At 70.4% G+C, this 56,862-nt stretch carries 49 protein-coding genes and 2 pseudogenes (1 of these 51 only partly in view); 35 read left to right on the top strand and 16 right to left on the bottom strand.

The genetic code is table 11. From position 1 onward, the window contains the following. Nucleotides 1-276 precede the first annotated feature (276 nt). Together IE226_RS34470 and IE226_RS44940 are read left to right on the top strand one after the other, a co-directional pair. Nucleotides 277-480, top strand: coding sequence for a hypothetical protein (locus tag IE226_RS34470; RefSeq protein ID WP_190085387.1), 204 nt, complete (start codon nucleotides 277-279; stop codon nucleotides 478-480). 306 nt (nucleotides 481-786) lie between these two features. Continuing rightward, complete coding sequence (locus IE226_RS44940) at nucleotides 787-921, top strand: hypothetical protein (RefSeq protein WP_268251303.1); 135 nt, start codon at nucleotides 787-789, stop codon at nucleotides 919-921. 34 nt (nucleotides 922-955) lie between these two features. On the opposite strand, the gene IE226_RS34465 is transcribed toward IE226_RS44940, so the two are convergent. Continuing rightward, nucleotides 956-1,456: a MarR family winged helix-turn-helix transcriptional regulator gene (locus tag IE226_RS34465; RefSeq protein ID WP_190085386.1), complete on the bottom strand. Its 501-nt coding sequence runs from the start codon at nucleotides 1,454-1,456 to the stop codon at nucleotides 956-958. Nucleotides 1,457-1,547: 91 nt separating this feature from the next. Here IE226_RS34465 and IE226_RS34460 point away from each other — a divergent pair, with 91 nt between their 5' ends. Next, nucleotides 1,548-1,997: an SgcJ/EcaC family oxidoreductase gene (locus IE226_RS34460; protein WP_190085385.1), complete on the top strand. Its 450-nt coding sequence runs from the start codon at nucleotides 1,548-1,550 to the stop codon at nucleotides 1,995-1,997. A gap of 510 nt (nucleotides 1,998-2,507) precedes the next feature. Here the strand turns inward: IE226_RS34460 and IE226_RS34455 are convergent. From IE226_RS34455 to IE226_RS34435, 5 genes are all read right to left on the bottom strand, one after another. After that, nucleotides 2,508-3,512: a DUF8094 domain-containing protein gene (locus IE226_RS34455; protein WP_190085384.1), complete on the bottom strand. Its 1,005-nt coding sequence runs from the start codon at nucleotides 3,510-3,512 to the stop codon at nucleotides 2,508-2,510. 92 nt (nucleotides 3,513-3,604) lie between these two features. After that, nucleotides 3,605-4,117 carry a hypothetical protein gene (locus IE226_RS34450; RefSeq protein ID WP_190085383.1) on the bottom strand — a complete coding sequence of 171 codons (513 nt, stop codon included), beginning with the start codon at nucleotides 4,115-4,117 and terminating at the stop codon, nucleotides 3,605-3,607. An 89-nt stretch (nucleotides 4,118-4,206) separates the two neighbouring features. Then, nucleotides 4,207-4,890, bottom strand: a complete 684-nt coding sequence (locus tag IE226_RS34445) for a hypothetical protein (RefSeq protein WP_190085382.1) — start codon at nucleotides 4,888-4,890, stop codon at nucleotides 4,207-4,209. A 56-nt stretch (nucleotides 4,891-4,946) separates the two neighbouring features. Then, the gene (locus IE226_RS34440; protein WP_190085381.1) at nucleotides 4,947-6,065 is read right to left on the bottom strand and encodes a hypothetical protein; all 1,119 of its coding nucleotides are present in this window, start codon (nucleotides 6,063-6,065) and stop codon (nucleotides 4,947-4,949) included. 2,386 nt (nucleotides 6,066-8,451) lie between these two features. Next, nucleotides 8,452-8,751, bottom strand: a complete 300-nt coding sequence (locus IE226_RS34435; protein WP_190085380.1) for a hypothetical protein — start codon at nucleotides 8,749-8,751, stop codon at nucleotides 8,452-8,454. Between the two features lie 933 nt (nucleotides 8,752-9,684). On the opposite strand from IE226_RS34435, the gene IE226_RS34430 reads away from it, so the two are divergent. The 11 genes from IE226_RS34430 (at nucleotide 9,685) to IE226_RS34380 (ending at nucleotide 23,634) form a co-directional block, all read left to right on the top strand. Continuing rightward, the gene (locus IE226_RS34430) at nucleotides 9,685-10,020 is read left to right on the top strand and encodes a DUF6221 family protein (RefSeq protein ID WP_190085379.1); all 336 of its coding nucleotides are present in this window, start codon (nucleotides 9,685-9,687) and stop codon (nucleotides 10,018-10,020) included. A gap of 1,368 nt (nucleotides 10,021-11,388) precedes the next feature. Beyond that, nucleotides 11,389-12,315: a conjugal transfer protein gene (locus IE226_RS34425; protein WP_229871714.1), complete on the top strand. Its 927-nt coding sequence runs from the start codon at nucleotides 11,389-11,391 to the stop codon at nucleotides 12,313-12,315. Further along, the gene (locus IE226_RS34420; protein ID WP_229871713.1) at nucleotides 12,312-12,644 is read left to right on the top strand and encodes a hypothetical protein; all 333 of its coding nucleotides are present in this window, start codon (nucleotides 12,312-12,314) and stop codon (nucleotides 12,642-12,644) included. The genes IE226_RS34425 and IE226_RS34420 overlap by 4 nt, the downstream gene beginning before the upstream one ends. Further along, a complete protein-coding gene (locus tag IE226_RS44335; protein WP_229871712.1) occupies nucleotides 12,641-13,264 on the top strand; it encodes a hypothetical protein in 624 nt (207 codons plus the stop codon). Before IE226_RS34420 ends, IE226_RS44335 begins: the two co-directional genes overlap by 4 nt. Further along, a complete protein-coding gene (locus IE226_RS34410; RefSeq protein WP_190085378.1) occupies nucleotides 13,264-15,996 on the top strand; it encodes an ATP-binding protein in 2,733 nt (910 codons plus the stop codon). The genes IE226_RS44335 and IE226_RS34410 overlap by 1 nt, the downstream gene beginning before the upstream one ends. After that, nucleotides 15,996-16,337, top strand: a complete 342-nt coding sequence (locus IE226_RS34405) for a hypothetical protein (RefSeq protein ID WP_190085377.1) — start codon at nucleotides 15,996-15,998, stop codon at nucleotides 16,335-16,337. The genes IE226_RS34410 and IE226_RS34405 overlap by 1 nt, the downstream gene beginning before the upstream one ends. Next, nucleotides 16,334-17,635, top strand: coding sequence for a hypothetical protein (locus IE226_RS34400; RefSeq protein ID WP_190085376.1), 1,302 nt, complete (start codon nucleotides 16,334-16,336; stop codon nucleotides 17,633-17,635). The genes IE226_RS34405 and IE226_RS34400 overlap by 4 nt, the downstream gene beginning before the upstream one ends. Further along, entirely contained in the window at nucleotides 17,608-19,212 is a 1,605-nt protein-coding gene (locus tag IE226_RS34395; RefSeq protein WP_190085375.1) for a hypothetical protein, read from the top strand. The genes IE226_RS34400 and IE226_RS34395 overlap by 28 nt, the downstream gene beginning before the upstream one ends. Beyond that, entirely contained in the window at nucleotides 19,212-20,384 is a 1,173-nt protein-coding gene (locus IE226_RS34390) for a C40 family peptidase (RefSeq protein ID WP_190085374.1), read from the top strand. Before IE226_RS34395 ends, IE226_RS34390 begins: the two co-directional genes overlap by 1 nt. Further along, a complete protein-coding gene (locus IE226_RS44330; RefSeq protein ID WP_229871711.1) occupies nucleotides 20,381-21,022 on the top strand; it encodes a hypothetical protein in 642 nt (213 codons plus the stop codon). The genes IE226_RS34390 and IE226_RS44330 overlap by 4 nt, the downstream gene beginning before the upstream one ends. Then, entirely contained in the window at nucleotides 20,998-23,634 is a 2,637-nt protein-coding gene (locus IE226_RS34380; RefSeq protein WP_190085373.1) for an ATP/GTP-binding protein, read from the top strand. The genes IE226_RS44330 and IE226_RS34380 overlap by 25 nt, the downstream gene beginning before the upstream one ends. Before the next feature lie 529 nt (nucleotides 23,635-24,163). Here the strand turns inward: IE226_RS34380 and IE226_RS34375 are convergent. From IE226_RS34375 to IE226_RS34365, 3 genes are all read right to left on the bottom strand, one after another. Continuing rightward, on the bottom strand, nucleotides 24,164-24,922 hold the full coding sequence (locus IE226_RS34375; RefSeq protein ID WP_190085372.1) for a hypothetical protein: 759 nt from the start codon (nucleotides 24,920-24,922) through the stop codon (nucleotides 24,164-24,166). A 357-nt stretch (nucleotides 24,923-25,279) separates the two neighbouring features. Next, nucleotides 25,280-25,807, bottom strand: a complete 528-nt coding sequence (locus IE226_RS34370) for a GNAT family N-acetyltransferase (RefSeq protein WP_229871710.1) — start codon at nucleotides 25,805-25,807, stop codon at nucleotides 25,280-25,282. Further along, nucleotides 25,804-27,057 (bottom strand): helix-turn-helix domain-containing protein, encoded by a 1,254-nt coding sequence (locus IE226_RS34365; RefSeq protein ID WP_190085370.1) that lies wholly within the window; start codon nucleotides 27,055-27,057, stop codon nucleotides 25,804-25,806. The genes IE226_RS34370 and IE226_RS34365 overlap by 4 nt, the downstream gene beginning before the upstream one ends. Before the next feature lie 238 nt (nucleotides 27,058-27,295). Between IE226_RS34365 and IE226_RS34360 the strand changes: the two genes are divergently transcribed. The 10 genes and pseudogenes from IE226_RS34360 (at nucleotide 27,296) to IE226_RS34310 (ending at nucleotide 37,068) form a co-directional block, all read left to right on the top strand. Then, complete coding sequence (locus tag IE226_RS34360) at nucleotides 27,296-27,721, top strand: ATP-binding protein (RefSeq protein ID WP_190085369.1); 426 nt, start codon at nucleotides 27,296-27,298, stop codon at nucleotides 27,719-27,721. Beyond that, nucleotides 27,715-27,990, top strand: a complete 276-nt coding sequence (locus IE226_RS34355; RefSeq protein WP_190085368.1) for a hypothetical protein — start codon at nucleotides 27,715-27,717, stop codon at nucleotides 27,988-27,990. The genes IE226_RS34360 and IE226_RS34355 overlap by 7 nt, the downstream gene beginning before the upstream one ends. After that, nucleotides 27,990-28,469 (top strand): DUF6302 family protein, encoded by a 480-nt coding sequence (locus IE226_RS34350; protein ID WP_190085367.1) that lies wholly within the window; start codon nucleotides 27,990-27,992, stop codon nucleotides 28,467-28,469. Before IE226_RS34355 ends, IE226_RS34350 begins: the two co-directional genes overlap by 1 nt. 59 nt (nucleotides 28,470-28,528) lie before the next feature. Beyond that, nucleotides 28,529-28,729: a DUF5999 family protein gene (locus tag IE226_RS34345; RefSeq protein ID WP_190085366.1), complete on the top strand. Its 201-nt coding sequence runs from the start codon at nucleotides 28,529-28,531 to the stop codon at nucleotides 28,727-28,729. After that, nucleotides 28,726-29,394: a hypothetical protein gene (locus tag IE226_RS34340; RefSeq protein WP_229871709.1), complete on the top strand. Its 669-nt coding sequence runs from the start codon at nucleotides 28,726-28,728 to the stop codon at nucleotides 29,392-29,394. The genes IE226_RS34345 and IE226_RS34340 overlap by 4 nt, the downstream gene beginning before the upstream one ends. A gap of 403 nt (nucleotides 29,395-29,797) precedes the next feature. Continuing rightward, entirely contained in the window at nucleotides 29,798-31,705 is a 1,908-nt protein-coding gene (locus tag IE226_RS34335) for a TerD family protein (protein ID WP_190085365.1), read from the top strand. Between the two features lie 214 nt (nucleotides 31,706-31,919). Continuing rightward, nucleotides 31,920-32,617, top strand: a pseudogene (locus IE226_RS44325) (IS5 family transposase); the annotation flags it as partial. A 533-nt stretch (nucleotides 32,618-33,150) separates the two neighbouring features. Then, nucleotides 33,151-34,932, top strand: a complete 1,782-nt coding sequence (locus IE226_RS34320; protein ID WP_190085363.1) for a reverse transcriptase/maturase family protein — start codon at nucleotides 33,151-33,153, stop codon at nucleotides 34,930-34,932. A 107-nt stretch (nucleotides 34,933-35,039) separates the two neighbouring features. Beyond that, nucleotides 35,040-35,162, top strand: a pseudogene (locus IE226_RS34315) (IS5/IS1182 family transposase); the annotation flags it as partial. Nucleotides 35,163-35,445: 283 nt separating this feature from the next. Continuing rightward, nucleotides 35,446-37,068: a carboxylesterase/lipase family protein gene (locus IE226_RS34310; RefSeq protein WP_190085362.1), complete on the top strand. Its 1,623-nt coding sequence runs from the start codon at nucleotides 35,446-35,448 to the stop codon at nucleotides 37,066-37,068. A gap of 85 nt (nucleotides 37,069-37,153) precedes the next feature. On the opposite strand, the gene IE226_RS34305 is transcribed toward IE226_RS34310, so the two are convergent. From IE226_RS34305 to IE226_RS34285, 5 genes are all read right to left on the bottom strand, one after another. Next, nucleotides 37,154-38,125 carry a quinone oxidoreductase family protein gene (locus IE226_RS34305; RefSeq protein WP_190085361.1) on the bottom strand — a complete coding sequence of 324 codons (972 nt, stop codon included), beginning with the start codon at nucleotides 38,123-38,125 and terminating at the stop codon, nucleotides 37,154-37,156. Nucleotides 38,126-38,218: 93 nt separating this feature from the next. Beyond that, nucleotides 38,219-39,058: an ABC transporter permease gene (locus tag IE226_RS34300; RefSeq protein ID WP_190085360.1), complete on the bottom strand. Its 840-nt coding sequence runs from the start codon at nucleotides 39,056-39,058 to the stop codon at nucleotides 38,219-38,221. Continuing rightward, nucleotides 39,055-39,978: an ABC transporter ATP-binding protein gene (locus tag IE226_RS34295; protein ID WP_229871708.1), complete on the bottom strand. Its 924-nt coding sequence runs from the start codon at nucleotides 39,976-39,978 to the stop codon at nucleotides 39,055-39,057. Before IE226_RS34295 ends, IE226_RS34300 begins: the two co-directional genes overlap by 4 nt. Beyond that, complete coding sequence (locus tag IE226_RS34290; protein ID WP_190085359.1) at nucleotides 39,978-41,024, bottom strand: ABC transporter substrate-binding protein; 1,047 nt, start codon at nucleotides 41,022-41,024, stop codon at nucleotides 39,978-39,980. The genes IE226_RS34295 and IE226_RS34290 overlap by 1 nt, the downstream gene beginning before the upstream one ends. Before the next feature lie 143 nt (nucleotides 41,025-41,167). Further along, on the bottom strand, nucleotides 41,168-42,193 hold the full coding sequence (locus IE226_RS34285) for an ABC transporter substrate-binding protein (protein WP_229871707.1): 1,026 nt from the start codon (nucleotides 42,191-42,193) through the stop codon (nucleotides 41,168-41,170). 123 nt (nucleotides 42,194-42,316) lie between these two features. Here IE226_RS34285 and IE226_RS34280 point away from each other — a divergent pair, with 123 nt between their 5' ends. The 3 genes from IE226_RS34280 to IE226_RS34270 all read left to right on the top strand — a co-directional run bounded on the left by IE226_RS34280 (nucleotide 42,317) and on the right by IE226_RS34270 (nucleotide 45,311). Beyond that, the gene (locus tag IE226_RS34280) at nucleotides 42,317-43,678 is read left to right on the top strand and encodes an MFS transporter (RefSeq protein ID WP_190085358.1); all 1,362 of its coding nucleotides are present in this window, start codon (nucleotides 42,317-42,319) and stop codon (nucleotides 43,676-43,678) included. Between the two features lie 87 nt (nucleotides 43,679-43,765). Then, a complete protein-coding gene (locus IE226_RS34275) occupies nucleotides 43,766-44,602 on the top strand; it encodes an IclR family transcriptional regulator (RefSeq protein ID WP_190085357.1) in 837 nt (278 codons plus the stop codon). Nucleotides 44,603-45,137: 535 nt separating this feature from the next. Beyond that, on the top strand, nucleotides 45,138-45,311 hold the full coding sequence (locus IE226_RS34270) for a hypothetical protein (protein WP_190085356.1): 174 nt from the start codon (nucleotides 45,138-45,140) through the stop codon (nucleotides 45,309-45,311). Nucleotides 45,312-45,322: 11 nt separating this feature from the next. Here IE226_RS34270 and IE226_RS34265 read toward each other — a convergent pair whose 3' ends face one another. Further along, a complete protein-coding gene (locus tag IE226_RS34265; protein WP_190085355.1) occupies nucleotides 45,323-45,604 on the bottom strand; it encodes a hypothetical protein in 282 nt (93 codons plus the stop codon). Between the two features lie 130 nt (nucleotides 45,605-45,734). Between IE226_RS34265 and IE226_RS34260 the strand changes: the two genes are divergently transcribed. The 6 genes from IE226_RS34260 (at nucleotide 45,735) to IE226_RS34235 (ending at nucleotide 52,504) form a co-directional block, all read left to right on the top strand. Beyond that, the gene (locus IE226_RS34260; protein ID WP_190085354.1) at nucleotides 45,735-48,041 is read left to right on the top strand and encodes a CaiB/BaiF CoA-transferase family protein; all 2,307 of its coding nucleotides are present in this window, start codon (nucleotides 45,735-45,737) and stop codon (nucleotides 48,039-48,041) included. After that, entirely contained in the window at nucleotides 48,038-48,832 is a 795-nt protein-coding gene (locus IE226_RS34255; protein ID WP_190085353.1) for an enoyl-CoA hydratase/isomerase family protein, read from the top strand. The genes IE226_RS34260 and IE226_RS34255 overlap by 4 nt, the downstream gene beginning before the upstream one ends. Before the next feature lie 91 nt (nucleotides 48,833-48,923). Beyond that, a complete protein-coding gene (locus tag IE226_RS34250) occupies nucleotides 48,924-49,700 on the top strand; it encodes an SDR family NAD(P)-dependent oxidoreductase (protein WP_190085352.1) in 777 nt (258 codons plus the stop codon). A 121-nt stretch (nucleotides 49,701-49,821) separates the two neighbouring features. Next, a complete protein-coding gene (locus IE226_RS34245) occupies nucleotides 49,822-50,670 on the top strand; it encodes an alpha/beta fold hydrolase (RefSeq protein WP_190085351.1) in 849 nt (282 codons plus the stop codon). A 32-nt stretch (nucleotides 50,671-50,702) separates the two neighbouring features. After that, entirely contained in the window at nucleotides 50,703-51,557 is an 855-nt protein-coding gene (locus tag IE226_RS34240; RefSeq protein WP_190085350.1) for an alpha/beta fold hydrolase, read from the top strand. After that, nucleotides 51,557-52,504: an alcohol dehydrogenase catalytic domain-containing protein gene (locus IE226_RS34235; protein WP_190085349.1), complete on the top strand. Its 948-nt coding sequence runs from the start codon at nucleotides 51,557-51,559 to the stop codon at nucleotides 52,502-52,504. Before IE226_RS34240 ends, IE226_RS34235 begins: the two co-directional genes overlap by 1 nt. Nucleotides 52,505-52,712: 208 nt before the next feature. Here IE226_RS34235 and IE226_RS34230 read toward each other — a convergent pair whose 3' ends face one another. Further along, nucleotides 52,713-54,221, bottom strand: coding sequence for an AMP-binding protein (locus tag IE226_RS34230; RefSeq protein WP_190085348.1), 1,509 nt, complete (start codon nucleotides 54,219-54,221; stop codon nucleotides 52,713-52,715). 162 nt (nucleotides 54,222-54,383) lie between these two features. Between IE226_RS34230 and IE226_RS34225 the strand changes: the two genes are divergently transcribed. After that, complete coding sequence (locus IE226_RS34225) at nucleotides 54,384-55,616, top strand: aromatic ring-hydroxylating oxygenase subunit alpha (protein WP_190085347.1); 1,233 nt, start codon at nucleotides 54,384-54,386, stop codon at nucleotides 55,614-55,616. Nucleotides 55,617-55,730: 114 nt separating this feature from the next. Beyond that, nucleotides 55,731-56,862: the 5' portion of a M20 family metallopeptidase gene (locus tag IE226_RS34220; RefSeq protein ID WP_190085346.1), read on the top strand. 224 nt of this gene lie beyond the right edge of the window; only the first 1,132 of its 1,356 coding nucleotides appear in the window; it begins with the start codon at nucleotides 55,731-55,733; its stop codon lies off the right edge, out of view.

Here is a 56,862-nt window from a genome sequence, read left to right as displayed (position 1 = left end):
GGCCCTGCCTTTATGCCCGCGCCACCAGAAGACCACCCGACTCAGAACCCCGTTCGAGTCACCAGGCGCCACGATCGATACAACAACGGGCACTTAGAGAGTGCGGACGGGCCTGGGTGTGACGGCTGCGATGCCTTGCGTCGGGCGGGACCGCGCGACGGTTGTTAAGGATCAGACCTGTCTGGACTAGTTGCCATAGGTACCCGGGGTCGGAAGATGTTGACATGGGGCCAATGGTCAGTGTCAGTGCTGATCTCTGATCCGGAAGGACCCTCCATGGCCGCGAACGACCCTCTTGACCTGAACGCCTCAGTGCCCACTGACACATCGAACAATGCGATCGGTACGCCTGTTGGGCAGGTCGATGTGCCTGCCATGAAGACGCTTGTCACCAGCGTGAACGACGCAAAGGTAGGTGACCCGATCACTCAGCCGATGAAGGACGCGGCCCAGACGCTCGGAGGGGCCTTCAGCAGTTAGGGGAGGATTGGGGCGCGTCAGGCATCGGCCGCACCCTTTTGCGGAGCAGACGGGGTGCCCGTGTCGTCTGCGGCGTTCGGCTTCGGCGTCACCGTGACGGAAGTCCGTGACAGCTTCTGTCGCCAGGCCCGGGGCCGACAGTGCGACGAGCAGAAGATGGCTGGCTTTATTCACGCATTGTGAAGCCAGTTGTTCATGGGTTTGGAAGGCACCTAGATCCGCGGTCGGGTGATGTTCACGAGTTTCGAAGTCACTGTGGTGCTTGCCAAGGCAGCATCGGGATGCTCCTGGTAAAAGGCCCTGGTCATGCCGCAGATGTCAAAGGTCGAGCTATACGCGGCGATCCGGCGCGACCACCGCTGCGGCGCCATCATCGAAACCGGCACCGACTCCTACTGCCTCGCCCGCGCCCGCGCCGAAGCGACCGCCAAGTCCAGCTGATACCTGCCGGTTCCGACTCGGCGACCCGCCACTCTCACGGGCGGCGGGCCGCCGCGTCTCCCTTGCGCTGACGGCCGTGTGCTGCTGCGTCCCGGATCTCCTCGGTGGCCGCACGGAAAGCAGGGGCGGCGTGAGCGAAGTAGTCGAAGAGAACGGCGCGTTGGTCTGGCGTGTATCGACTGAGAACCTCGGCGATCTGGCTCCGGGCAGGCCCGACCACCTTCTCAATCTGGTCGAGGGAGTCGGCCACCGGCTCGACGATGACCTTGCGTCGATCATCCGGATCGGCAGCCCGGCGGACGAATCCGGCTCGCTCCAGGCGGTCGATCAAGCGAGTGGTCGCCCCGGTGGTGAGACCGGTACGTTCGGCCAGTTCTCCCGAGGTGAGCGTGCCTTCCAAAGCGATCTGGCTGAGCGCATACCACTCCGAGGCACTCAGCCCCACCGCTTCCGCACCGGCCATGCCGTGGAGTCCCACAGCGTCGAGGTACTGACGGAAGACCACGTGCTCGTCTGTCGGCGTCGGGTCTGCCATGTCCCTGGGTGCCCCTTGCGTAAATAGCTGCACACGTGCAGATACTGTCTGTCTGCAATATCTGTATCAGTGTAACTACTCGGAGGATTCCATGCCCACCACCGACGACCGGAATGCCGTCACCACGGTGATCGCCTCACTCATCGACGCCTGGCGACGCCACGACGCCGACACGTACGGTGCGCAGTTCACGCAGGACGCCACCTACGTCACCTTCGTCGGCACGTACTACCAGGGCCGCCGCGACATCATCGACAGCCACCGCACGCTGTTCGCCAAATTCCTCAAGGGCACACGGCTCGCCGACGAGATCCTGGACATCCGTTTCTACGGTCCGGACACCGCTGTGATCACCGGCCGCGGCGACAGCTACAAGGGCAGCAAGCCGAAGAAGCTGACTAAGGTCCAGACCTATACCCTGGTCCGGGAGCCGGACGGCCAGTGGCGCATCGCGGCCTTTCACAACACCAAGCGCAAACCGCTGATGGAGGCCCTCTCCTTCAAGGCCGCGCCCGCTCTCGTCCCGGCATCCCAGAAGTGACCGGTGAAGCCGCAGAAAGACCTCCACGGGCATGCGCCAGCACACTCACACCGCAGTCCTCAACCACTGCCGCATCACCGACCGCGCGCAGCGTCACCACGCAAGGGGTGCCCCCGGAGAGGGTCGTCCCACGCTGTGACGTCATTTCTCATGAACATTCACGCCGCCGCTGAACGTCAGCTGCCTCTTGAACCGGTGGACAATCGCTGTCGCCTGAAGTGAACGAAGCCAGATGGCTGACCGGCGGTGCTCCACTCCAGCCGTCCGCTCACGGCCGCAGACCGGGCACGTGGCTTCCTCCCGCGTTGCATTGCCGCCACCCGCCGACGGGTCTGTTTCAGGGTCCGCCACCGCTTTGACCTGCACCTGTCCGAACAGAACACCGCTGCTGCCGACGAAGTCGGCAGCAGCGGCATTCCACACTCACGGCAGTAGCGTCGGACCGTCCCGCCAGAGGCCATCCCCCCTCAGAATCCAGCCTGCTCAGTCGTGCGTGCGACTTCGCCCGCGTCAGTGGGAGTCGACGAATTCGTAGCGGGCGGAAAGGACGCGTGGCTTTCCGGTGGCCGGCAGGTGGGCCAGGGCCTGGCCGTGGAAGTCGTCGATGACGACCGGCCGGGGGCGCGGGTCGTAGATCTTCCCTTCGGCGTCCGGGGTGATTTCCAGGCCGCCGCTCAGGACGCGGGAGACTTGCTGGTGGGCCAGGGGCACCACGGCCAGGGCGCCGCCCTCGGCGGTCTTCAGGGCGTAGGTGTCGCGGTGCTCGGGTTCGCTGCGCAGGAAGAAGCGCCCGGCCTGGCGGGGGTCCCAGCCGTCGTTGCGGTCGCGGTAGCCCTCCCGGGCTTCCCGGGCGACCTTGTTGTCGGCGAGGATCCGGCCCTCCTTGCGGCCGCCGGTAGACCACAGGTCCTCATACGCGTCGGGGATGTCGGCGGGCGTGTGGGGGCCGGTGCGGGCGGTGGCCGCAACCGGGGTCGCCAGGCCGTCGGCGCCGGTTGCGATCTTCGGGAAGTCGGTGCCGGCGGGGACGGAGACCGTCATCCGCCAGCCGTCCCTGCTCTTGTCGAACACGTGGACACTGCGGCCGGCGCCCGTGGAGTTGTTGCTCCGCCCGATGAACATGAACCAGTCGGCCTCGCCCCTGGCCGGGATGAGGAACCTGCGCTCCTGGTAGAAGAACGGCTTCACGTACGCCTTCTGCTCCTTCGCGCTCAGGGTCTCGAACTGTTCGTAGGCGGCGCTGCTGCGCTCCAGCAGGTTGCCGCCCTCGACCGTGGCCAGCAGCCTGGCGTTCCGGGTCTTGTTCGCGGCGTTGTTGACCTTCTCGTAGCGGTCGACGATCCGATGAGCCCCGGCGCGGCTGACGACACCGGTTGCCCCGGCCGCGCCGTCCGAGGGGGCCGGCCGTGCGTTCTTCGTATCGTCGGTGCTGTCTGCGCCGCTGCAGGCGGCCAGCAGCAGCGCGGCTGTCGCAGTCAGGGCGGTGGCGGTCAGGGGCAGAGAGCGCACGTGCATGGGGTAACTCCTGTGATCGGGGGTGTAGTTGCCTGTGCGGGGTCGTGGAGGCCGGCCGCCGACAGCCCGCGGCTCGGTGGCCGGGGGCGTGGTCAGTGCAGGGCCGGCAGAAGGCCCGCGCCGGGCCACAGTTGGCGGCCCTCCTGTGCGGTGTGGAGGTTGTGGGTGAGGGTGGCCAGGAGGGCGGCGCGCTGGTCGGGGCCGTGGGTTTCGCGTTGTCCGGTTTCCGGGTTGAGGTTGATCACGCGAGAGTGCGGGCCGCTGCACACCAACGCCCGTTCCAGGGCGGGCAGTGCCAAGCCGAGCGAGTCGCATGAGCCGAAGCGGGTCAGGGCCAAAAGGTCGGCCACGACCTTCTCCCAGTCCCCGACCTCGGCCCAGCCGTCGCCGCCTTCGAGTTCGTGGGTGAGCGTGGCCAGCGGCACGAGCTCTTTGTCTGTGCGCGGTCCGGTGTGCAGGAGGCGGTGGATGCGGGCGCCGTCGGGCTGGCGGACATGGCGGTGCAGCAGGGTGGCGGCGGCGACGATGGTGCAGTTGACCTCCCGCAGGCCGTGCGGCGGGAAGTACGGCTCGTGGGCGAACAGGAAGTAGATCTCTTCGGGCACGGCGGTCTCCTTCGAAAGGCGTGTGGCAGCGGTAGAGGCGGGTTGTGGTGCCGGGCGCGGGCAGGTGACGGGTCGGCCGCGCGCGGTGTTCAGGGGTGTCCGGGAGCCCGGTACGGCGGCGGGGAATCGTCGCCTGCGGCCGGCCCGTCCAGAGCTCGCTGGTGTTCGCTGCCGTCAGCCTGGCGGGCGAGGTGGTCCAGCAGGCTCTCCAGCGCCAGCCACCGGCAGGTGGTGTCCGGGTTGCGGCCGGGGGCCGTGATGATCACGGCGATCTCCCACAGCGTCCGGTGGCCGAGATGGACCGCGCAGTCGGGCTCGGGGCCGGGGCGGGAGCTGGCGGCGCGGACGATGGCGGCGTGCCGGGCGATCAGCCGCTGCAGGTACTCGAGGCCGCTGGCGCTTTCGACGACGCGTGCGTACCTGCCGGCCCATGTGTCCAGGCGTGCGGGCAGGTGGTCGACGAGCAGCGGCAGCACGATCGCCAGCAGTGCCCCCACGGGCAGGGGCAGGCCGTGGCCGATGGCCCAGCTCATGGCGGGCAGGGCGCCGAGGGCAGATATCAGGGTGAGGGCGGTGACCGAGCCGCCGTGATCCAGGTACAGGCGGACGGGCGGGCGGCGGGTGAGCCAGCGACGGACGCACCGGGCCCGCAGCGAGAGCTCGGGGGCGAGGATGGCGATCTGCAGCAACTGGCGCGGTGCGCCGTCGGGGGTCGGCGGGCTCCAGCGCAGCCAGCCCCACGACGTGGGTTCGACGGCGGGCGAGCGCCTCATGCGCCGCTTCCCGCCGGGCTGGTGATGCGCGGCCGGTCGGGCGTGCGGTCGGGCGGTCACGGGTTCCTCCATCCGGTGGGCGGTGACACGGACGCAGGACGGCCGCCGGAGGTACGAGAGGCGGTCGCGGTGGTGCAGGGGGTGCAGCGGCCGTCGCCGGCGGGATCAGCGCGGCGGGGCGTAGGGCCCGTGCACGCGGTGCACAGGGGCCAGTTGAGGCAGGCCGGGCACAGGTCCTGGCCCTCTGCTCGGGAGGGGTGGCCGCAGCCGGCGCACTCGGCCAGCACCCGGCGGGAGACGGCCTGGGCAACCGTGCGGTCCGCGGCGCCCGTTGATGAAGGCTCCGGCTCGTCGGCGGGCTGTGTGGCGGCGTCGGGCGGGCCGGTGGTCCGTGCGGCGCGCAGCCGGGCGGCGACGATCGCCCCGACCGTGTGGTGCAGGGGCTGGGGCAGCGGCCGGCCGGCGATGACATGGCGCAGCTGCCTGGGGGTCCAGCCTTCATCCAGCAGGCCCTGCACGATGCGGCCCTGATCGGCCAGGGCCTGCCCGGTCAGCAGCAGTTCGGGCTGCCGGGCGCCGATCGCCCGCAGCAGCCGCTCGCCGGACGACGGCGTCGCGGGGCGGGTCTGCTCCCCCGGCTCCGGGGGCGGTGCGGTCGACGCGCGCGCACGCGCGTTACGAACGGACGGACGGACGGGGTTGGTCTTCTGCTTGTTGGTCTTCTTAAGACTGGTGTTCTTAGTGTGTTGGTTATCCAGCGCAGGATAATCCTGCGCTGGATAACCTGATTCTGGTTGCGACCTGCGGCTTTGCGCGATTTCGGCTGCTTGGGGCGCAGCATCGCCCAGCAGCTCGTACAGGTGGGCCGGAACGTCGGTGATGGCGTAGACGATCTCGCCGAGCGTGCCGTCCTCACGGCGCTCCCGCTCGCGGGTCAGGTAGCCGTAGCGCTCCAGCTCCGCCAGGCCCGAGCCCACCGCGCTGCGTCCGTCGGGACCGCAGCCGGCCAGCTCGGCCACGGTCACGCGCCAGCCGTCGCGGTGCGTGGAGACCAGCCCGAAGATCCCCTTGGCCTTGAACGAGATCCGCGGATCACGGAACAGGGCATTGGCGATCTGCGTGAAACGGTCGCCCGCCATCTCGCCGCGCCGGATCCCGGCGCCGTACCCGCTCACCGCAGCGCTCCGGGCACAGCGGCACCGGAGCGTGCCGGACGACGGGCAAAGCCGTGCAACGCCGGTACAGCTTCATGCGGCGGGCGGCCGGGGAACCGGGGGTGTGTGTGATTCATGCCCTCGAGGCAACCCGCCGACCCCGACCAGACTGTCGACCACTGACCCCCGACCACGATAACGAACAGGTCACAACACGCTCAGAACGCGGTGGTCGGGCCCGACCACCGGCCCTCGACGCCAGTTCCCCGCCCGAGGGGAGGCGGGAATCTGCTCAACAGCCGGGCACGGCACGGACGGTGGCAGGCAGCGTCCTCCTGCCGCTGCGTGCGCACTGCACACACCACGCGATGGTGTCCGTCAACGCACCCGCTGCGCAGCGATGCCCGACACCGCGGTGACCGCCCGGCCGGTCATCACCGACGCAGCAGTCATCGGCCGGCGTCCGGCCAACCGACGCGGCTGCGCAACAGGTTGCACAATGACTGCGCGGTGGCCGTCCGCAGTCATCCGAATGCCAACACAGGCCTGGTGGCAGCTACCGGCCACCGTCCCCGACGCCACCCCGACCACCACGTCGCCCGCCCCGACCACTGCAGGCCAGCGCGTTGCGCATACCAGCACGTCGCCTGGCACCGGCCCCTGGCGCGAGTCTCGGGTGTACAGCGATCAGTGCGCAAGGCACCGGCGCTGCGCAGCGGCCGATGCGCAGCCACGCATCACAACGACGACAGATCATCACTACCGGGCGACGGCCCACGGCGAGGAGCGATGACCACCGACGATGAACAACGGGCGACGAGCGATGAGCAACGACCCCGCGGGCGATGACCGACCGACGATGAGCGATGGGCAGCAGGCGCCGCCGGCGACCGATGAGCGATGACCGACGGGCGATGAGCAACGACCCATCGGCGATGACCGACCGACGACGAGCAACGGGCGACGGGCGATGAGCAATACCGGTGGCCCGCCGCCATCAGCACGGAACGCCCCCCGCCTCCGCCGGGTGTTGAGCCTCAACCGCCCACGCCGAGCCGGGTGATCGGGATGGGTGGTAGATACCGACCACCGCCCTGGCATCCACCCCGACCACCGTGGTGGTAGATACCGACCACGCAGGTCAGCGCATTGCGCAGCGCCAGCCGCAAGGACACGGCGCCGGCTCTCCGCCCACCAGAGCGCAACAGGAACCCGTCCGGGAGGGGCCTGGTGGTAGATACCGACCATTACACCCCGACCACCATCCCGCCGGCCCCGACCACCGCAGGTCAGCGCGTTGCGCACCCCACATCGCCCGGCAGCGGCCCTTGCGACTGCACCGGCCGGCACACCGATCAGTGAGCAAGGGACCGACGCTGCGCAGCCGCCGATGCGCAGCCACGCATCACAACGACGACACACGATCACCGTCAGGCGACGGCCCACGGCGATGAGCGATGACCCACGAGCGACGGACGATGAGCAACGACCCGCGGGCGATGACCGACGGACGATGACCGACGAGCGATGAGCGATGAGCGGCAGGGGACGTCGACGGCCGATGAGCAGTACCGGCGGCCCGCCGCCATCAGCGCGGCACGCCCCCGCCTCCGCCGGGTGTTGAGCCTCAACCGCCCACGCCGAGGCGGAGCGGACGGGGCGGTGGTAGATGCCGACCACCGTCCTGGCCTTCACCCCGACCACCGTGGTGGTAGATACCGACCACGCAGGTCAGCGCATCGTGCAGCGCCAGCCGCACGGCCCCGGCGCCGGGTCTGCGCCCACCAGGGCGCACCAGGGAACTTGTCCGGCAGAGGGGTGTTGGTAGATACCGGCCATTACACCCCGGCGCTACCCCGACCACCGGCGTGGTAGCCCCGACCACACAGGTCAGCGCGCTGTACGGGCCGCGGTCCCGCACCGTGCGCCTGCCGGGGGTCCGCCGTCTGCGGGTACACGCTGAACGTACTTCGCCCCGCCGTAGCTGCCGTCGGCAGCTACGGCGGGGCGCTGCAGGCCCCTCCCGGAACTGGACCGGCCCTTGGGGCCCTTCGTCGGGCGTGCCGGGGAGGGCGTGGTCGGGGTGGTGGTAGGAGCTACCACCACCCCGACCACGCATTTCGTGACTCTTTCGTCACCGTGGTCGGGGCTTGGCGGGCGACAGTCCGGCCGGAGCCGGGGCGTTGTCACAAGGCATCAGCCCCGCCCCGTGCTCCGGGAGATGGCGCATGTTGCGATCCGTCCCGCCTCCGACTGATGCAAGGAAGCGTCCGGTGGCTGCCGGCCTCGCGCTGACCCGGATGCGGGGCCGTACAGGTCGGCCGCGCCGGGGCTGGTGCACGTCCACGTCATCAACAGTCAACGCGGCGCGGCAGCAACCTCACGAGACGGCACGACTAGATCCCGGTCAGCTGTACACCCACAGCTCGTAGTCGTCCCCGGGCACCCAGCTGCCGGACCTGCATTCGTACCTGGTCCACCAGCCGTTCTCCTTGCCCATCCTGCCCCGGGAGGTGCACTCGCTCTTCCAGAAGTAGTAGTCGTACAGGTACCACCCTGCGGCTTTCACCGGGCCGGCCGCGCTCTCGTGCGCCGGCGCAGAGGCGGCCTGAGCGGTTACCGGTGCGGCTTGGGCAGACCCGGCGAGCCCCCCGACCACGAGCGCAGACCCCAGCGCCATGCTGACGAGCAAACCACGCTTACGCATGACCTCTTCCCCTTCTCTCTGGTGCATTGCACGTTCCCAACGTGCTGCTGGAAACCGTCTGGAGAGCGGCACCGACAGGCTGTTGCCGGACAGATCGCAGGCTTGCCTGCATCACGACCGTCCGGCCACCAGAACCGAAGGCGGACCGTGTCCGTGCTCGCCCGGGGACCAGAATGGCCGGACGCCTGATCGAGGTTCGACGTGATGTGACCTGGCTCGAATAACGACATCCCGGACATGCTCTGCGCCGGGCGCGGACCCGTCCCGGGGGGCGGCGTGCTGCGCAATCAGATTGGGGGACACCTCGCGCGGCACGTAGAGGAGCCTCCCGGCCGGTGCCGCCTCGTGCGAGGCGGGCGGCCCGCAGGCATGCCGCCCCGCTCTTTCGCGGCGGGAGGTCAGGAGCACGCCGTTGCAGGGCTTGGGGGTTGAGCGGTCGCGCGCGGCTGAGCGTCTTGCGTGCCCCGAACGGGAAGGCCTGCGGGCCGCCTGCCCGCCGCCGGCCTGCGGGGAAGAGGGGGCGTCGGCAGTTTTGGCCCGGCGCAGGGAAAATACGCCGGGACATCCTGCGTTTGTCCCTCGTGGAGGAGGACGCTGGAGAGGGGCTGCAAACAGGCTCCCCCCATGGCCGGTTTGCCCCGGCCTGCGGGCGTCGGCCCCGCGGGAATGCGCCGACGCCCGCAGGAGACGGCCCCCGCCCATGGCCTGTACAGAACTCCCGGGGCGGCCCGCGCCGCAAGGCCCGGGGCGACGAGACGTGCGGCAGGCGAAGAACCCGCCGCCCGGCCCCGTTGCGCCTTCCCCTTGCGGGAAGCCGGACAGCCGACCGGCGGCGTTCAGCACAGCTCGTACCTGACGAGTGACGACGCGCGGTTCCCGGGACATCCGGGTGTCTGCGGTGGGATGCTCCGGGACCCGAGGGGAGGCTTTGCCATGAACGATGTCACCGATCTCGCGGCCTTTCTCAAGAGCCGCTGGAGGAAGGAGTGCCGGGACGCCGAGCACTTCCACGAGCTCTCCTGCGCCGCTCCGAGCCGGGCCGCCCACCGCAGCTGCCGCTGCCGCTGCCCGGCCCGGCTGCAGCACCAGCTCCGCATCAATGACCGGATCCTGCGGGACTGCATCCAGCGCATCGACCACGAACGCGCCAGCGGCGGCTGGCCCCTGGACTCGGCAACCGCCTTCCAGACGATGAAGGCCCTCGCCCTGCCCTACGAACTGCACCCCGCCTGGCGGGACACCTGGTACCCGGGCGAACCCTGGCTGTGAAACACCCCCGTCCCCTGCCCGGCGGCGGGCCGCCGCCGCGCGAGGTGTCCCCCACCGGCCGGAGCAGGGGGCCGGCCGTGCCGGGCCCTGGCGTGCGGCCTTCCGCTGGCGGACGTCACAGGGGTGGCAGGTCCCCGCCGGCCTGCCGGTGCACGACGTCGCAGGCGACCTCGTACAGCGGGCGGTTGCGGGCGAAGGCGCAGGCGGATCAGGGCCTGGTCCAGGGGGATGCCGAGCCGGGAGGTCAGGGCGCCGGCCGCCTGGTGGATGACGGCCCGCACGGCGCGGGTGCCCCCGGGGGTGGTGAGCAGGTGCACGGCGCCGTCGGCCAGCACGGCCAACCGGCCCGTCCGGGCAGCGGCGAGCGGGCCGGGGGCCGCGCGGTGGCCGGCCAGGACACCCAGCCGGACGGCTCCCAGGTGCAGGGGCAGGACGAAGACGACACACGATCACCGTCAGGCGACGGCCCACGGCGATGAGCGATGACCGCCGGACGATGACCGACGAGCGATGAGCGGCAGGCGACGTCAACGGCCGATGAGCAGTACCGGCGGCCCGCCGCCATCAGCGCGGTACGCCCCCAATCCGCCGGGTGTTGAGCCTCAGCGCCCACGCCGAGCCGGGGGGTGGTCGGGATGGTGGTAGATGCCGACCACCGTCCTGGCCTTCACCCCGACCACCCTGGTGGTAGATACCAACCACGCAGGTGAGCGCATCGTGCAGCGTCAGCCACGAGGAGACGGCGCCGGGTCCCCGCCCGCCAGAGCGCAACAGGACCCCGCAGGGAGAAAGGGCGGTGGTAGATACCGACCACTCGTCTCCGGCGCTACACCGACCACCGGCCTGGTAGCCCCGACCACGCAGGTCAGCGCCCCGCGCAGCGCCAGCCACGAGGACACGGCGCCGGCCCTGCGCCCGCCCGGGCGCACCAGGGAACCTGTCCGGCAGAGGGGTGGTGGTAGATACCGACCATTACACCCGGCGCTGCCCGACCACTGGCGTGGTAGCCCCGACCACGCAGGTCAGCGCGCTGTACAGGGCGCGGTCCCGCGCCGAGCGCCTGCCGGGGTGAGCCGTCCGCGGGTTCACGCTGAACGTACTTCGCTTCGCCTGCTCTCGGCGGCGGCTACGGCGGGGCGCTGCAGACCCCGTACCGAAGCCGGATGGGTCCTCCGGGGCCCTTCGTCGGGCGTGCCGGGGTGGGCGTGGTCGGGGTGGTCTCGGTGGTGGTAGCTCCTACCACCACCCCGACCACGCGTTTCGTGACCCTTTCGTCACCGTGGTCGGGGGTCAGTGGTCGGCAGTCCGGTCGGGGCCGGCGGGTTGGCTCAAGGCATCAACCCAACGCCTCTCTCCGGGAGTTTGCTCATGTTCCGATCCACCCCATCACCGGGTGCCGGGCCGCGTCCGGCGGCCGCCGGCCACGCCCTGACGAAGATGCGGCGCCGCGTGCAGTTCGGCCGCGCCGGGGTGTGGGCGGCCCTGGCCGCCGGCCCCCTGGCCCTGGCCGTCACCGTCGGCCGGCCCTCCCCCACCGTCGCGGCCGCCCCCGCCCCTTCCCCCGAGCGCACTGCACAGACGGCGTCGGTGGCCGACCCTTCCGGCTACGTCGCCGAGTTCGTCGACGCCTGGCTGCGCAGCAGCGAGGACGCGAGCAGTGCCGCATCCCGTCGTGCGCAGTCGATGGCACCCGACGTCACGCTGCCCTCCCTCGATGAGGATGCGCCCGCACCCCGGCGGGTGACGCCGGTACGCAGCGCACCCCGCGAAGGCGGCCGGTGGTCGGTGACGGTGGCCGCGCAGTACGCGGACGCGGTGCGCTACTTCGCCGTGCCCGCGATCGCCGCTGCGGACGGCGGCTCGTTCGCCGTGACCGCCGCCCCCGCCCTCGTCGCCGCCCCCGCCGAGCACCCGATGCCCGAGCCGGCCTACAAGGTCACCGTGGAGGAGGGGCCGTTGACGACCACGGCCGGCGAATTCCTCTCGGCGTATCTGGCCGGACGCGGCGAAGTCAGCCGCTACCTCGCACCGGGCGTCAAGCTGTCGGCCGTCTCCCCCGCTGCCGCCACCGAGATCGAGGTGCAGGACGTCGCCGCGCGTGAGCAGAGTGCGGCCGGCGTCAAGGTGCCGCGGGACGGCACCCGGGTGCACGTGCTGGTGACGGTTGAGGCCCGCGGGAAGTCCGGCCGCTGGCCCCTGGCCTACGAGCTCACGCTCACCGCGCGCGGCGGCCGTTGGGAGATCGCCGCCCTCGAAGCAGGCACGACGGCCACGGCGGGCGGTGCGCGGCGATGAACGCTCTCAACGAGGTGGTGATGGCGGGGGCGTTGGCCGATCTGGGGGATTCCTGGATCGGTACCGCCAAGGACTGGGGTTCCAAGGGGCTGCAGGCGGCGCTGATCGTGATCGTCGTCGTGATCATGGTGCAGCGGTTCTCGCTGAAGGCGGGCATCGGCGCGCTGATCCTGATGGTGATCGCGCTGGGTCTCTACTCCTCCCGCAACGATCTGGCGGACATGTTCGAGGACGAGGTGAAGAACCCCGCCAAGAGCGCCCCCGCCTTCCATCGCCCCTACGGCGACGGCGACTTGTTCACGGCTCGCACCGGAAGGGAGCCGGCGTGAGCGCGGCCGCCGCGCCGCGCACCGCGCGCTTCTACACCGCAGCCCGGCGCCATCCCTGGGTGGTGGGCAAGCTCGCCGACTGGCGCCTGCCGCTGGGCCCCTACAACGCGGCGCAGATCGCCCTGGCGGTCGTGGGCGGGTTCGTCCTGGTCAAGACGATCTCGGTGTGGAGCGTGCTCGGCCCGGTGCCGGTTGCGCTGTGGCTGGTGGGGATCTGGCTGCTTCGCCGCCCCAAGATCGGCGGACGCAACCCCGTCTCGGCAGCCCTGGGGATGGTGGCGCTGCTCGTGCAGCCCGCCGGCGGCCGGATCGGCCCGCGCGCCGCACGCGATCCGCGCGCCCGACGTCTGGGCGGCGGCTTCACCCTCGAACCCCTCACCCCGTCTTCCTACCCGGCGACCACGCCCACGCCGGCCCGGACGAAGCCGGCCCCTGCCCGCACCGCGCCGCCCCGGCACACCCTCAGCACCCGCCGCGCCACGCACACCCCGAAGCCCGCAGACCCGACGGGACCGACGGGGCCAACGGGACCGACGGGACCGGCGGCAGGGGTTTCGCCTGCGGCGGGGCTGCTGGCCCGCGCCCACCACCGTGCACAGACTCAGAAAGCGGGAGTGTGATGCGTGTTCCCATCCGGCACATCGCCGGACATCTTGTGTGGTCCACCCACGGCCACGTGTGGGCCCTCTACCGACTGCACCCCGGCCCCGACAGCGAAGGCCGCAGCCAGGAAACCGTGCCCGGCACGTATGTGCCCCCGGCAGTCCGCGACGAACTCCTCGGCAAGATCACCCACTTGGTGCGCTCCCTGTCCGGCGCCCCCAGGCTGTTCGGGCTGTGCGCGCAGGTCGATCCGGTCGAGGTGGCCTGGCGGATGACCGACGGCCTCGAGGACGAGGAGACCGGGGATGCGCTCACGCCCGCGGCGATGGGGTGGGTGGATCATGTGGAGGCGGCGCTGGATCTGCTGCAGGGCCAGGAGATGCACCAGCGCACCTGGTGGCTGGCCGTCCCCCTCGACACCGAACGCCAGGGCGTGCGGGCGGCTGGTGCGTTGTGGGCGGAGGTCGCCGACACCCTGGGCCTGCGAGCGGCCCCGGTCACCCGGACCGAGGTCAACTCCTGCCGCCAGCAGGCCGAACAGATCGAGGCTCAGCTGGCCGGCGGCGCTTCGTACCGGCCGGCGCGGTCGGCGGAGATCGTGTGGATGATCCAGCACGCGGTGCACCGGGGGCTGGCCGAGCCGCTGCTGGGCGAAGCCTCCGTCAGCGACCAGTACGGCGGGCACGTGCGCGGCAAACTGCTGCACTCCCCCAGCTACGCCGACCTGGGGCAGGTCCGCCTCGAGGAAGGCGGCACCGAACCCGCCGTGGAGGAAGACCGGGAGGCCGATCCGGCGCCGGTGCGCGGACGTGGTGGCACGGGCGGCGGCCGGGCCCGGTGGTGGAAGGTGCGGTCGGCCTCGCCGTTGCGGCGGCGCTGGCTGCAGGTCGAAAGCGAGACAGGCACCGGCTACCAGGCACATTTGGCCCTGGCCGAGTGCCCGCCCGCCATCTCCCTGGAAGCAGCCGATCTGTTCGCGCAGTTGGAAGTCCTGGACTTCCCGGTCGACTTCACCATCGACCTCACGTTGGTGCCGGCGGAGAAGGCGCGTGCTCAGGTGCAGCGCAAGAAGACGGAGCTGGTCGACCAGGCCGACCAGTACGACGCGCGGCCCACCGGGATGCCCGCCTCCCTCCCCGACGCCGCCCGCGATCTGGGCGAGCTGGACGCCCGCCTCTCACGCACCAGCGTGGAAGTCGAGGTACAGGCCGTCACCGCGCTGACGGTGTGGGGGCCGACCGCGCAACTCTGTGACGCGCGGGCCCGCGCGCTGGAAAATCTCCTCGCGGGGGCGGACTACCGGGCGGTGCGCCCGGCCGGGCTGCAGGCCGACCTGTTCACCCTGGGGTTGCCCGGCACGGTACGCGCACACCGGCTGCGGGAGTTCACCCAGCACCAGGTCAGCGAAGACTGGGCGCTGTCCGGAGCGTTCACGCACTGTGAGGTGGGGGATCCGACCGGGATGCTGCTGGGTCTGGATCTGGACTGCGGCACCACCCGACCCGTCCTGATCAACCCCGCCGATGCCCCCAAACAGGACGCTTCCGCCTCCCTGGGCGTGGTCGGTGATCTGGGCGCCGGGAAAAGCGTCCTGCTCAAACTGATCAGCGGATCGGTGGTGGACCGCGGCGGGCGCGTGATCTGCATCGACCGCACCCCGGTGCGCGAGTGGGCATCCTTCGCCGAGGCGGCGGCGCCGGGCCGCTGCCAGATCATCGACGCCGCCCGGGCGGCCTTGTCCATCGATCCGCTGCGGTTGTTTCCCGGCGCGGAGGGCCGTCATTACGCGCTGAGCTATCTGACCCTGCAGCTGGGCATCGGACCGATGACCACCTCCGGCGAGGTGCTGCACCACGCCATCGAGCAGGCGGGCACGCAGCCCGAGCCGTCGATGAGCGGCGTCATCGACGTGCTGCGGCAGATGGCCGTCTCGGAGGCAGGCAAGCGTCAGGATGCCGCCGCGACGCTGGCCGGGCTGCTGCGCCTGGTCGAGCAGAACCGGCTGGCGGCGATGGTGTTCGACCCCACGCTGCCGCCGGTGCGTCTGGACGGCTCCGGTGCCTCCGACTTCATCGTCATCACCACCACCGGGCTGAAGCTGCCGCCCAAGCAGGCCTTCGAGCACGCCGAGATCCTGCACCAGCAGCCGCTGGAGGCGTTGATCGGGCGCGCCGTGCTCTATCTGATCGCGGCGATAGCCCGCCAGGCCGCGTTCTCGATGCCCGAGCGGTTCTGTGCGGTCGCGCTGGACGAGCTGTACTGGCTGACCTCCTCGGCCGAGGGCACCGCCCTGGTCCACGAAATCCTGCACGACGGCCGCAAACACGGCGCCGGACTCATCGCCGGCGCCCACGACGCCAAGGAACTCGGGCCTGATCGCGGGCTGATGGCCTACCGGGCCCTGGCACGGACCACCGAACGCGAACGCGCCCACCGCGGACTGGACTTCATCGGCCTCGACCCGGGCGACACCGAACTCGTGCGGATGGTCACCTCCGGGCTTTCGCCCGTCGGCCACCAGGAGCGGGCCGGGGAAATCCTGCTGACCGGGCCCCGGCAGAACACCGGCCGCGTCAAAGTCGTCATCCCCGCCGTGGCACGGATCAGCTCCCGCATCACCACCACCCCCGGCCGCCGGGCTTCAGCCGCTGCCCGCAGCCATGGAACGGGCCGGCCCGATCTGACCAAGCCGACACCGGCGGCCGACGGGCGGCCGGTGCCGGCGACAGCGATGGAAGAGGGCGTCTGATGATCAGCCGTGAATGGCAGCGCGCCCGGCGCCGTACCCTGCTGCGCCGCACCGCCGGTGGACTCGCCGCGGTTTCGGTGCTGGTGATGGGTCTGCTCGCCGTGCCAGGGTTCACGTCCACCGGTCAGGCTCCCGCCGGCACCACCCGCGTCAGCGCGGACCGCAAAGAGGCCTGCCGGCTGATCGTCGGTCCGGCCAAGGCGTACTGCGAACGCAGGCCGCCCAGGGTGATGTCCCCTCCCGGGGAGAGGACGCGGGATGCCCGGGTGCTGCTGGCGCCGGCCAGCGCGCTGCTCGCCCTGGCGGGCCTGCGCCGCTGGGGAAAGCCGGGCCGGCCGTGATGCTCTGGCATATCGCACTCGGCTACGGGCGCGGCCGGCTGCGCACCCTCCTGCATGCCCTGGCGCTGGCCGTGGTGTTCCTGATCGTCAACGCGCAGGTCGCCTACGCCGCCGATGGCGGCGCGGACATGATGGCCCCGCTGAACGTGGAGAGCTCCGAAGGCGTCCCCATCAACGGATATGAGCTGTCCGCGCAGGGCGGCTCCATCTTCTCGCTGCGCACCAACGCCTATGCGTTCATCATGAACGGGCTGTTCACGCTGCTGCGGCTGGTGGTGGGACTTGCCTGTTGGGCGATCGAGTTCGCGCTGCGCTTCCCGCTGATCAACATGCTGTCCGATCCGGCGCAGGAACTCTCCGACACCTATACCGACATCGTCGTGGACACCCTGGACATCAAGGGCCTGTTCCTGGCGTGGGCGTTCGTGTTCGGCGGAATTCTGCTGGTGCGGGGCAAGGCCGGCAAGGGGCTGGGGGAAATCGTCCTCACCCTGGTGATCGCCGCGTTCGCGGCCTCCGCGTTCGTCCGCCCCGACTACCTGCTCGGACAGGACGGGCCGCTGGCATCGAGCGAGCGGGCCGCCGCCGAGGTCACAAGGACGACCGTCAACTCCTACGACTGGGGCGGGAAGATCGGCAGCGGGGACGCGGGCCCCTGCGGCACGGGGCTGTCCGGTCCCGCGCTGGAGAAGTGCTACCTGGCGGAAAACAAGAACCAGGATTCCGTGGCGCGGGTGGCGCGGCCCATCCAGGACTCGCTGACCAACGTCGCCGTCGTCAAGGGCTACATGCTCGTGCAGTACGGGCGCATCCTCGACCCCGCCAAGCCCGCCGACCGCAAGGCCTACGCCCTGCACCTCAAATATGTCTCGGGCGGCTACAAGCCCTACAGCGCCGCCAGTAAGCACGCCCGCAAGGAAGCCGGGGACGCGTGCCGGCGGATCAAGGGGCCGGCGCACGAGTACTGCATGAAGGGGCAGATGCGCAAGCGCGGGCACTGGGAGAAGGAAAAGAACCCGGTCATCGGAGCGCCTTCGCTGACCACCGGTGATGCGCTGCTCAACGCCGCTACCCCGGTCCTCAACTCCCAGGACCAGCAGTTCGCCCAGTTCCTCTCCGAGCTGGAGAAGGCCGGACCGGTGGGAAAGGAGGCCGCCGCATACGCCAAGGAACCCACCGGCTGGCGCACCGCCGGGGTGCTGATGCTGTTCGCCGCCGCCCTGCTCATCTCCGCCATCCCCCTCTCGGCGGCGTTTGTGCTGCCGCGGATGTGGCCGCCGCGGCGGTGGGCTCGGTGATGCTGGTGTGGGCGATGCTGCCGGGCCCCAACCGGCAGGCCGCCTGGAAATGGCTGGCCCTGCTCGGCGTCTCGGTGGCGGGCATGTTCGCCGTCTGCACGTTCCTGCCCTCCTACGCCATCGGCATCGACACCGTCCTGACCAAGGGGCCCGGCGTGCCCGCCGAACGGCTGCTCGCGCTGGACGCGCTGGCGCTGGCCGCCCTCGCCTTCCACCGCAGGCTGCTGGCCGGGATCTCCTCGGCCGGGCAGCGGCTGGCCCTGCGGATGCGCTACGCCAAGGTGGGCGGCACCCATCTGCCCGGCGACACCTCCGAGATCGGCGCCGCCCTCGCCGTCCACGGCAACAACGGCGCGGGAGCGGGCGGCGGCTTCGGACTGCGAGCACTCGGCGGCGGGGGCTACGGGCGCCTGGGCACCCGCGGGCGCATCATGCGTTCCCTGGCCGCGATGACCGACGGCACGGGCATGCCGGTGGACACCGGCCGGCTGGTCTCGGATGCGGGGGCGGAGTTCTCGCGCGGGATGGCGCCCTTCGCGCTGGCCGCCACCGGCGCCGGCCTCGGCGCCCGCGGCGCCCGGGGGCTCCTGGTCGGCAAACACCCCGGCGACAAAGCCCTGGAACGGATGCGCAAACCCACCGCCGAAGGCGACCGGCCCGGCAGCGGCCCGCACACCGACGGCGGCAGCCCAGGGGGCAGTCCAGGCCCGGACGGCTCGCGCGGGCCACGGCGTGACGGACCTGGGGACCGCTACCGCGACAAGGACGGCGTCATCTCCGACCCGACGTCGGGTGAGGTCCTGCACGACCAGAACAGTGACCGCACGCTCCTGTCGACCCGGGCCCACAACCGGCTGGTGCGGCTGCGGGGTTATCGCATGCTGCACCGCGGCGGGCGCGTCGCCTACGGTGCCACCGTCGGCCTGCCGACCACTACCCGGCGCGCACGCCAGGGCGCCTCCGAACACACCCGGGATGCCAAACAGCAGGTGGCCGTGTGGCGCAACACCATCCGCGAAGACGCACGTTCGTGGAGGAGACCCGGCGAGCCGGCCCGCGCGGGCGGCGGGGTCACCGGGGGCGAGCCCGGCGGCGGCAGTGACGTCCCCTCCTCGGGCCGCGTGCTGCGGGCCTCATCCGCAGCTTCAACCGGTGCGGCCGCCTCCGGGCGCTCAACGGCCGGGGGCAGCTTGGACGGCAAGGCGGCGATGCCGTGGGGCAGTTGGGCGCCGCGGGCTGCCTCCGCAGGCCCGGCGTCCGAGAGCCGGGGCAGCGACCGCAGCCCGGCGCCGGCCGCACCCGCGCGGACCGTGCGCGGCACCGCCAGCCCCACGGCCGGTCCAGCGCGCCGTGCGCAGCCCGGCCCGGACGACTCCGGGCGGTGGCGGCCGCGGGTCGATCCGGCCGAGATGCGCCGCAGCGCGCCCACCGACCCTGCCGCGCTGCGCCGCCGCCTGACCGAACAGCGCGCGGTGAGCCCGGAAGAGCTGCGCCGCCGCTTCGCCGAGGAGCGCCGGGCCCGCGAGGAAGAGCGTCGGCCCGACCGTGCCGATCCGGACGCCGGCGGTGAGGACTGATGCGCACACCACGCCCAAGGCCGCGGCGACGGCGCGCGAAGTGGGGCTGTCTGCTGCTCGTGCTGGCGACCGCCGCCAGCTGCGCCGCCCCCTTCTCCGGCATGCTCTCGGCCGGAGCCCAACTCGCCCACCAACAACAAGAACAAGGAGAAGGGGGCGGGATCGAGCTGGGCGGCAGCGCCGCGGACATCCCGCCCGTCATGCTCGCCGCCTACAAGAAGGCCGCCCGCCTGATCGGCGGCCAGGTCCCCAAGTGCCGGGGCATGTCGTGGCCGATCCTGGCGGGCATCGCCAAAGTCGAGTCCAACCACGCCGCGGGGCGCTCCATCGCCAGGAGCGGGGACATCCGGCCGCGGATCATGGGGGTGCTGCTGAACGGCTCCGGGCAGGGCGGCAACACGACCGTCTTTCCCGATACCGACGGCGGCAAGTGGGACGGCACCGCAGCAGGCGAGCGGGCGGTGGGGCCCTTCCAGTTTCTGCCCTCCACCTGGGACACGGCCGGCCGGGATGCCAACGGCGATAGGGAGCGTGACCCGCACAACGCGTTCGACGCGGCGCTGGGCGCGGCCGTCTACCTGTGCGGCAAGGGACGGGATCTGCGCAAGCGCCCCCAGCTGGAGGCGGCGATCTTCCAGTACAACCACTCCCGCGAGTACGTGAACAACGTCTCCAATTGGATCCGGCAATACCGGACCGCCGCGACCGGCCCGGGCAAGGGCACGGATCTGGGCGGCGTCTCGGGCAGGGCGAAGAAGGTCCTTGAGGTGGCGCTCTCCCAGCGGGGGGTGCCCTACTCCTGGGGCGGCGGCAACACCCAAGGCCCCAGCCGGGGGGTGTGCTGCTCGCCCAGCGGCAAGAGCGGCGCCGGCATCACCGGCTTCGACTGCTCGGGGCTGACCACCTACGCGTACGCCAAAGCCGGGATCCGCCTGCCACGCACCGCCGCCGCACAGGCCGCCAGGGGCCAGCGCATCACGTCCAAGGGCGCACTCAAGCCGGGGGACCTGGTGTTCTACGGCTACGTACCGGGCGCGGACTCGACGATCTACCACGTCGGCATCTACGTGGGAGGCGGGCAGATGATCAACGCGGCCCGGCCGGGCACCAAGGTGCGCCTCGACCCGGTGGATGCCATGTCCGGCTTCGCCGGAGGGGCCAGAGTCCTGTGAAACCGACCCCTACCGAACCCCGTTCACAGCCCGGCGCCCCGTGGCTGCTGCTGGCCGCCACCCTGGCCCTGGCCACGTGCAGCTACCTGCTCCTCAACACCGGCCCGCCGTCGCCTCCCGGGCCCACGGCCCGCCCCAGCTCGCCCGACACCCCGCAAGCCCGGCAGCCCGCAGGCCCGGCGGCGAGCACCCGCACCCCGCACACCGACACCTCCTCGCCCCCGCCCTCGCCGTCGACGGCCGCGATGCTGCCGCCGCGCGGCGAGGGCCGGGCCGCAGACCAGCAGATCCAGCGCCTCCTCGAAGAGGCCTGGCCCGCAGACCTGCCCCCGGCCCAGGAACAGCAACTGCGCCGGGACGGAGCGGCGTTGCTGCGCGCCGATGCCACCGGGATCGGCCGCGACCACTTCCCCACCGTCTTCGGCAACCAGCCGGATACCGCGGTGGCGCCCGCGTTCAGCCGGCTGCGCATCCAGGCCGCCATCGCCCGCGAAGACACCCGGCCCGGCCGGGCGGTAGTGCACCTGGTGTGGGCCGGCGCCGACCGCGGCGGCACCTACACCGACAACCGCATCACCGACCTCTACTTCCGCCGCACGAAAGGAGACGGCCCGTGGACCCCGCTGCCCCGGCCCTGACCACCCTGGCCTTCCCGCTCAGTCCCCCGGCCGTGCAGGGCACGGTGGACGTGATGCGGTGGCTGGCCGGCCACTGGTATCTGATCGCCCTCGTCCTGGCAGCAGCCGGTACGGCAGGCGCCTATGTGGTGCGCCGCCTGGCCGCCGCAGCCTCTCAAGAGCGCATGGCCCTGGAGTTCACCCCGGCCCGCCACTTCGACCCCTCCCACGAAGAGATCTTCCGCCGCGGGGTCGAGCTGACCCGCGCGTGCACGGCGCTGCCCTGGTGGGCACCGCGCCGCACCAAAACCGTCCGCATCCGCCTGCGCTCCGACGGACGCTCCCCCTTCGCCTACCGCCTCGAAGGCCCGGCCGGCGCCGAGCGGCTGCTGACCACCACCCCTTTCGGGCCGGGGGTACGCGTGGCCAAGGCGAAGCCGCTGAAGGACAAGCCGCGCGCGCATGAGGTGCGCGCGGAGTTCATCCTGCGCGGCAACCCCGTCGCCTCGCTGCGCGACGTCCCCCTGCAGCCCGACCCGCTGCAACCGCTCGTGGACGCCGTCGGCGACCTGCGCGCCGACCTCGGAGACGTCGCCGAAATCTGTGTTGACCTGCAGCGCGCCCCCAAATGGGCCCTGCGACAGCGCCGCTGGCACCTGATGCACCAGGCGCGCCGCCACGAGCAGCGCCAGGCGGCGCGCACGGCCCGGTGGATGAGCCGCGACAGTGCGCACCTGGACGACTCGTTCATCGGCCAGCTGCGGCAGCTGGTCACCCCCGGCCGTGGGGGCAGGCCGGGCGGCGGGCGCATGGTGATGTCCGCTCCGCCGGTCCGTGTCGACCGAGCCGAGGCGTTGGGCAAGCTGGCCGAGGACAGCCACTTGGTGCGGGTGCAGATACTGGTGCGCTGCGCCTCCGACATCCAGGGCCGCGCCCAAGCCCGGCTCGCCCGCATCCAGGCCGGCCTGGATGTGTTCGGCGGCTCCGCCCGGTGGGCGATGAAGGGTCTGCGGATCGGTCCCTGGCGCCTGGGCGCCGACCGGTGGCCGCACCGGAAGCGTTTCGATCTGCGCTGGCGCACCGGGCAGTGCCTGCCGCCGGCCGCCAACTGGCTCGGGCTCGAGGAGCTTTTGGGGCTGCTCAAGCCGCCCACCGTGTGGTGCCGGATGCCGCTGCTGCCCGTCGAGCTTCCCTCGTTCGTGCACGGGGATCCGGGCCTGCTGCTGCAGGGCTGGTACCGCACGCCCGACGGGCGGCGCCGCCTGGTGGCCACCCATGCCGAGCAGACGCTCTTCGAGATCAGTGTGGGCAAGGCCGGCGGCGGCAAGACCGAGCGGGCCGCCGCGCAGGCGGTCGGCTACGCGCACGCCGGCGGCGGCCTGCTGTTCATCGACCCCCACCACGACTCCTGGCTGCGGGTGGCGCCCTTTCTGGCCCACGACCACATCATGCAGCGCATCGCGCGGATCGACCTGCGGGCCAAGGGCCGCGGGCCCAACCCGCTGATCAGTGCCTGGAACCCGATCGACATGCACCACGGCGCCCGGCAGGCCTACGAAATCGTCGAGGACGTCACCGACGCGTTCGCCACCGCTTTCGGCTGGGACGACACCAACGCACCCAGAGCCATCGCCATCTTCACCGAAGCGCTCACCGTGCTGACCACCCTCAACCAGCTCGCCTGCCGCGCCAACCGCTCCGCAGACCAGGCCACCCTCTTCCACGTCCGGGCCCTGCTGACCGACCCGACCTTCCGCGCCGGCGCCCTGGCCGCCGTCGAACCCGTCCTGGGCGAGGAGACCCGGGCCTGGTGGCACCACACCTTCCCCACCTTCCCGCCCGAGGCGTACAACGTGCTGCTCAACCCCCTGGCCCGGCTGGCCGCCAACCCCATCACCCACGCCTTCCTGGGCCAGCCCCGCGGTGTCTACGACATCCGGTGGGCCATGGACAACCGGTGGATCGTGTGGGTGTCCACGGCGGGCAACGGGCCCACCGACCGGCTGCTGGTCTCCCTCCTCAACCGCGATCTGCTGCGCGCCGGCCGCTCCCGCGCCGACACCCCCGCCCCAGACCGGGTGCCCTTCCGCGGCTACTTAGACGAGCTGATCACCCTGGCCAGTGCGGGAGGCGACTCCATCGCCTCGATGTTCGAGGACTTCCGCAAGTACAAAGTCCAGCTGCATGCGCTGACCCAGCTCCTGTCACGGCTGCCCATCGCCGTCCGGCAGTCCCTGATCCAGAACGCCTCCACCCTCTCCACCACCCGCGGCTCCAAATCCGCGGTCACTCCCATCACGGAAGAGTGGGGAGAGCGGCCCAGCGCCGCGCAGGTCGCCGACCTGGACCAGTACGACCACTACAGCTCCTTCACCATCGACGGCCGCCCCGTGGGCCCCGTACTGATCCACGGCCCGCACCTCGAGGAAGTCTTCGCCGAGCACCACCGGCCGGGCCAAAACGCCATCGACGCCCTGGAACGCGCCGCCGACCTCAACGCCCGGGCACGCCCCCTCGACCAGCTCACCGCCACCGCCGCCGGCCAGTTGCAGCGAGTCCGCACCTTCCTGCGCGAGCACGCCCGGCCCGCCGCCGGCGCCTCCGCCCTCACCAAGACCAGGGACTACCAATGAGCCTGCCGCCGCAGAATGCGCCACTGAGCAGCCCGACCGCCGCCGGATCCACACCCAGCACGGCCAAGACCCTGCCCCGGCAACCGCAGGCCGCCCCCGCCCGGCACCGGATGGCCACGACCACCCAACTCCCCACCCCGCTACGCCCCACAGCCTGCCTGCCGCCGCAGGACGGAACATCCCCGCGTCGGCAGGGAGGACGTCGAGCCTGCGGCTGACGGCATCGTCGCCTCCGGAACACTCCCGCGCCGGCGGGGAGGACTTCACCGGCTCGAAGACGAACCCGGCCTGCTCCGGAACACTCCCGCGCCGGCGGGGAGGACGTTGTCGCGCCAGATCTGCACGGCGATGGTCGCGGAACAGCCTCGAATCGGCGCACCAGGATCACCGGCCGGCCTGGGCCCGTAGAGCCGGCATCGCCGAGGGCGGCGTGCTGCCGAGCCGATTGTCTTCGGCCGGACGCATGGCGCCGCCCTCGGCGAGTCGAGCGTCAGTAGTACCCGTCAGGGTCGTCCGTCAGCGGTGTCCGTCAGGGGTATGAGACCCGCATGGTCTTGACCTCGCCGGAGGGCAGGGCCCAGCTGGCAGAGGCGAAGAGCTCATCGGCGCCGCTGCCGACGCGCATGGTCGTGCCCGACCAGTTCGTGCTGCGCCGCGTGCAGGACGGCTCGCACAGATCTTTGGTCTGGGAGTCGCCCGTGCCGTCGTGGACCCGGCCGACCCGGACCCACCGCGGCTCGATCCACTGGCCGGAGGCAGGCTTGACCACGATCTGCCCGCGCTCGTGCCGGTTCATGCGGTAGCTGCGTTCATGCCGGTTCACGCAGACCTCGCCCGCGCTGTACGTCACGCACCGGCCGGCGACCTTGGTCCACTTGCTCCACGACGCGCCCAGATACAGGGGCTCGCCGGCCGTCGTGGCCCGGGCGACATAGGCGCCCGCGGTCGTCTCGACCGGGGACCAGGCAGACGCCCAGGCCGTGGTCTTCGCGGTGCACCCGCCGGAACAGTAGTCCTTGAGGACCCCGTACATGCTCCACGAGTAGGCGGTCGGCGTGATCGACTGCCCGGCGGCGGGGGCGAGGGTCAGCCGCCCGCGGTAGCCGGTGACGGACCCGGAACCGGTGACCCGCTTCTGCACCTCGGCGCAGGCTGAGCCCGCGACTACAGTCTGGCAGTTCTTATCGTGGGCCTTCCATGTGGTGGCGGCTTCGGCGTTACCCGGCGTGACCGCGAGCGTGACGCCCGCGGCGGCCAGGGCGCCCAGTGCGGCGATGATTTTGCGCACAAATCCATCCAGGAGGTAAGGACCACCGAGTGCGTGGTCATCGTCGAGTCCGGTCGGTGACCGGCAATGCCCATGACGACCCGTGGGGTGATCCGGTTGCGGTTACCTGGAACCACCTCTGTCACCACTCCAACCGCATGCGTAGCTCCCGTACTGCCACCGCACGGTCGGGGAGCCGGCCCGCGGCAGGCGGCGGCCCGCGCACCCGCCGAGCGGAAAGAGGTGAAAGACGCCGCGCGGCAGCGACTGCCGGTACAGGCGCGGCATCAGTTCAAGAGGGCCGAGCCGGACCAGATCAAGCTGAGACCTGTGCCGGCGGCGAGGTCTGCGCGTAGCGTCCCGCGGGGGTCCGTCCGGTCAGGGATGCAGCCTTTTCACCATGACCGAGTAGAGCGGGGAATCGGCGAACGGCTGCTGCTCACCCGCCTTTTCGTAGCCCCACGTCTTGTACAGCTCTTGAACCTTCGGGTGGGTCACGTCGACCAGGAGGACCGCGAGGTCCTCGGTGCGATCCTCCAGTAGCGCTTCGTGCAGTCGTTGCGAGATTCCCTGCTTGCGCCAGCGCGGGCGCACCATGACCTCCGAGACGGCGAAGGTCGCGGTGTAGCCGTTGTTCGGCTGAAAAGCGGTGGAGCGCCACCATTCGCGTCCCGGCTGGAGCGGGGCGCCGTAGGCGAAGCCGGTCGGCTCGGCTTTCTCGTAGGCGACGATGCAGGAGAAGCCGTTCATCGCTGTCCAGTGGTCGGCGAACCAGGAGAACCGCTGGTTGAACTCGTCGTCCATGGCTGCGGCGTAGCAGTCGGCGTGTACATCGATCAGCATCTGCTTGAAGCCGTCCGGGAGGTTTCCTTGGCTGTAGTGCCGCAGGTCGATCACCGTGGTCACGCTCGACTCCATTCATCTCGCATACGGTCTGCCCAATTGCGGGCGTACGTCGTGGACGGCGCCAGCCGGAACAGGTCTCGGTGGAAATCTCCGATCAAGGTGCGCATGCGTCCTGGCAGCGGAGCGCCATCCATGATCGAAAAAACGGTGGCTGCGGTGGTGGTGGCCTGCTCCGGCTCCCCCTGCCGCAGCTGCGCGAGCGCGAGTTGGCAGGTTGCCAGGGCGCGGTTGCGTCGGAACTCTGGCGGGATCTTGGCCAGGGCGCGATGCGCCATCGCTTCGGCGGAGGCGAACTCGCCGTTGCGGTTGTGGATGACGGATGCGAGGTGGTTGAGCTCGGCCGGGCCGTAGAACGCCGTCCATCTCGGGCGCTCGTCCTCGGCGGCCTTTCCCAAGTTCTCTTGCGCCAGGCCGAGAGCCTTCTTGGCGGACTGGGGATCGCGCAGTGACGAATGGGCGAGAGCCAGACGTACGCGCCCCATGGAGCCGAAGAAGGGGTCCCTGCGAGCCGCTCTCGACGCGTTGGCGGCCTGGGCGGCTGCAAGCTGCTCTGACCAGTTGCTCCGCTGGTAGGAGAGCATCGCGAAGTTGACCCATACCCGCATCCCCGTGGGCGGGTCCTGGGACAGGCCGGCGAAGGTCGTCGACTCGTGCAGTAATCGCCGGGCCGTGTCCAGGTCACGCAGGTCGATACAGGACCAGGCCGCGATGGTCGTGTACTCCGCGGCGAGCGCGTACAGGGCGCGTCGCACTCTCTCGCTGGCGTTGCGTTGCTGGAGTTCCAGAACCTGAGTCCTGTGGTCGAGGGCTATGGTCTCCAGGGACGTGTGCCCGCCCTGGCGGTCGTCGGCTTCCACCAGTGCGGTCATTCCGGCGGCGGCACGGTTCACGTCCGACATGCCGACTGACCGGCGCTGTTTGAGGACAGGAGCAGCGGCGACTGCCGATCCGGTTGTTGCACCGATGAAGTCGCGTCGCCGCACGGGGGCCTCCGGGGGTTGTCGCATTGAGCTGGGGGTGCTGAATCCCAGTTCCGCCACGGGGCAGCCGAACACACGCTCAAGTGCCGCGCAAGTGCGGCCGATCGGGCGGCGGCTTGATCCGTTGAGCAGGTTCCGGACCGTGCGCGACGACATCTCCCCCGGCCGGCCGGTGATCTCCAGCAGCGCCGCATTGCACCGGGCAGCCAACTCGTCCTGTGTCACCCCGAGTTGATCCATCCGGCTCCGGAGGGTGAGGTTCGCTCCCATGCACCGAACGTAGTGCCGCCGCTACCGCGGCGCCCAGATCATAGGTAATGAGAACGTAAAGTCTTCCGGTCGGTGCGGGTGCACGAAACCGGAACTCTTCCTGTTGCTCCCCGTCCGGGGCTCGTTGACTGGGCATCAGCCGTCGAGCCGACTCCGGCGCGGCGGCCTGGAGGAGGGCCCTGTCTTTCGTCCCCCGCGAGGCTGGGCCCTTCGCGCCGGAGGGACAGGCCTGGTGACCATGACTGCCACAGAACCCCATGCGAACAGCACGCCCGACACATACACCGCTCAGCTGCCGTGCACGCCCGAGTCCGTGCGCCGCGCCCGCGCTTTGATCTCCAGCGCTCTGGAAGCCTGGGGCGTGGAGCACGTCCTGGGCGATGCCGGGCGGGTCATCGTGTCGGAGCTGATGACGAACGTGGTCCACCACACCAAGACCGATCTCACGTGGGTCGCCATCAGGCGTGGCGACCACCAGGTACACATCGAAGTCGCCGACAGTTCGCACCACACCCCGCACACCACGATCGCCAACAAGAGCGCCGAGTGCGGCCGAGGCCTGCTGCTCATCCACGAGTTGAGCTCGCTCTGGGGCTACGAGAAGCACCCCTGGGGCAAGGTCATCTGGGCCGTGCTGCGGGCGCGCGAGGTGAGTAAGTGGTGAACACCGCAACGATCGTTCCCAAAGCCACCGGCCGCGACGTCCCGCAGCGGGCCTCTCCGCTCCGCAGCGATGATCTGCGCTTCGTACTGGTCCAGATCATCGCCCGGACGCCGCTCGACGGCGCAGCGATCTGTCACGGCCCCGACACAGCGGTCGGCAATCAGACACCACCGCCCGCTGTCACAACCGCGGACCTCGACCTCGCCCGGCGTCTGGCCTTGGCCGTCTCGGGTCTGGTCGAGTCCCGCTCCATCAAGGACGGCGGGTGATGAGTAGCCCGCACGTCTATCCGCCGGCGCCCCTCACGATCGCGCCCGCGCAAGAGGCTTACGACTACGAACTCTTCGAGCAGCGGCTCGCCAACCCTTGGCTGTTGAAGAAGAGCATCGCCGTGCGGGCCTTGCGCATGCCGTTCCTCCTTGTCCCCGTCGGAGGATCGCGGCAGGGCGGGTACTTCTCCGTGCCCTACCTCCACCTCGGCCTCCTGGTGCGGGACCTCGTTCTTGCACAGCCCGGCTTCCCCGACCCGCGCCTGCGATGGTCGCCCTACCCGGACACCTGCCACATCGTCGAGTGGGGAGCAAGACCACCGGCGTACCGGGGCCCTGTCGACGACATCACCCTGGGACGCTTCTACGGCTACAGCGAACAGGCGATCGCCCGGTTCGTGAACCGCGCCGCCAGCACCCCGCGCACTCCGCAGCCGCCCTCGCCGGCGCCCCCGCCCCGCTCCCCCGCAGCTCCGTAGAACCGCCGACGAGGGCACCACCTGCCCCAACCGCACGACCGACAGGAAGAGCAACGCCCATGTGCCAGCACACGCCTCCGTGCCCCGCGGCTGATCAGCCGGACCGCGACGCGGCCATAGTCCTCAGCCGGGACGACGTCACCGGCTGGACCAGGCTCTGCAACGGTGTCATCCGCTTCGACGACACCGGTGAACTGCTCCCCGACAACAGCATCGTGGCCCCCTGCCGCCCCCTCGCCACAGCGGGAGCCGCCCCGTGAACACGACGAAGCACGGTGTGGTCCCCTACATCACCGCGCGCGAGGGAGAAGAGGCCGACAGCTTCCTGGCCCTGCGCGCCGCCTTCGACGACGCGGGCCACTCGCGCCTGGCCTACTGGGACGAGGTACGCGAAGACCGCGACGTGCGCGGCGTGCTCTGGGCGCGGGTCTCGCAGTCCATCGCAGCGGACCGGCTGCCGGCCGGCGTACCGAAGTGGCGACTGGTCCACCCCGCCCGGCAGCGCGAATGCATGCTCACGCTCCGCTGCCAGGTGTGCGTCGATGACGCCCGCACACCCGAGGGAATCCTGTTCCTGGAAAGCAAGAAGGACGGCATTTTCACCTCGAGCACGACCATCCGCACCGCCCAGCCCCCGCTGTGCCGACGACACGCCCGCCTGGCCGCGAAGCGCTGCCCCTACCTCGCAGCCCACGGACACGTCGCGCTGCTGGCGCAGAGCGCTCCCCTGTACGGCGTCATCGGAACACCGCACGCGTACGGAGCCAAGGGCATCAAAGTCCTGGCGGCCGACGACACCCCCGTCCCCTACGGAAACCCGGCCCTGCGATGGTTCCTGGCCTCGCAACTCGTGCGCACCCTGCGGTCGTTCCGGGTCGTGGACCTGGACGACTTCATCCAGGCCGCCTGGCCGGAAGGCCTCTGAGACAGCCGCTCGGTGAGCCGGAGGAGCCATGCCCTGCTCATCGAGCGGCAGAAACACCAGCGGCAGGTAAGTTCGCCAGCGTGCGGCTTCGCCCGCCACCAAGCACCCCACCCGGTAATCCACCAGTCTCACAATGAGTTGCGGCCTCGGCGCTTCCACTGCGGAACTCGCTCCGAATGCCTACCTCCCCGTATACCCTGCCCACCGCCGCGGCCGCGTCCGATTCGGCAACCAACGCAGACGTGAGTGCATGCTGCGCATCAGCCCGCCCACGTCTTGGATAGGCGTGTTGCTGGTCAGGGGCACGTCTTTCAGCGTCGCTGGGAGCGATCCCTGCTCCCAGAGCGGGGAAAATCGGCATACAGGTTGAAGGAGGGCTACATACCGCATCATCCTTGGCGCCATGAGTCTCGTTTCCGCCTCCTTGGACGTGCCCGTCACGGGCGACTACGCGCGCAACTGGGCACTTGTCGATGTGGAGACCTCCGGGCTCGTAGCCCGGAGGGACCGGGTTCTGTCGCTCGCGGTGGTAACGATCGGCGCGGACGGCGAGCAGACCGGGGAGTTCTCCACGCTGCTCAACCCGGGATGCGACCCGGGGCCGGTGGACGTGCACGGGCTGACCGCTGAGCGCTTGCAGGGCGCGCCGACTTTCGAGCAGGTCGCCGGACAGATCGGGGCGATGCTCCAGGGCCGGGTCCTGGTCGCCCATAACGCTCAGTTCGACTACGAGTTCCTGGCCCATGAGTTCGCCCGCGCTCGGCTGTGGCTGCCGGTGTCCCAGCGGCTCTGCACCCTGGCCCTGAATCGTCAGGTGGATCCGCCGACAGACGACATGAAGCTGGGCACGCTGGCCGCCCACTACGGCATACCGCAACAGCAGGCGCACGACGCGTTGGACGACACCCGGGTGCTGGCCGGGATCTTGCGGGCGTCGCTGCGGGAGGCGGCGCGGCTTGCTCTCCCGTTGCCGCTGGTGAGCTGCCCTCCTCGAGCGGAATCCTCGTTCACGCCGAAGCCGCCCAAGACTCCTTGCGGCTATCGCAATCCGGGACGGCTTCCTCCCGGTAGCCCATTGCTGCAGGGGATGAAGATCGCGATAACCGGTGACACCACCCACGCACGAGCGGAACTGATCGGCCGGGGCGTGGCCGCCGGGCTGAACATGATGACTTCTGTCAGTCGGCACACCAGTGCACTGGTCACCAACGAGTCGACGCTTCAGTCAGCGAAGGCCCGGCGTGCGGCCCTCGAAGGTGTGCCGGTCATCGACGAGGACACCTTCCTGCGGTTGCTGGCCGACGTACAGGTCGGGACAACTCATGAGGCGCCCGGCGCAGTAGTGGTCGTCCCAGCGGCTGACGCTGAGGCGGCACAGGCCCGGACTGTGGAACCGGTGTGCACCGAGATCCCCGCCCCAGCCGGCCCGGGAGCCGCCTGCCCGACGGCCGCCCTCAGCGAATCCGTCCCCGCCGCGCGCCGACGAGAACTCTCCGGCGAGACTGTGGAGGCACCACTGGCAGGGCACCGGGTGCTGGTGCTTGGCGGTATCCATGCTGATGCTGCGGCAGCTCGCACCCGTGTCGTCGAACTCGGTGGGTCCGCAGCAATCAACCTGTCCGCCAGCGTCACCGACATCGTGCTTCTGCCGGGCGGGGAGGCAGACCGGCGCATGAGCCGCATCACCGCCGTTGAACTCCCGGTGCACGATCCGCACTGGCTTACCTCCCCGGCCACCGCCGACCAGGACGCGGTGACTGTTCGGCTGCAAGAGCCGCAGGTGATGCCGAGGGGCGGCGTTATCAACCTGCCCAAACCACACAGCGCATCCGCACCCGAGTGGCACGTCACGGCCAGCTGGGCTCCGCAGACCGACTGCGAGATCGACGTCGTCGCGTTCGTCCTCGACGAAGACGAACAGGTCACTTTTGACGAGGACTTCATCTTCTACGGCGCCCCGGAGAGTCCCGCCGGTAACGTCCGGCTCCTCACGGGCGGTCCCGCTGAACAGTCCATCGCCGTCGATCTCGCGTCCCTGCCTCCCTCGAGCCGCAAGGTGGTCGTCGCTGCGGCCATCGACGGCACCGCCACCTTCGGCACCGTCGGCGCGATCCAGATCGGTGCCGCCCCCGGCAGCAGTGGAGCACCGCTCGCCCGGGCCACCCTGGACGCCGCCACCACAGAACGCACCATGCTGCTCGCAGAGATCTATCGCCGTGGTCCGCTCTGGCGGCTGCGCGCCGTCGGCCAGGGCTACGACCACAGCCTCGATGCCCTCGCACAGAGATACGGCGTCGACATCGCCGACTGAACCCAGCGTCTCTTGGTCAGCCGCCGGTCCTGCTGCGGCTGAGCTGGAGCCCCACTGATCGAGGCCGCGATGCGGAGATGGCGTGGTGAGTTGACGCTAGAAATGATCAGTGCCGAACACGATGACTTCTCCGCATTCCTCCGCGCCACCCGGTCCTTACTGGTTCTAACAAAAGCGGTTGATCATGTGACTCTTGGCGCGTCGGCTCGTTGGTCTGGTTGTGGCGAAACGTCAGTCGCGGCCATGGATCGTGTCGGATGAACTGTGGTCGCTCATCGAGCCGTTGCTGCCCGAACCGGGACCGAAGCTGGTGCAGGGCAGACCGCGGGTGCCCGATCGACAGGCCCTGTGCGGCATCTTGTTCGTGCTGCATACCGGCATCCAGTGGGAGTATCTGCCGCAGGAGCTGGGCTTCGGCTCGGGAATGACCTGTTGGCGACGCCTGGCAGCCTGGAATGATGCCGGCGTCTGGGACCAACTCCACGTCGTCCTGCTGGAGAAGCTGCGCTCGAAGAACCAGATCGACTGGGACCGGGCGGTGATCGACTCCTCCCACGTCAGGGCAGCTCGCAAAGGCCCAAAAGCGGGCCCAGCCCGGTCGACCGCGCACGGCCGGGCAGCAAGCACCACCTAATCGTCGACGGCCAGGGCATCCCGCTCGCAGTGACCCTGACCGGCGGAAACCGCAACGACGTCACCCAACTCCTGCCCCTGCTCGACAAGATCCCAGCCGTCGCGGGACGGGTCGGCAGACCACGCCGACGCCCTGAAGCGCTTCTCGCCGACCGCGGCTACGACCACGACAAGTACCGCCGCCTGCTCTGGCAGCGCGGCATCCGGCCCGTGATCGCGAAACGAGGCGAGCCACACGGCACCGGCCTGGGCATCTTCCGCTACGTCGTCGAGCGCACCATGTGCGCCACGTGGCGCTCTGCTTGTATCCCCGGTTCAGCCGGGAGGAACTCGGAAGGAGGTTCCTGGGCCAGATGACTTACCTGGATCCGAAAGGTGAAGGGAACAACAGCATGTCAGAAAACCAGTGACCGGGCTCAGTTGTCAGGGACGGTGTGCTGAGTGGCCCGCGCGATATGGCGAAGGCTGGATTGCTTGAAGCCTAATCTCCAGAAGATGCAAGTTCCCATCCGTCGGAAAGGCGACTGAAACCGGCGCCGTGCTCTGCATTGGACCGATCGTTATCCGGTGCACTTCCGGAGCGCGGAGCGATGCCCAACGAGGGCATTCAAGGAGATGAGTGGGACGCCTACGTCGCGCTATGACGTACAGCAGAGACGAACGTGGGATCGCCTACGGGACGCGAGTCCTATGGCGACGGAGGCCCCGTAGTAGTCGCCGGAGCAACGCCCGGCCAGGGAGGGCGGGAAAGCCGTCCGCAGGGCGAAGGGGGCCAGGTGATTCGGACGCCCGAGACTCGGGAGGTATGCGAAATGCAGAGCGCCGAAACGGTGCTGGGTGTCCTGCGTGAGCGCGGCAGGCGTGGTCTGTCGTGTGACGAACTGTATCGGCAAATGTCCAACCCGCAGATATATCTGCTGGCTTACGGGCGCATCTACGCCAACCATGGCGCGATGGCACCTGGAGTCACGAAGGAAACAGTGGACGGCATGTCCCAGCGGAAGATCGGACGCATCATTGATGCGATGCGCCACGAGCGTTACCGGTTCCGTCCAGTACGCCGTGTGAACATCCCCAAGAAGAACGGGAAAACGCGGCCACTGGGGCTGCCGACGTGGTCGGACAAGCTCGTTGGTGAAGTGGTGCGCCTCCTGCTAGAAGCGTATTACGAGCCGACGTTCTCCAGCCACTCTCACGGGTTCCGGCCCCGAAAGGGATGCCACACCGCCTTGCGCGAGGTGGATCACACCTGGACCGGAACCTCGTGGTTCGTCGAGGGAGACATCGCCGACTGCTTCGGGAGCCTTGATCATGAGGTCCTGCTCTCGATCCTAGGCGAGAACATTCACGACAACCGCTTCCTTCGGCTGGTGCGCAACATGCTGACGGCCGGATATGTAGAGGACTGGAGGTGGGGAGCCACGCTCTCCGGAGCGCCGCAAGGAGGGGTGGCTTCTCCGATCCTGTCCAATATCTACCTGCACAAGCTGGATAAGTTCGTCGAGAAGGTTCTCATTCCGGAATACACCCGAGGGGAACGCCGGGCTCGCAACCTGGAATACCTCATGGTGGCCAATGTGCTGGCACGGGCACGCCGGCGTGGCGACAGGGCAGAAGCCCGAAAACTGCGTCAGCAGATGCACAGCCTGCCAAGCTCCGACCCGGATGATCCGGAGTACAGGCGACTGCGCTATGTCCGTTACGCCGACGACCACTTGCTCGGGTTCACCGGACCGAAGGCCGAAGCCGAGGAAATCAAACAGCGTCTGGCCGAGTTCCTGCGTGATGAACTCAAGCTGGAACTCTCCCAGGAGAAGACGCTGATCACCCATGCCAGAACCCAGGCGGCACGGTTCCTCGGCTACGAGATCACCACTCAGCAGAACAGCAGCAAAGTCACCCGCGGCCGACGAGCGGTCAACGGACAGATCGCGCTGCGAGTCCCACTGGATGTGATCAAGGCCAAATGTTCCCCGTATCTTGATCGCGGAAAACCCGCGAAGCAACCGGCCCTGTTGAACAGCGACGACCACGCTATTGTCGCCACCTTCGGGACCGTCTATCGGGGGATCGTCCAGTACTACCTGTTGGCCGGGGACGTCCACCGGCTGCACCGCCTGCGATGGGTCATGGAGACCTCGATGCTCAAGACCCTGGCAGGAAAGCACCGTTCAACGGTTTCGAAGATGGCGGCGAAGTATAAAACCACCTTCGAAACACCGAACGGGCCTCGCGTCGCTTTCGAAGCCCGTATTGAACGGAAGAACAGGAAGCCGCTGGTTGCACGGTTCGGTGGTATTCCACTCCAACGGCAACGGACGGCAGAAGTCGTCGACTGTAAGCCGGTTCGAGTCGACTATCCGCAGAAGGAACTCGTCGCGAGACTCCTTGCGGACACGTGCGAGATCTGCGGGAGCAGGGGCAACGTTCAAGTACACCACGTCCGTGCACTCGCCGACCTTGCGCATGCCGGATGGCAGCCTTCTGACTGGGCGCGCGTCATGCTTCACCGACGCCGCAAAACCGTTGTGGCTTGCGACACTTGCCATGATCGGATCCATTCAGAACGGCCTGCTAAACCACTCACGCAGTAGTCACTGGAGAGCCGGATGACAGGAAACCGTCACGTCCGGTTCGGCGGGAGGCCGTGCGGAAAAGGACTCGCCTTCGGCGGGCACCTCGCCGCGCGGCCCACCCATCCGCCTGGCTGCACGGCTTTCGACGGCTGCGGATCCGCTGGGAGCGACGCGACGACATCCACGAGGCCTTCCTCGGCCTCGCCACCTGCCTGATCACCCACCGACACGTCCAACGTCTTTGTTAGGACCTCTTAGCGGCGTGCGGGCATCGAAAGTGCGGCGCCACGCACGGCTCATCACGTCAGCGGATCGCTGACCCGCCGCGCACTCCGGGGAACTCGTAGACGGCACGCCCGGTTTCCGACACAAACAGCGTCGAGATGGACCGTACAACGATCCACTCAACTGCGTTCAACGGAGCGGGCGTTCATGTATTGAGCGGGTCCATGGAGCGGAACGAAAGGCTCGCCCACCCGCAGCCCGGGACAGAACATGGCTCCCCCGTCACTCCGGCGTCTTGGAGGTTCAGTGAGATCCATCGCCCGACAGGGTCTTGCAGGCCTGGTGAGCCTGCTCGTCCTGTTGTCCGTCCTGTCCGCCGTTCCCGCGTCCGCGGCCCCCCGTTCCTTGACGGTCACCACCGACAAGGGACGCGTCGCGGGGGCCTCGGCGGACGGCGTCGACCGGTTCTTCGGCATCCCGTACGCGGCGCCACCCGTCGGCTTCGGGCGCTGGCAGCCTCCGGCGCCCGCCGCCGCCTGGACCGGCACCCGCCCGGCGGCATCGCCCCGCCCGCACTGCCTCCAGTTCGGTGGCGACAGCGGCGCGGGCATGAGCGAGGACTGTCTGTACCTGAACGTCTACACGCCCTCCCACCGGACGAACCGGCCGCTGCCGGTGATGTTCTGGATCCACGGCGGCGGCTTCTCCTTCGGCTCGGGCGAGACGGAGGACGCCTCGCGGATCGCCGAGGCCAACGACGTCGTGGTCGTCACGATCAACTACCGCCTCGGCGTGTTCGGCTGGCTCGATCTGCCGGGACTGAGCAAGCAGGGCGCGGGCAACTACGGCCTGCTCGACCAGGAGGCGGCGCTGCGCTGGACCCAGCGCAACATCGGCGCCTTCGGCGGCGACCCGAGCCGTGTGACCATCGGCGGCCAGTCGGCGGGCGGCCACTCCGTCTGCGCGCTCCTGGCCTCGCCGCCGGCGCGCGGTCTCTTCTCCGGCGCGTTCATCCAGAGCGGTGGTTGCCCCAGCCACACGGCCGAGCAGGCCGTCGCCCGGGGCAGGAAGTACGCGGCGGCCGCCGGCTGTTCGAACGCGTCCTGCCTGCGCACCAAGCCGGCTGGTCAATTGCTGGCCACCAGCGGGGGCTTCGTCGGCGGCGTCCTGAGCGGTCCGCTCCCCGTCTCCGGCGGCCCCGAGCTGCCGCTGCCGCCCAGCCAGGCCGTCCGCACCGGCAAGGCCGCGAACGTCCCCCTGCTCATCGGCCACACGCGCGACGAAGTACGACCGTGGTCACTGCCGTTCGCGCGCGCGACGAAGGCGCAGTACGAGCGGGCGGTGCGCATCGAGTTCGGGGCCCAGGCCGACGCGGTGCTGGCGCACTACCCGTTCAGCAAGTACGGCGACTCGTACACGGGGACGTACGCCTTCAGCGCGATCTGGGGCGACAGCAGTTCCTTCTACGGGCTGGGAGGCTGCCAGTACCACGCCCTCACGGGGCAGGCGGCGAGACGCCAACCCCGCACGTACTTTTATGAGTTCGACGACCCGCACCCGCCCGTCAGCGGCGGCGTGCCGGCCGGTTTCGACCCGGGCGCCTCGCACGGCGCCGAGATGCCGTACTTGCTGCCCTCGGCGCTCTCGAAGCAGCTGACTCCCGCGCAGCAGCAGCTGTCCGGTGAGATGGTGCGCTACTGGGGCTCGTTCGTGAAACACGGGGACCCGGCGACGGCGGGGCTCACCGCCTGGCCGTCGTACCGGGCCGGGAAGTACATGTCGCTGCTGCCGGGCGGTGCGAGCAAGGCGCTCCCCTCCTCGGCGTACGCGACCCAGCACCAATGCGCGTTCTGGAACTCGATCGACTACGACTGGCTTCCCGTCGATCCGGGTCAACTCGCCGCACACGCAGGCGTTTCGCAGTCCTGACCCGGCACCAGTCCTGAGCCCGGCAACGGGAACGGGCCCCCTCCGATCGGAGGGGGCCCGTTCCCGTACGTCAGGTTCTACGGTCCTACTTCCCGGTGCTTTCCATGTCGAGCACGATCTTCCCGACCGCCGCGCCCGTACGCAGCCGCTCCACCGCCTCGCCGAGCGCGTCCATGCCGTACCGCTCGTACGGCAGCGACAGCGCGCCCGAGGACAGGTCGGGGAGGAGGCGCAGTACCTCGGGGGCGACCTCCTCGCCGCGGCTGATCATGTTGACCGGGAGGAGGGAGACATCGGCGAGGAAGAAGTCCGCGAGGTCCAGCTTCAGCTCGCGGCCTGCCGTGTAGCCGAGGAGCGCGGCCCGGCCGCGCGGACGGACCAGGGTGAGGGCGTTCCGCAGGATCTGGCCGCCGACCGTGTCGATGAGTACGTCGGCCTTGCCGCCGATCGTCTCCTCGGAGAGGTCCGAGGCGAGCAGCGCCTTGGCTACGCCGGGTACGTGCGCGAGCTTCGCCGGGCGGCCGACCGCGCCGATCACCTCCGCGCCGGCGCGCGCGGCGAGCTGTACGGCCATGGCGCCGACCGCGCCGGACGCGCCGGTGACCAGGACCCGCTCCCCCGGCCGTACCTGGGCGATCGCGTGGACGGTGGCCCATGCGGTGCCGACCGGCGAGAAGTAGATGCAGGCGAGGGCCGGGTCGGTGCCTTCGGGCATGGGTTCCGCGGCGGCGTCCGGCACGAGGGCGTGTTCGGCCCAGGCGCCGTCGCGGTTCAGGCCGAGCCCTTCGCCGCGCAGCCGGACGAGGGCGCCCTCGGGGTGCGTGTCCGAGGCGACGACGTAGCCGCTGCCCTGGGTGCCGGGGATGAAGGGCAGCTCGGGCAGGATGCCGAACTGTCCGTCGAGGATGTTCAGGTCCAGGTGGGCGACGGTGGCCGCCGCCGTCCGGACGAGGGTGTGGCCGGGGCGCGGCTCGGGCACGGCCCGCTCCCCGAGGCGCGGCAGGGTGCCGAACTCCTCGAGGAGCAGGGTGCGCGAGGTGGACGAGGTGGTGCTCACGTGCGGTGTTCTCCGTTCTTCCCCCGTGCCCTTCCCCCGTGTCTTTCTCCCGTGCGTCGTTGCGCCTTACGCGTTGATCACTACACCCCCCGTTTACACCTTAGCTCCATACTTGTGCAGTACACGCATCGCGATGACGCGCAGGATCCGGTCGTAGACCAGGCCCAGGATTCCCAGAGTGATGATGCCGACGAAGACCCAGTCGATACGGCCGTAGTTGCGAGAGGTCCAGATCAGGGAGCCGAGGCCTACCTGGGCGGCGACGATCTCGGCGGAGACGATCGTCAGGAAGCTGTTGCCCATGGCCAGGCGCGCGCCTGTGAGGATGTACGGGACGGTGGACGGCAGCACGACGCGCTGGAGGATCTGGCGGCGGCTCGCGCCGAGGCTGGCCGCGGCCCGCAGCTTGTTCTCGTTGACGGCCATCACGCCCGCGCTGGTGTTGAGCGTGACGATGAACACGGCCGTATAGAAGATCAGGACTACCTTCGACGTCTCGCCGATGCCCAGCCATACCACCGCCAGCGTCACGAACGCGACCGGCGGGATGAAGCGGAAGAACTCGATGTACGGCTCCAGGAGCTGGCGGACGATCCTGATCTGCCCGATGAGCAGGCCGACCGGGGCGCCCACCACGACGCCGAGGCCCCAGCCGATCAGGATGCGGCGGCTGGAGGCGATGACCGAGTTGCCGAGGGTGCCGTCGGCCGCCAGTTCGCGGTCGGCCGACAGGGTCTCCTTCGGGGAGGCGACCAGCGAGGGGCCGTACTTCATGGCGATGAGCTGCCAGACGCCGAGGCCGATCAGGACGGCGAGGACGTACAGGCCGACCGTGCGTAGGCCCTGGGGCCCCGCGGTGGTGGTGCGGCGCGGGCGGGTGCGGGGGCGGGCCGGGGCCGTGGGATCCGTGGCATCCGTTGTGGTGATCGTCATGCGCCCTTCGCCTCTCGGTCGAGCCGATCGTCGAGTTCTTGACCGTCGAGTCCTCGGTCGTCGAGGCCCTGGTCGCGCATCGCCTTGCGGACCTCTTCTCCGATGTCCTCGCGCAGCTTGGTGCGCAGCCGCAGGGCGGCCGGGTCGGACTCGTCACGCGGGCGTGGCAGGTCGACCTCGTACAGGGACTTGATCGAGGCGGCGGGGCCGGCCGTCATGACGGCTATCCGGTCGGCGAGCAGGATCGCCTCGTCGATGTCGTGGGTGACGAAGACGACGGTGCAGCCGGAGGCCCGCCAGATGCGGGCCGTCTCCTGCTGCAAGACCTGCCGCGTCTGCGCGTCCAGCGCGCCGAAGGGTTCGTCCATGAGGACGACGCCGGGTTCGTTGGCGAGGACGCGGGCGATCTGGACGCGCTGGCGCATGCCGCCGCTGAGCTGGCCGGGGTAGCGGTCGGCGCAGTGGCGCAGACCGACCAGGCCGAGGAACTCGTCGGCCACCCGGTTCTGCTCGGCGCGGGAACGGCCGCGCATGCGGGGCCCGAAGGTGACGTTCTGCTGCACCGTCATCCAGTCGAAGAGGGCCTCGCTGCTCTGGAACACCATGCCGAGGTCGGGGTCGGGGCCACTGACGGGGACGCCGTCAGCGGTGAGTGACCCCTCGCTGACCTGGAGGAATCCAGCCATCGCGGACAGCAGCGTGGACTTGCCGCAGCCGCTCGGGCCGAGCAGACAGAGGAACTCACCGGCCGGGATGTCCAGGTCGATGCCCTGGACGGCGCGGAAGTCACCGAAGGAGATCCCGGCGTCTTCGACGCGCAGGGCGGCGCCGCGACCGGCAGTCGGCTCCGTACGGGCACCAGTACGGATACCAGCACGGGGCGTACGGGTACCCGTACGGGGCGCTGTCACCTTGGTCATCAGGACCCCTCCGTCTTCTTGGCGTTCTCGGCGCTCTCGGGGTTGGCCGTGAGCCAGCCGCGCTGCACCGCGCGGGCCACGTCCGGGCGGGCCTTGACCTTCCCGGTGCCCAGGTAGAACCGGGCCGTGTCGTCGTAGGCCTTCAGGTCCTTCGCGGTGAAGTCGCGGACGCCGAAGTCGATCTCCTTCACGGCGTTCAGGGTCTGGGCCGTGGGGATCTTCGCGGCGTCCTTCGTCGCCTTCGCCGCGGCGTCCGGGTCGCTCTCGACCTTCTCGGCGGCTTCCGCGAGGGCCGCGGCGACCTTGGCGGCCGTGCCCTTGTTGTCCTTGAGCCACGGGGAGGTGGACAGCAGCCAGTGCTGGTAGCTGAGGCCGTAGTCGCCGGTGGTCTCCAGGATGCGCGCGCCGAGCTCCTTGCCCTTGGCGGGCCACGGCTCCCACAGGACGTACGCGTCCATGTCGCCCTTCTTCGTAAGGGCGGGGATCTCGGCGGGGTCCGACGTCACGAACTCGACCGAGCCGGGCTTGACGCCCTTCGACTCCAGGAACCGGGTGGCGGCGAGCTCGGACAGGCCCGGGACGACGGCCATCTTCTTGATCTGCTGCGCGGACTTCACACCGGGGCCGAGGACGACCTTGAGGTAGCGCCCGGAGTTCTCGTACACGAGGAGCGAGCGCAGGTCCGGGTTCTGGCCGAGCAGGCCGATGGTGGTGGCGTCGGAGTTCCCGGCCATCTGGACCTGTCCGGCGTTGAGGGCGTCGACGCCTTCGCCGCCCTTGGCGAACTGGACGAGGTCGACGTCGACCCCGTGCTCGGCCCACAGCCCTTCGGCGTCGGCCAGGTAGAACGGTGCATACGAGGCGTCGACACCGACGGCGATACGTATCTGGGGGCGGCCCTCCCCGCCACCGCCGGAGCCGGGACCTGCCCCGGCGTCGGTGGTGCCCGCGCCGCACGCGGTCAGCGAGAGGAGTGAGGCGGCAAGGAAGGCGGTGCCGGTGATGCGGTGGACGGGGCGGGATTTCGGGCCGGACGCAGTCTTCATGGTCACCTCGGGTCTGGGCGCTTTTCGGCAGGTCATCGGGGTGGGGGTCCGCGAGTTGGCGCACGCTACTGCCGGTTTGCCGGACGATGCATGCGCGGCGGTCCGCTCAGCGGGACAGCGGGGAAATGGTGTGTCGCGGGCGATCACCGGGCGTACCGGTCGTACCAGCCGCGCAGCAGCACCGTGTCGAGGTCGGGCGCGTTCTTGATGAGCTTCTGCTGGAGGAGGAAGTCCGCGATCCGGCGCGCGGAGGTGACGTCGGCGGAGGTCAGGGCGCGGGACTTGAAGGAGATCTCGCCGACGGCCTTCTCCGTTGCGGTGACGGGGAGTTGGGCCTGTTCGTGGGCGGCGAGGGCGGCGGCGTGCGGGTCCTTCGTCACGAGCCGGTCGGCCTCCGCGACCACCTTGAAGATCTTTCCGGCGAGCTTCTCGTTCTCCTTCAGCCACTTCTGGTCGGCGAGGAGCCACTGCACGTAGGTGACGCCGAAGTCGCCGACGGAGCCCGCGAGGTGGCCGCCCGCGGCGACGCCCTTGCTCACCCAGGGGTCGAACAGGATGTAGCCGTCGATGTCGCCGCGCTGGAGCATGGTGGGGATCTCCTGCGGCGCGCCCTGCTGGATCTTCACCGATTTCGGGTCGATGCCGTGGTGCTGGAGGTACTCGTGGGTCGCGTACAGGCCGAGGCCCTGGATCGAGCCCATCGTTTTGATCTGCCGCGGCGAGGTGATGCCCTTGCGCAGGACGACCTTGAGGTAGCGGCCCGAGGACTGGAAGGCGCCGAGGGCGCGCAGCCGTGGATTGCCGACCATCTGCGGCAGGGCGGTGGAGTCGGCGTTGGCGGACATCTGCGCCGCTCCGGCCGTGACGGCCTGGGCGGCGGCGGGCCCACCCTCCACCTTCATCAGCTGCACGTCGAGGCCGGCCTTCTTGAACATGCCGCGTTCGGCGGCGAGATACAGCGGGGCGTACGAGGCATCGACGCCGAGCGCGATCCGTACGGTCGGGCTCGCGCCGCCCGCGGTTCCCGCCGAGTCAGTGGTGCCCGCGCCACAGGCGGTGGCGAGGAGAAGGGTGAGTAGCGTGAGGAGGGCGGCCGCCGGGCGCCTGCCCGTGCGGTGGTGACGGAACATCGCGACCTCCGGGTCGGAGTGCTGTCGAGGTGGCGGCACGCTGGCACCCCGTAGGTCCCGCGGACAGCACGGTGTCCCGTCTGGCGGACCGGCACGATTGAGGCGGCACCGGGCCGTTCGTACGCTCCACCGATCCCCAGGGTCGATCGGCAAGGAGCACGCATGCCCCGTAGGAACACAACCGAGAAGACGGCCGAGGGCACGGCCTCGACGCGACGCGTGGTCATCGCGTCCGTCGCCGGCAACATGATGGAGTGGTACGACTTCTTCCTCTACACCACCGCCGCCGCGCTGGTCCTCGGCACGGTCTTCTTTCCCTCCGGCGGGCATCCGCTGCTCGGCACGATCGCGGCGCTCGCCGGTCACGCCGTGGGGTTCGCCGCGCGACCGGTCGGCGGGCTGATCTTCGGGCACATCGGTGACCGGCGGGGGCGCAAGGCGGCACTGATGGGGACGCTGTCGCTGATGGGCGGTGCCACGTTCTGCATGGGGCTGTTGCCGTCGTACTCGACGGCCGGGCTGCTCTCGCCGGTCCTCCTGGTCCTGCTGCGGCTGTTGCAGGGGGCGGCGGCCGGTGGCGAGTGGGGCGGCGGCGTCCTGATCATCACGGAGAACGTTCCGGCCGAGCGGCGTGGGTTCCTCGCCTCGTTCAGCTCGTGCGGCATGGGTCTGGGCTTTGTCCTGTCTTCGCTGGCGCTGTGGCTGGCCCAGCAGGTGTCCGGGAACGGCTTCCTCGCCTGGGGCTGGCGGCTGCCGTTCCTGGCGAGTGCGGTGATCTTCGTGGTGGGGATCTACATCCGGCGCAACCTGGGCGAGACGGAGAGCTTCGAAGCCGAGTCCACGGGGGGCATGAAGGAGACCGCGCCGCACTCTCCCCTGCGGGAAGTGCTGCGGCGCCATCCGCGCCAGGTCCTGTTCGCGATGGCGCTGCGCTTCGCCGACAGCGGCGCCAGCTACATCTTCATGTCGTTCTCCCTCGTGTACGGGGCGTATGTGGGGATCTCGGCGACGGTGCTGCTGTGGGCCGGGATCGTCGGCATGCTGGTGGACTCGGCGATGATGGTTGTCTTCGGCCGGCTCTCCGACAAGGTGGGCAGGCGGCCCGTCTATCTGGGCGGGGCGATCGGCATGCTGCTGTGGGCGGCTCCGTTCTTCCTGCTCATGGACACGGGGCAGGCCGCGGCGGTGTGGGTGGCGTTCATCGTCGGGCACGTCGCGATCGCCGCGATGATCGGGGTGCAGCCCTCGTACTTCTCCGAGCTGTTCAGCACGAGTACCCGGTACTCGGGGATGGCGCTCGGCCACGAGCTGTCTTCGGCGGTCGCCGGCGGCCTGTCGCCGGTGGTGGCGACGGCGCTGCTGGCCGCCACGGGGCACTTCCTGCCGGTGGCGCTGCTGACGATGGGGATGGCGCTCGTCACGCTGGTGGCGCTGGTCTTCTTCGCACATGTGCCACAGGCCGAGGGCGCGGCGGCGCGGGACGCCGATCCTGCGCGGGAGAACATCAGCACGCCTGTTGCCTGATGTTTACACCCCCGTCCCTCTATGCAACATGGCGTTGTTGCACTTCAAATGGCCTTTGCCGCCATGTGACGACGTAAGGGGACGCTGATGGGGTCGTACGCCGACGAGGATGTCCTGCTGCCCAATTCCGTACTGGGCAAGGCGCAACTGCTGCTCGCCGCGTTCGAGTCGGGGGCGGACCGGCTGCGGCTGAGCGAGCTGAGCCGCCGGTCGGGCGTGCCGAAGGCGTCGGCGTACCGTCTCGCGCAGGAGCTGGTGCGGTGGGGGTTGCTGGACCGGCACGGGGAGACGTACGAGCTGGGCATCAGGCTCTTCCACCTGGGGCAGCGGGTGCCCGTCTCCGCGGTGCTGAGCGCCGTGGCCCGCCCACTGATGGCCGACCTGTTCACCCGGACCCGCACCGCCGTGCACCTCGCGGTCCTCGACGGCAGCCACGTCCTGTTCCTGGAGAAGATCGCAGGTGAGGCGAACGTCCTCACTCACTCGTACGTCGGCGGACGCCTCCCGGCCTCCTGCACGGCGACCGGCCACATCCTGCTCGCTCTGGCCCCGGACCGTCCCGAACGGGTGGCGGCCCTCGTCCGCGCCGGGCTGCCCGTGCTGACCCCGCGCTCCGTGACGGACCCCGGGGTCCTCGAACGGCGCCTGTCGACGGCCGCCCGCCAGGGGTACGCGCTGGAGGTCGAGGGAGTCAGGGCCGGGTACGCCAGCCTCGCCGTGCCGGTGGCCCTGGGCGGCGGTGAGCATGCGGCGCTGTCCGTCACGGCGCCGGTCGCTCAGGTGTCGGTGGACCGGTGCCTCGCCGCGCTGCGGGCTACGGCGGAGAGCATCGAGCGGGGTGTGGCCCAGAAGACGACGCACAAGAGGGTGTACGACGCGGATCGCGCGGCGGCGCGGGGCCGGAAGCCGACCGCGGTGAGCTGAGCGCGCGGCACGCCCCGTCGTCTGGCCTCGGCCCGTCGCAGAACACCACATGTATGAGCGAAGTGTTGAGGGATGGCCGTGTTGGAGCCGGTGCCGGACGCCGATCCGCTGGGCGGAATGCGCCCGGTTCTGGAGGAGGACGGTGCCCTCCTGGGCCATCAGCCCCAGGAAGGCTTTCCCGATCGTTGCTGGATCCTGCACACCGTCACGGTGGGCGGACGGCGGGTCCGGTGGGACGATGTGCTGGCGCGGGCCGGCAAGCGTCTGGAGGACTGGCAGGGCCCTCCTTCCCACAGAGTCCTCGACGGGCTGGGCCTGCCCCAGGACCTCGGAGGCCCGCCTGCTCGATGTCCTCGCCCGTCACAGTCCCGACGGACGGCACACGGAGTGCTACTGGGCCCAGGCCGCGATCGAGGACGTCGGCAGCGCGGTTCCGGCCCGTCGGGGTTCGCTGGACGCGGCACTCGGCCACCACGATGCCTGCGCGCGACCCAGCCGGACCTTTGGGACCCAGTTCCCCGCGCACTGGTGGCCCGTGGACGGAGACTGGTTCGTGGTGACCAACTGGAACCTGAGCGCCACCGAGGTCTTCGGCCCGTCGGCCCTGATCGCCGATCTCCTCGCTGACGACGGGCTGGATGCCGTGCGCCACCCGAGCGCGGCTGAGACGGGGGGCGGCCACCCGTCCTGGCGCGAGGAAGCCGGCTGAGCCACACCGCGTCAGAAGGGAACGGCAAGCCCGGCCTCGCGCAACTGAAGCAGGGCGGTTCCCATGCACTCGGCGGCCGAGGCCCCGTCGGCCCTCATCCCACCGTCCAGCGGTCCGCCGGAAGCTGCGAACGTCCAGACCGGCCGACCGTCCCGCAGGCGCTCCGCGTCGACCCGGATCATGGCACCGACGCCCTGCTCACCCAGCCACTCCAGAATGGTCAGCGTCACGTCCTCGACGCCGGTGTCCAGATCCACCTTGGGCCGCCGCCCCACCCCCTTGGCCATGGCCATGACCTTATCCAGCGCCGGATCACCCGGGCCGGTCCGGTCCAGTCAGCAGAACAGGCCGGTGGTACGCCTCCCCTCCCCCGGTGATCGTGAGGTTCCGCAAAGGCTGCGGATACGTATGGGAGGAGCCGTGGTGGGAGCGGAGACGGATCCGGGGGCACCGCGCGTGCTCGACCTGACCGATGAACTCGCCTTCCAGGGCGCCCGGTTGCTCGTGGGCATCGGCGCCGACGTCGTACGGACCGAGCCGGGTGACGGCCTCGACGTGGCGGCTCGTACCCACTGGCACGCGGGGAAGCGGTGGGTGGCGGTGCGCGACGCGGCGGAGCTCGACGCGCTGGCGGCGGGCGCCGACGTCGTGCTGGAGAGCGGGCCCGTGGCGCGGCTGCGCGGTCTGCGGGAGGACGGCTCGTCTCGGTGGCCGCACGCCGTGCATGTGGTGGTGACGCCGTTCGGGCTGACCGGGCCGCGCCGCGACTGGGTCGGTGACGATCTGGTGCTTGCCTCGGCGGGAGGTATGACGTGGCTCGGCGGGCGCCCCGACAGGCAGCCCAAGCCGCCGCCGCGCGAGCAGGCGTTGCAGACCGCCGGGGCGCACGCGGCGATCGGGGCGCTGCTCGGCATCGTGTCGGGCACCCCGCAGCTCCTCGACATCTCGGCTCAGGAGGCCGTCGCCGCCACCTTGGAGACCGCAGCCCTCGCCTGGATCCACGCCGGGCGTTTCCCCGTACGCAACGGAGGGGTGTACGAGCACGTCGCGCACCGAATCTTCGAGGCGGCGGACGGCTACGTGGCCGGGGGCTACTCCGGCAGCAACCGGATGTGGACAGACCTACTGGCGTGGATGGCGGAGCGCGGCGAGGCCGGGGATCTGGGCGAGGAGCGGTGGCAGGACGCCGCGTTCCGGTGGGCCGGGCGCGCCCACGTCGATGAGCTGGTGCGGCGCTTCGCGGCGCGGCAGCCCGCCGCCGAACTCGCCGCCGAGGCGCGCGAGCGGGCCCTGCCGTGGGCGGAGGTCGTGCCGGCCGGACGGCTGACGTCCAACCCGCAACTGCGCGACCGCGACGCGCTCGTCACGGTCACCGGTGAGGGACTTCCGGAGGATGGCGCCGTGGACGTCGGGTTTCCGTGGGCCGCGCTGCCCCGGCCCGTCGTGCTGCCCGCGCTGCACGAGGCGGTGGGCGGCGACTCGCCGTGGCGCGGGCCCGGTCGCGTACGGAGCGAGGGCGAGCGGTCCAAGTCCCGAGCCCTGGAAGGGGTTCGGGTGCTGGATCTGACCTGGGTCCTCGCCGGTCCGTACGTGACCAAGCAGCTCGGTGAGCACGGCGCGGACATCGTCAAGATCGAGTCGCGGCACCGTCAGGATCCCACGCGGTTCGCGCCTTCGATGCATCTGCGGCCGGGTTCCGACCCCGACGACAGCGGCTACTTCCTCAACTTCAACCGGAACAAGCGCGGCGTCGCCCTGAACCTGCGGACCGACGAAGGACGGCGGCTGCTGCGCGAGCTGGTCCCGCACTGCGACGTCGTCGTGGAGAACTTCAGCCCGGGGGTGCTCGCCCGCTGGGGCATGGACTACGCGTCGCTGCGCGAGCTGAACCCGGACGTGATCCTCGTGTCGATGGCGGGGGTCGGGCAGACCGGGCCGTGGCGCAGCGCCGTGACGTTCGCCGACACCCTCGCCGCCATGTCCGGCCTGTCGAGCGAGACCCGCGACCCCGGCGGCCCGCCGCAGGGCCTCACCTTCGGGCTCGGCGACATGATCGCGGCGAACTCCGCGGTGCTCGCCACCCTCGACCTGCTGGCGCGCGGCCGTGGCGGACACGTGGACCTGTCCCAGCTGGAGGCGATGGCCGCGACGATGGGCCCGGCCGCGCTGGAAACCGTACTGGACGACGGCGCGCCCGATCCCCGGACCGCCGACCGTCCGAACCGGTCACCCCACGCCGTGCCGCACGGGGTGTACCCGGCGACCGGGGAGGACCGGTGGGTGGCGGTGTCCGTACGCGATGAGGTGCAGTGGCGTGCCCTGTCGCGGATGGCCGAGCTGCCCTGCCAAGAAAGCACCTTGAGTGCGCGGCGGGCGCGCGAGGACGAAATCGACGCCGCCCTCGCCGCCTGGACGCGCCGCCACGACGCGCACAAGCTGGCCGAGCTGCTCCAGGCGGAGGGTGTCGCGGCGGCGGTCGTGGCGACCGGGCAGGATCTGGTCGAGGCCGACGAACAGCTCGCCGCCCGCGGCTTCTATCCCGTACTCGACCATCCCCTGGCCGGCCCGGTCCCGCACGAGGGGATCGTCGCCCGGCTGGCCGCGACGCCCGGCGGACTCGACCGGCCCGCACCCCTGCTCGGCCAGCACACCCATGAAGTCCTACGTGAACTGCTCGGCCTGAGCGACGGACAGTTGGCCGCACTGGCCGCAGAAGGAGTGACCGAATGAACCAGAAGGACACCGCGGCGGGATCCTCCGTACTGCACGTGACACGCGACGGCGCCGTCGCCACCATCCGCGTCGACCGGCCGAAGGCGAACGCCGTGGACCCGGCGATGATCGAGGAGTTCCTCACCGCCTTGCGGCCGCTGACCGCCGACCCGGCGGTGCGCTGTGTCGTCGTCACCGGCACCGGCCGGTTCTTCATCGCGGGCGCCGACATCGCCGTGATGCGGGACCTGTCGGCGGAGAACCAGGCGAAGATGCGGCGCTGGATCGACGTGCAGCGGTTGATCGAGCAGGCAGCCAAGCCCGTCGTGGCTGCGATGAACGGTCACGCGCTGGGCGGCGGCGCCGAGTTGTCACTCGCCTGCGACCTGCGGATCCTCGCGGCCGATGCCACGTTCGGGTTCCCGGAGATACGGCTCGGGCTGTTCCCGGGGGCCGGCGGCAGTCAGCGGCTCCCCCGGCTCGTCGGACCGCATCTGGCGAAGCGGCTGATGATCGAAGGCGAACGACTTTCGGCGGAGAAGGCGTTGGCACTCGGGTTGGTCGATCTCGTCGTGGAGCAAGGCGCGTTCGCGGCGGAGGTCTCCGAGCGGGCCCGCCGTCTCGCCGCACAGCCGACCGCCGCCATCGGGCTGCTCAAGCGCGTCGTCGACGAGGGGCACGGACTGCCCGTCGAGCAGGCGTTGGAGCGTGAGGAGAAGGGGGTCGCCGATCTGACCGGGACCGCCGACGCGGCGGAGGGGCTGCAGGCGTTCCTCGACAAGCGGGAGCCGGTGTTCACCGGGCGGTGACGGCAGGGGCCCCATGAACCCTCGGCGCGGGTGGTCCGGTGGTCGGACCGCCCGCGTTGGCGTGTTCACGGGCGCCGCGCATCCTCGCCGGATGACCAACCGGACGAACACCTCCCAGAACTCCACCGGCCCCGTGCTCGTCACCGGCGGCACCAGCGGAATCGGCCTCGCGGTCGCCGAGGCGGTCGCACGGGCCGGACGGCCGGTGGTCGTCACCGGCCGTTCCGCGGAACGCTGCCGCGCGACGGAGCGGATACTTCAACCCGACGCGGGGTCCGAGCAGTTGGTGGTCGCCGCGGACACCACGGACGCCGACGAACTCGCCGAGGTCGTACGGCGGGCCGAGGACCGGTGGGGCCAGGTCACCGGCCTCGTGACGGCCGCCGGACGGCTCGCGCGCGGGTCGGTGCTCACCCTCACGTCCGACGACTTCCGCGCCGCCCTCGACACCAACGTCATCGGCACCTGGCTGGCGTTCCGCGCCGTCCTGCCCGGCATGCTCGACGTGGGCTTCGGGCGCGTCGTCACGATCGGCTCCGTCCTCGGCTCGACCGGCGCCCCCGAGCGGTCCGGTTACGCCGCCACCAAGGGCGCCGTCGCCGCGCTCACCAGGTCGGTGGCCCTGGAACTCGCCGGTACCGGCGTGACCGTGAACTGCGTGGCGCCCGGCCCCGTCCGCACGCCCATGAACGAGGGCGACGCCGAGACGGACGCCGCGGCCCAGGCCGCCTTCACCGCGAAAGTGCCGATCGGGCGCTGGGGGCGGCCCGAGGAGGTCGCGCACGCCGTGCTGTCACTGCTCGCCGCCGAGTCGTCCTTCACCACTGGCGCCGTGGTGCATGTGGACGGCGGCTACACCGCCCAGTGAACTGCCGAGCGAATCGCCCAGCGAGAGGGGTTCGCTCAGCGGACCGCCGCGCTGGGCTCGCGCCCGTCCCGGTGATGGGCTCGACACCGTACCCCCCCCACCCCCGTACGGAAGGACTCGCATGTCACCTGCACCGGAGAGCCACTACGCGGACGGCGCGGGCGTCCGCTACCACTACCACGACCTCGGTTCGGGCCCCGACACCGTGTTCCTGCACGGCGGCGGCCCCGGCTGCACCGCCTGGAGCGACTTCGGGCCCGTGGCGCCCCTGTTCGCGGCCGACCGGCGCTGTCTGCTCGTCGACATCCACCAGTACGGCAAGTCGGAGAAGTCCCGTATCGAAGGCCCGATGTGGGACCACCATGCGGCGAAGACGGTCGGCCTGCTCGACACGCTCGGCGTGGACCGCGCCGACTTCGTGTGCAACTCGTGGGGCGGCACCATCGCCCTCAACCTCGCCGCCAACTACCCGGACCGCGTAAGGTCGTTGGTCATCACCGGCAGCATGCCCGTCTTCTACGGGCCGCTCGCCCCGCTCCCCGAGAACGGACACCGGGGCCGCACCGCCCGCGACGTCTACTACGGCGGCGAGGGCCCCACCCGCGAGAAGATGCGGCAGCTCATCACGAAGCTGGAGTGGTACGACGGCGCGAAGCTCCCCGAGGAGACGCTCACACTGCGCTACGAGCAGAGCCTCGACGAGGAGGAGCGCGCCCTCGCCGCCATGTCCGACTCGCCGCGCGGCGACTGGCAGGACCTCACCGAGGAACTGGGCCGCATCCAGGCCCCGACGCTGTTCATGTGGGGCATGCAGGACGCCTTCCTCACCCCGGACTACCCGCTGATGCTCGCCCGCATGGTGCCCAGCGGGAGCCTCCACGTGATGGACCACGCCTCGCACCACCTCCAGGAGGAGCGGCCGGAGGCGTACCACTCGGTGGTCAGCGGCTTCCTCGACTCGCTCGACTGACACCCACTCACCTCTATTCGGGAGTAACGCACATGAGCATTTGGACCGAGATCAGCCCCACCCCCTTCCGCGTCGAGTACGTCGACGCCGCCGGCGTGCCCACCCGCACCCTGCGCGCCGGTGACCCGAACGCGCAGGCCGTCGTCTTCCTGCACGGCACCAGCGGTCACCTGGAGGCCTTCGCGCGCAACATCACCGCGCACGCCGCCTACGACCTGCACGCCATCGACATGCTCGGCCACGGCTACACCGGCAAGCCCGACCGGCCGTACGAGATCGCGGACTACGTCGCCCACCTCATCGACTACCTGGACGCCGTCGGGGTCGACAGCGTCCACATCGTCGGCGAGTCGCTCGGCGGCTGGGTCGGCGCGCGCGCCGCCATCGAGCACCCCGAGCGGGTCCGTAGCCTCCAACTCCTTTGCTCCGGCGGCACGGTGGCCAACCCGGAGATCATGGAACGGCTGAAGACCAGCACCAGGAACGCCGTCACCTCCGCAGACATCGAGCCCACCCGTAAGCGGCTGCGCCTGCTCATGGCCGACGAGTCCTCCGCGACCGAGGAACTGGTCGAGGTCCGGCACGCGATCTACCACACACCGGAATTCGTCGCGGGCGTCGACAACCTCCTCAACCTCCAGGAGATGGAGACGCGCCTGCGCAACCTGCTGACCCCCGAGCAGCAGGCGCAGATCACCCAGCCGACGCTGGTGGTGTGGGGCCGCAAGAACCCGTTCGGCGACGTGCCCGAGGCGAAGGCGTTGCACGAGGGCATCCCCGGCTCGCGGCTTGAGCTGTTCGAGGACTGCGGGCACTGGCCGCAGCATGAGAAGGCCGACCTCTACAACGCGCTCAGCCTCGAGTTCATCGGCAAGGCCGCCGGCTGATGAGGGCCGTACGGTTCCATGAATGGGGCGCGGCTCCGGTCCTGGACGAGGTGCCCGAGCCGGTCCGTGCGTCGGGCGAGGTCCTCGTCCAGGTCACGGCGGGCGGCGTTTCGCACCTCGACGTCACCGTCGCCTCGGGCGAGTTCGAGCTGAAGCCGTCGCTGCCGTACGTCGGCGGGGTCGAGGGGGCGGGCACGGTTCTGGAGGCCGACGCCGACTCCGGGCTCGCGCCGGGCACGCAGGTCGTGCTGCGCGGCGGCGGGCTCGGGCTGCTGCGTGACGGTACGTGGGCGGAACGGGTCAGCGTGAAGCGCAAGGCGGTCACGGTGCTTGAGGCGCCGCTCGCCCCGGCCGTGGCGGCGAGCTTCTTCGTCCCTGCGACGACGGCGTACGTGGCGCTGCACGATGTCGCCCGCCTCGGGGAGGACGAAGATGTCATCGTGGTGGGGGCGGCCGGCGCGGTGGGCGCGATGGTGGCACAGCAGGCGTTGACCGCGGGGGCGCGGGTCACCGGTGTGGTCGGGCGCATGGACCAGTTGGCCGATGTGCCGAAGGGCGTGGAGGCCGTGACGCTGGACGACGCGGAGGGCTTGGCGCGGGAACGTTCGGCGTCGCTGCTCGTCGACACGCTCGGCGGGACCCGGCTTGTGGGGCGGAGTCGGTGGGTGCGGCGGGGCGGGCGTGCCGTCGTCATCGGGTACGTCGCCGGGCCCCGGGTCGAGCTGGATCTGCCGAGCTGGCTCCTGGACGAGGTGGCGCTATTGCCGGTGAACATGATCCGCCAGGAGCGGCGGGCCCGGGAGGTCTCCGGTGACCTGGCCCGGCGCCTGTCCGAGGGTGACCTGACGCTGGCGGTGGAGGAGTTCGGCCTCGCGGAGGCGGCTGAGGCGCTTGGCGCTCTGCGGGGCGGGCGAGTGCGGGGCCGGGCTGTTCTGTTGCCCGGGTGACGTCTCGGGACTGCGCGTCCATTGCCGACTGCGGGTTCGGTGGGGGCTGGTCGCGCAGTTCCCCGCGCCTTGAGATGCGCACCTTCGGTGCGGCATCTCATCGCTGCGGGCAAGCGGCCGAGCCGCGAGCCTTCAGGGGTGCGGGGCTGTGTCATCACCGGCCTCGCCGCGGGGCGCGACCAGCCGCGCTCAACCCGCACCGAACCGCTCAACCAGCGGAGCTACGGCGCAGCCGGTCCCACGTACCCCCTGTCACCCCCCGCTCCCGCAACAGAGACTTCCGCACCTTCCCCGTCTCCGTGAGCGGCAGCTCCCCCACCACATCCACAAACCGCGGCACCGCGAACCCAGGCAACTCCCCCGCGCAGTGCCGCGCCACCTCCGCGGGATCGAGCGAGCGGCCGGCGCATGGCACGACCGCCACCATCACTTCGTCCTCCGCCAGTTCCGAGGGGACCGGGAACGCGGCGGCTTCGGCGACGTCAGGGTGGGCTCGGAGCGCGGTCTCCACCTCGTACGAGGAGATGTTCTCGCCGCGGCGCCGGATGCGGTCCTTGACCCGGTCGACGAAACGGAACCAGCCGTCGGGCTCACGGACGACACGGTCCCCGGTGCGCCGCCAGGAGCCCGGCTCGGGGGCACCCTCCCCCACATACCCTGTCGCGAGGGCGTGTTCGCGGGTCGTGCGGACGATGAGTTCGCCCGGCGTCCCGTCCGGCACGTCCGACAGGTCCGCCTCCACGACCCGCGCCTCGAACCCGTCCCGCACCGTCCCCATGTATCCGGAACGGCACTCCTCCGGCACGGACCCGATGACGAGGTTGGTCTCCGTCGAGCCGAATCCGTCGACGAGCGTCACCCCGAACCGGTCGCGGAACGTCTCCCACAGCGCCCCGGGCGTGCCGGGCCCAAGGCCGCGCCACGCCCCGTGCGCCCGGTCACCCGGCCCGGGTGGCTGCGCGAGCAGCATCGGCACCATGGCGCCCAGTACGTACACGCACGTGGCGCCCGTCTCGGCGGCCCGCGCCCAATGCCGCGACGCGGAGAAGCGCCGGTCCACGACCACCGAGGCGCCCACCGTCATCGCCTGCGCGAGCGTGTTGAGGGCGTTGGTGTGGAAGAGGGGGAGGCAGGTGTAGAGGGTGTCGTCGGCGGTCAGGCGCAGGGAGTCGGCCACGTTCCGGCCCCACCAGACGAACTGGGCGTGCGGGCAGCGCACCCCGCGCGAGGGGCCCGTGGTGCCGGACGTGAAGAGGATCGCGGCCGTGTCGCCGGGGCGGGACGGGTGCGGGTCGAGCGCCTCCACCACCCAGGGGGCCGGAGCCTGGCGCGTACCCGTCACCCACACCTCTCCCCCGCACCCCAACTCCCTCACACGCCCGGCCAGCTCCTCGTCCACGTAGACGAACTGCGGCTCGCAGACTCCCAGTGCGTGGCGCAGCAGCCTGCCGTGCAGTGCTGTGTTGAGCGGCACCACGACCGCGCCGAGCCACGCGCAGCCGAGGACCAGGTCGACGAGTTCGACCCGGTTGGGGAGCAGCGCGGCGACCCGGTCGCCGGGGCGGCAGCCGCGGGCCGCCAGCGCGCCCGCCATGGTGGCGGCGGCCTCGCGCGCCTGCGCGTAGGTGCGCGTCGTCCCGTCGACGGTGAGGAAGACCCGCTCGCCGTGCCGTGTCGCCGCCGCTTCGACCAGGCCGGGGACCGTCATGCCGTTCATGGACGGATGCTGTCCGGCCGCCTCCGCCCGCTCAAGGGCTCTGGTTCGCTGACCGGTCCACCGCTGGCCACGGTCCGTTCACCGGAACAGGTTCATAGGCGGCGCTCGCCCCGCGCCGGATGCTCGTGCGGCACACCCACTGGAGCAGGAGGCCACGACGAGATGACGACGAGCGAACGACCCCCCGCCGCCCTGAAGAAATCCGCCGCCGCAAGGAAGTCATCGGACAAGCTCGGCCGGCAGGACTGGTCGTCCTGGCCCCACTACGACGCGGCGGCATCCGGTTTCCGCGGCTATTGGTACCCGGTCACCTGGTCGAGCCACATCACGGACGACCCGAAACCGTTCACACTCTGCGGCGAGAAGATCACGCTGATCCGCGACAGCGGAAAGGTGTACGCGCTGCACAACCGCTGCCCGCACCGCGGCGTCCCCCTGTCAGAGGGCAACCAGCAGTTCCCCGGCACCGTGAGCTGCCCGTACCACGGCTGGACCTTCGACCTGCCGACCGGCAAGCTCTCCGCGGTCATCACCGACGGTCCCGGCTGCCGCCTCACGGGCAAGCTCGGCGTGCGGACGTACGCCGTCGAGGAGCGCATCGGCATGGTCTGGGTGTACATCCCGGTCGCCGACGAGGAGCCGCACCCGATCGACGAGCAGCTTCCCGAGGAGCTGGTGTCGAACGCGTTCGTGATGGGCGGCCGTATCGAGCCGCGCGGCGGCAACTGGCGCTTCGCCTGCGAGAACGGCTTCGACGAGGGACACGCCAAGTACCTGCACCGCACGGCCCTCTGGCGCCTGTTCAAGCCGATGCCGACGTGGAACATCACCCGGATCGTGCCGCAGGGCCGCTGGATCTTCCGCGTCCAGGACGAGGTCCACTGGGAGGCCGACTTCCCGGGCGTGGGCCGCTGGTCGAACAAGCGGTGGTGGAAGAAGCAGCCGCCCAAGGAGACGTTCAACCTCGGCAACACGGGCAAGGTGGACACCGTCGACCCGGTGATCGAGGCCCAGGAGTTCCCCGGCTTCGCGTCCCTGTCGATGCCGGGTGTGCTGCGGATCGCGTACCCGAATTTCATTCATTACGAGTTCTACGTACCGGCCGATGCCGACAACCACCAGTACGTCGGTGTGATGGTCAACTTCACGCAGGGCTGGGAGACGCTCCGCTTCTACGCCAAGTACCTGGGCGCCGTGCGCTGGTTGTTCCACGGGCAGTTCTCCGGGCAGGACGCCTGGATGGTCGACGTGACCGACGCGCCTCCGGAGAAGCTCTACCGCCCCGATGTGTCACTGACCTCCTGGCGCAATCTCAGCGAGGAGGAGTACGGCAAGAAGCTCGCCGCCGCCGGAGTCACCGGCCCCGGCACGGACCTCACCGAAACGGAGGCCTGACATGGCCCGCACGCTGTTCAAGATCCTGCTCGGTGTCGCCGTCGCGGTGACACTCCCCCGCGCGAAGAAGCGGATCGCGGAGACGACCATGACCCAGGTCCACCGGATCAACCAGTGAGCGGCGACGGACTGGCCGGTCTCGACCCGCAGCGGCGGGCCTGGGTGTCGGAGGCGTGGCGGCACGTCACCGACGAGCGGCTGCGCGAGCTGCTCGTGGGGCTCGTCGGCATCCCCAGCCCGACCGGTGACGAGCGGCCGCTCGCCGAGCACATCGCCGGGACCCTCGCCTCGGTCGGTCTGCGCGCGGCCTGTCAGCCGGTCGACGCGCGGCAGGCCAACGCCTGGGCCCGCCTCGAAGGCGACGGCACAGGCCCCGATCTGATGTTGTACGCGCCCATCGACACGCTCACCGTGGGCGAGGAGAGCGAGGACGTGCCGTGGATCGGGCCGAAGCTGCGCGAGGACATGCGCCCCGAGGCCACCGTCTACGACGACCTCGTCACCGGCCTCGGCGCCTCCAACCCGAAGGGGCACGCGGCCTGCGTGATGATGGCCGCCGAGGCGATCGCGCTCGCCGGGGTGCCGCTGACCGGTGATCTGGTGGCCGCGTTCGGCGCCGGCGGCATGCCGACCAACGCCCGGCCGGGCAGCGATCGGCTCAACACCGGTCAAGGCCAGGGCTGTTCGTTCCTGCTTGAGCAGGGCGTGTGGACGGACTACGCGGTCATTGCCAAGCCGGGGTGGACCGTGTCGTGGGACGAGGTCGGCCTGGTCTGGTTCGAGGTGACCGTGCACGGGACGCATACGTACGTGGGCTCGCGGCACCGGCTCCCGTACGACAACGCGATCGCCCGCGCCGGTGAGGTCGTACGGCACCTGGAGGACTGGTTCGCCGAGTACGCGAAGCGGCACACGGGCGGGACCGTCGCGCCGCAGGGCATCGTGTCGTCGGTGCGCGGCGGCTGGCCGCGCATGGCGGCCGTGACCACGGCGGCCTGCACCCTCCGCGTCGACCTGCGGATCGCCCCGGAGACGACGCCGATGCGGGTGAAGCGTGAATTCTCCGCCGCGATAGCTGAGTTGAAGGACTCCATGCCGGATCTCGACGCCACCGTGGAGATGATCCTCGCCATTCCCGGGACGTCGACCAGCCGGGAGAGCTGGGTGTTCCGCAGCGCCGTCGCCGGGTGGGAGGCCATCGAAGGGCGTCCGCACGAGGCCGCGCGCGGCAACAGCGGCGCCACCG

This window comes from Streptomyces longisporoflavus (assembly GCF_014649775.1).
GTDB classification, from domain to species: domain Bacteria; phylum Actinomycetota; class Actinomycetes; order Streptomycetales; family Streptomycetaceae; genus Streptomyces; species Streptomyces longisporoflavus.
This window is presented reverse-complemented; position numbering and strand designations above follow the sequence as displayed.

Bases quoted from the DNA above. Each gene is read 5' to 3' on its own strand.
- IE226_RS34470 (WP_190085387.1), top strand. From the start codon at position 277: ATGGCCGCGAACGACCCTCTTGACCTGAACGCCTCAGTGCCCACTGAC.
- IE226_RS44940 (WP_268251303.1), top strand. From the start codon at position 787: ATGCCGCAGATGTCAAAGGTCGAGCTATACGCGGCGATCCGGCGCGAC.
- IE226_RS34465 (WP_190085386.1), bottom strand. From the start codon at position 1,456: ATGGCAGACCCGACGCCGACAGACGAGCACGTGGTCTTCCGTCAGTAC.
- IE226_RS34460 (WP_190085385.1), top strand. From the start codon at position 1,548: ATGCCCACCACCGACGACCGGAATGCCGTCACCACGGTGATCGCCTCA.
- IE226_RS34455 (WP_190085384.1), bottom strand. From the start codon at position 3,512: ATGCACGTGCGCTCTCTGCCCCTGACCGCCACCGCCCTGACTGCGACA.
- IE226_RS34445 (WP_190085382.1), bottom strand. From the start codon at position 4,890: ATGAGGCGCTCGCCCGCCGTCGAACCCACGTCGTGGGGCTGGCTGCGC.
- IE226_RS34435 (WP_190085380.1), bottom strand. From the start codon at position 8,751: ATGCGTAAGCGTGGTTTGCTCGTCAGCATGGCGCTGGGGTCTGCGCTC.
- IE226_RS34430 (WP_190085379.1), top strand. From the start codon at position 9,685: ATGAACGATGTCACCGATCTCGCGGCCTTTCTCAAGAGCCGCTGGAGG.
- IE226_RS34425 (WP_229871714.1), top strand. From the start codon at position 11,389: ATGTTCCGATCCACCCCATCACCGGGTGCCGGGCCGCGTCCGGCGGCC.
- IE226_RS34420 (WP_229871713.1), top strand. From the start codon at position 12,312: ATGAACGCTCTCAACGAGGTGGTGATGGCGGGGGCGTTGGCCGATCTG.
- IE226_RS34410 (WP_190085378.1), top strand. From the start codon at position 13,264: ATGCGTGTTCCCATCCGGCACATCGCCGGACATCTTGTGTGGTCCACC.
- IE226_RS34405 (WP_190085377.1), top strand. From the start codon at position 15,996: ATGATCAGCCGTGAATGGCAGCGCGCCCGGCGCCGTACCCTGCTGCGC.
- IE226_RS34390 (WP_190085374.1), top strand. From the start codon at position 19,212: ATGCGCACACCACGCCCAAGGCCGCGGCGACGGCGCGCGAAGTGGGGC.
- IE226_RS34365 (WP_190085370.1), bottom strand. From the start codon at position 27,057: ATGGGAGCGAACCTCACCCTCCGGAGCCGGATGGATCAACTCGGGGTG.
- IE226_RS34360 (WP_190085369.1), top strand. From the start codon at position 27,296: ATGACTGCCACAGAACCCCATGCGAACAGCACGCCCGACACATACACC.
- IE226_RS34350 (WP_190085367.1), top strand. From the start codon at position 27,990: ATGAGTAGCCCGCACGTCTATCCGCCGGCGCCCCTCACGATCGCGCCC.
- IE226_RS34345 (WP_190085366.1), top strand. From the start codon at position 28,529: ATGTGCCAGCACACGCCTCCGTGCCCCGCGGCTGATCAGCCGGACCGC.
- IE226_RS34335 (WP_190085365.1), top strand. From the start codon at position 29,798: ATGAGTCTCGTTTCCGCCTCCTTGGACGTGCCCGTCACGGGCGACTAC.
- IE226_RS34320 (WP_190085363.1), top strand. From the start codon at position 33,151: ATGCAGAGCGCCGAAACGGTGCTGGGTGTCCTGCGTGAGCGCGGCAGG.
- IE226_RS34300 (WP_190085360.1), bottom strand. From the start codon at position 39,058: ATGACGATCACCACAACGGATGCCACGGATCCCACGGCCCCGGCCCGC.
- IE226_RS34295 (WP_229871708.1), bottom strand. From the start codon at position 39,978: ATGACCAAGGTGACAGCGCCCCGTACGGGTACCCGTACGCCCCGTGCT.
- IE226_RS34290 (WP_190085359.1), bottom strand. From the start codon at position 41,024: ATGAAGACTGCGTCCGGCCCGAAATCCCGCCCCGTCCACCGCATCACC.
- IE226_RS34280 (WP_190085358.1), top strand. From the start codon at position 42,317: ATGCCCCGTAGGAACACAACCGAGAAGACGGCCGAGGGCACGGCCTCG.
- IE226_RS34275 (WP_190085357.1), top strand. From the start codon at position 43,766: ATGGGGTCGTACGCCGACGAGGATGTCCTGCTGCCCAATTCCGTACTG.
- IE226_RS34265 (WP_190085355.1), bottom strand. From the start codon at position 45,604: ATGGCCATGGCCAAGGGGGTGGGGCGGCGGCCCAAGGTGGATCTGGAC.
- IE226_RS34255 (WP_190085353.1), top strand. From the start codon at position 48,038: ATGAACCAGAAGGACACCGCGGCGGGATCCTCCGTACTGCACGTGACA.
- IE226_RS34250 (WP_190085352.1), top strand. From the start codon at position 48,924: ATGACCAACCGGACGAACACCTCCCAGAACTCCACCGGCCCCGTGCTC.
- IE226_RS34245 (WP_190085351.1), top strand. From the start codon at position 49,822: ATGTCACCTGCACCGGAGAGCCACTACGCGGACGGCGCGGGCGTCCGC.
- IE226_RS34240 (WP_190085350.1), top strand. From the start codon at position 50,703: ATGAGCATTTGGACCGAGATCAGCCCCACCCCCTTCCGCGTCGAGTAC.
- IE226_RS34235 (WP_190085349.1), top strand. From the start codon at position 51,557: ATGAGGGCCGTACGGTTCCATGAATGGGGCGCGGCTCCGGTCCTGGAC.
- IE226_RS34230 (WP_190085348.1), bottom strand. From the start codon at position 54,221: ATGAACGGCATGACGGTCCCCGGCCTGGTCGAAGCGGCGGCGACACGG.
- IE226_RS34225 (WP_190085347.1), top strand. From the start codon at position 54,384: ATGACGACGAGCGAACGACCCCCCGCCGCCCTGAAGAAATCCGCCGCC.